A 57,671-nucleotide genomic window follows, 5' to 3' on the forward strand; every position below is an offset into this window, starting at 1 on the left:
AGCTGCCGGTTTTGTTATAGCTTTCTGCGCTTTTATAGCCTAAAAGTTTTAATTCCTGCACGAAATCGGCTTTATTGAGCGGTGCATTGGTATAGATTTCCAGCGGACGAGCAAAGACCTTGGCCGGAATGTCCCAGCGCTGTCCTTCAAATTTATCTCTAACAATATTATCTAATCGAATCAGGTAGATACTTAATGCCAGAAATGCCCCAATCACCAGTATACAAAATAGAAGTGCAATAATACCTATGCCACGTTCAGACTTCATAAATCGCAATAAAACCCTAAGAAATTAGGCTAATCATGCGAAGCTTTTACATAATTTGCAATATTTAATCTGTGAATGAAGCGGCCAATCGAGGAGAAAAAACGGTTGGATTCAGATTTCTAAAGTTTTTTTAAAACATTCGGGTTAGTGCTATTATAGTCAACGGATCGTAGCGGAGCGATGTCGTAGGTGCAAATTTCACACAAGAACTTTCGTAATATCGGATTGATTGGACGTCCTGGCAAAACTTCGGTCGTAGAAACGCTCAGTTTAATTCATGATCATCTGCTGAATTTAGGCCTGCATCCGGTATTCGATGCAGAAACAGCAGAACTGGTCCCTTATCCGAATACCCAAACCGTCAGCCGCGCCTTACTGGGCGAAGTGGTTGATCTGGTGATTGTGGTCGGCGGTGATGGCTCGTTGCTGCATGCAGCGCGCGCACTGGTCAAATACAATACGCCGGTCATCGGGGTAAACCGTGGCCGTTTAGGTTTCCTGACCGACATTAAACCCACGGAAGTCATCTTCAAGCTGGATCAGGTGTTAAAAGGCGAGTTTCAGCTGGACCGCCGTTTCCTGCTGGAAATGGAAGTGCGCTCCAAAGGTGAAGTCATTTATGAAGCGGTGGCTTTAAATGATGTGGTGCTGCATTCCGGTAAATCGGTACACATGATTGATTTTGACCTGAATATTGATGGTCAGTATGTTTATCGTCAGCACAGTGACGGTTTAATTGTATCCACGCCTACTGGTTCTACTGCCTATGCCTTGTCTGGTGGTGGCCCGATTGTGCATCCGAGTATGGATGCGATTGTGCTGGTGCCGATGCATCCGCATACCTTGTCTTCACGCCCGATTGTGGTGGGTGGACAAAGTGAAATTAAAATCCAGATTCGTGAAAACCGTGTCTTGCCAATGGTCAGTGCCGATGGTCAGCACAGTGTTTCACTCAGTGTCGGGGACAGTTTGCATATCCGCAAGCATCCCTATAAGTTAAACCTACTTCATCCACCGGGTTATGACTTCTATATGGCATGTCGTACCAAGCTCGGCTGGAACCAAGATTTTGATTCTTTGCAACAGCAGGATTTATGATGAATATTGAACAGATGCTGGCCGTACTCAATCCTGAAATTGTTGGTCGACTAAAAACCGCGGTAGAGATTGGTAAATGGCCGAATGGCGTGGCGTTGACTAAAGAGCAGCGCGAAATTTGTATGCAGGCCGTGTATGCCTGGGAAATCCAGCATTTACCGGAAACCGAACGCAGCGGTTATATTGACCGCGGCACCAAGGAAGAAGGTGAACAATGTGATGATGATCATCACAAAAATGAAGATTTCCAGCCAATCAAGTTTATTTAAACTTTAACGCAGCAGATTCATGCAAAAAAGGTAAGCCGCGGCTTACCTTTTTTTATTGGCAGTTTTTTATGGCTTAAGGATTTAAACGCGCAGCCCAGAACTGCTGTGCTTTGTCCATGGCTGCTGCAAAACTGTCGCAGACGCCCATGGTATACAGCGCAATGCCCATGGTTTCCACCACCGCCACTTCACCATACTCATGCGATTGCTGGCCTTTCCAGACGGCTTTAAATACCGCCAGGTCCAGCTCTTCTTCAATCGGGCTGCGGTTGTTGGTGAGCTTTGGTAACTCATGTTCATACAGCTCGCCGTTACGGATACCACAAATTAAGGTTTTGGCATCCGGATTCCGTTCAAACTCGCCGCCTTCACCTTTAATCACCGCACTGTTCAGATAGCCCAGTTTAAACGCCGACTGTTGATGGGAACTGCGATAGGCCGGATGGAAAATGGCCTGCACGGTGGCTTTGGCATTAAAGGGGTTAATCAGCCGGGCAAGAGTATGAATAGGTGAACGCAGGCCCATTACATTCCGTAGTGCAATCAAATCGGCCAGCACCGGAGAAATCACGTCTAAAGGCAGATAGGCAAAATGACGCTGCTGTAATTGCTGTTCGACTTCCGTATCTGACTGGCAGATTGGATAGCCTAAGTATTCCAGCACCTGTTCGGTATAGACCCGGTTAATGGTATGCCCAGCAGCGCCGTGCATGACAATATTAAAACCCTGTTTGGCCAGAGTCAGCGCGGCCAGTAAAAACCACGGATAATGTTTGCGTTTCCCGGCATAGGAGGACCAGTCCAGATCTACATCTAAAGCTTTAAACTGCAACTGGTCACGGGTGGCCTGAACAAAGCCGGCCAGTTCATCGACCGATTCTTCCTTGACCCGCAGCAGCATCAAAAAAGCACCGAGCTGAACATCGAGTACTTCCTGTTTCAGGATCATGGAAAAGGCCTGATAGGCTTCTTCATAGGTGAGGGAACGTGCACCATTTTTGCCTTTTCCCACAATACGTACGTACTGGGCAAAAGGATGTTCAATGTCTTTATAAATGTTTCTTTTTGTGCTCATGTAACTGCCTGAATCTCAAATAAATGGCGCCGGTCGCTTCCCACAATATACACATGTTTGCGGCTTTTTAAAAACCGTATGCTTTGCTCGGATTTAGACTAATGTCTAAGCTGCTTCTGTTTTAAAGTTCGCCAGTTCTCGCTGTTTTTAGCAGCACTATATTTGAATTTTAGGTAAAATTCGCAGCGTTTTATATTATTTTTTATTTTTACTCATCTCCTGTTCTAAAAAGCCGCTTTTGCGTTTGAGCCTGTTTATTCTGGCGGCTCAAAGTAAGCCCGACTTTTGCCGATGAAAATAAAGCGTTGAATGTTTTGAGCCATGGCTCAAGGCAGCGTATGCCTGTTGTTTTAAAAACAGGCAGAACAGGTCGTGGGTAAAAAATCAAGGGTATTTGTCCTCTGGACAAGAACAAAAGTAGATCTGTTATGGCCAAACAACCTATTTATAAATCCCTGTACTTTCAGGTGATTATTGCAATTATTGCAGGTATTCTCGTCGGTCATTATTCTCCTAGTGGCACACAAGTTATTAATGGCGTGGAACAGTATGTTCCGGGTCTGGGTGAGCAGCTGAAACCCTTAGGTGATGGCTTCATCCGTTTAATCAAAATGATTATTGCGCCGGTGATTTTCTGTACCGTGGTGAGTGGTATCGCCGGTATGGAAAGCATGAAATCGGTGGGTAAAACCGGTGGCGTGGCATTACTGTATTTTGAAATTGTCTCTACCATCGCCCTGATTATTGGTCTGGTGGTGATTAACGTCTGGAAACCAGGCGTTGGCATGAACGTTGATCCAGCTTCTTTGGATACCACAGGTATTTCCAAATATGTAGAAACTGGTGAAGCACAATCTACAGTCGAGTTCCTGTTAAATATCATTCCAAATACCGTGGTCGGTGCATTTGCCCAGGGTGAAATCCTGCAGGTGCTGATGTTTGCCATTCTGTTTGGTTTTGCCTTACACCGTTTAGGGCCAGCAGGTAAGCCGGTCTTGAAACTGATTGACCAGATTTCGCATGTGTTCTTTAACATTGTGAACATGATCATGAAAGTTGCGCCAATTGGTGCTTTCGGTGCGATGGCCTTTACTATTGGTAAATACGGGATTGGCAGTCTGGCGCAACTGGCGCAGTTAATTATCTGCTTCTACCTGACCTGTGTGCTGTTTATTTTTATCATACTCGGCAGTATTGCGCGCATGACCGGTTTCAGTATCGTAAAAATGATCCGCATGATTCGCGAAGAATTACTGATTGTATTGGGGACCTCATCTTCAGAATCAGTACTACCGCGTATGTTGAAGAAACTGGAAATTGCCGGCTGTGAAAAATCGGTGGTGGGTTTGGTCATTCCAACGGGTTATTCCTTTAACCTGGATGGTACCTCGATTTATTTAACCATGGCCGCAATCTTTATTGCTCAGGCCACCAATACACCTTTAGAACTGCATCATCAGATTACTTTATTGCTGGTGCTGTTGATTTCCTCTAAAGGCGCAGCAGGGGTGACCGGTTCAGGCTTTATTGTGATGGCGGCAACACTGGCGGCTGTGGGTCAGATTCCGGTGGCCGGTCTGGCGCTAATTCTGGGTATTGACCGCTTTATGTCTGAAGCACGTGCCTTGACCAATCTGGTGGGTAACTCATTGGCAACCATTGTTGTAGCGAAGTGGGTCGGTCAGCTGGATCAGGAAAAGCTGCAATATGCATTAAATAATCCGGAAGAAATTGACCGCAAGATGGCAGAACAAAACCAGCAATCTGCTTCGGCTTAACAGCAGGGCGGTGACTAAAGGAAGCTTCGGCTTCCTTTTTTTATTACTTGGCAGTCAATAAAAAAGCCGGGAAAAGCCATGACAGTACGCTTAAAAATGCATAGCATGGGGCTGAATGTAAAACAAGAATGTATACCCTACAAGGATCGACTATGCTGGCTTATGATGCAGATTTAGAATTATTCCGTGACAACTTCCGCCGCTTTATGAGTGAACAGATTGCCCCGCATTATGAACAGTGGGAACGGGAAGGGATTATGCCGCGCTCGGTCTGGAACCAGCTGGGTGAAAACGGCTTTTTATGTGTAGATGTACCGGAACAGTATGGCGGCTATGGCGTACCGACCCATTATTCGCTGATGCTGGTCGAAGAGTCAGCGCGTGCTGGTTATAGCGCACTGTCTACCGGTATTTCCTGCCATTCAGAAATTGCTGCGCCGTATATTTTAAATATTGGTTCAGAAGAACAGAAACAGTACTGGCTGCCAAAAATGGTTAGCGGTGAAGTGGTCGGTGCGATTGGTATGACCGAGCCGGGTGCTGGTTCTGACCTGCAAGCCATGCGCAGTCATGCCATTTTGCAGGGCGATCATTATGTCCTGAATGGTTCTAAAACCTTTATTTCCAATGGCCAACATGCCGATCTGGTGGTGCTGGCAGTAAAAACCGATCCGCAGGCACGTGCCAAAGGCGTGTCTTTATTATTAGTCGATACCCATCTGGATGGTTTTAAGAAAGGCACCAACCTCGACAAGATTGGCCTGCATGCTCAGGACACCTCGGAATTGTTCTTTGATAATGTAAAGGTACCCAAAGAACAGTTACTGGGCCAGCCGGGACAGGGCTTTGCCTATTTAATGCAGGAATTGCCACGTGAACGGACTGCGATTGCCGCCACCGCCTTGGGCGCTATCCGCGGTTCAATTGACATCACCACGCAATACGTCCAGGAACGTCAGGCTTTTGGTCAGAAAATTGGCCAGTTCCAGAACAGCCGTTTTGTTTTGGCACAGGCTAAAATTGATGAGCTGGCCACGGCTGCGTTTTATAACCAGAATGTCGAGCTGTATATGCAGGGCAAACTGGATGTCGAAACCGCAGCAGCACTGAAAAGCTTCTCGACCGATATGCAGATGAAAGTGGCCGATCAGCTGCTGCAGCTGTTTGGTGGTTATGGTTATATGACTGAATATCCAATTTCTCGTTTCTTTGTCGATGCCCGTATCCAGCGGATTTATGGCGGCACCAATGAAATTATGAAAGAGATTGTGGCGCGCGGTTTATTGGGCCGTTAAGTCCTGTACATCAGAGCAAATGAAAACACCCGCCCAGCATCGACTGGGCGGGTGTTTTTTGGTGGGTGTGTTTCTGAGACTGATTTTAATGCAGGCTGAGCACATGCAGACTTTCCCGAATAAAGATCGGCAAGTCTGCTGGTGAGCGTGAGGAAATATACAGGTTATTGTCATTCACTACCGCCTCATCAAAATACACGGCGCCGGCATCCATCAGTTCCAGCATCACCGGGGCAATGCTGGTCATGCGCCGGCCTTTGACCACACTGGCATGGATCAGCAGTTGCGGACCATGACAGGTGCTCATAATCGGTTTCTGGGCATTGGCAAAATTTCGGACAAAATCGACAAAACGCAGATCATCACGCAGTTGTGCCGGAGATTGGCCGCCGGGAATCAGCAGCGCATCAAAATCATGAATGGTCACATCATCTATACTTTGGTCGATGGTTACCGAGCTGCGCCGTTGATAACCATAGACAATATTGCCGGCCTTGTTTTCAACATTTACCACGCTATGCCGCGCTGCACGGAAGGCGTGGATCAATTCTGGATAGTCTGCATCTTCATAATCATGGGTAATCAGCACCGCGATTCTTTTTGACATTATTATTCTCCGAATTGCTTTAAATAAAAGAGTAAAGGGGAAAAAGCAAAATTTCATTGCTGCTTTGTAACCAGTTTTCTTATTTCTTTTTCAAGTTAAAATTTCTGGAATTTTATTCAATATTTATGGGCGTTATTTTCTATGTAAGTAATTATGACGCCTGTTCAGTTTACGCAATAAACTTGCAAAATCCTATCACTATTCATCGAATTCAGATGCAAAAGCTATCGGCTGATTGGAAAAAGACCCTGTTTCATCTGCTTAAATTCGCTACACTCTGGATGGAAAAACAGGCAAAGCGTCGTGACTTGTTCAGAATTATTCATGAGCTTTAGCTGCTCAATTGATAAACAGTCTCACAAGTTGCAGAGAGTTTAACCAACTGTTTGTTTTTAAGACTGAATCAATCAAAGTTGTATTGCGCAACATTTGAAAGCTAACTATTGTTATACTGTTTGCATACCGTTTATGAAGGGCGACATAACAATGATCAACGACGATCAAAACACAACGACTTCTCTTGACCTGAACAATATTCGTGAGGAAATTGACTCTGTTGATATGCAGATTCAACAACTGATTAACCGTCGCGCACGATTGGCAGAAGCGGTGGCCAAAGCCAAATTTGCCGCTGAAGAGAATCCGCTGTTTTACCGTCCGGAACGTGAAGCACAAGTTTTACGTAATGTTATGGATCGCAATGAAGGCCCATTGTCGGACCAGACCATGGCACGTTTATTCCGTGAAATCATGTCGGCCTGTCTGGCACTGGAAGCACCACAAAGTATTGCCTTCCTGGGGCCGGTTGGGACTTATACCCATTCTGCGGTACTCAAGCATTTCGGTCATGATGCCCTGGTGCGCCCTTTACAAACCATTGATGAAGTATTCCGTGAAGTAGAAGCGGGCAGTGCGCATTATGGTCTGGTACCGGTAGAGAACTCCTCTGAAGGGGTGGTGAACCATACCTTAGACTGCTTTAAAACTTCGAATTTGAATGTGATTGGCGAAGTTGAATTGCCAATTCATCATCAGTTCCTGATTTCTGCAAATACCCGTAAAGACAGCATTAAACAGATTTATGCTCACCAGCAAACACTGGCACAGTGCCGTAAATGGCTAGATGCACATTATCCTGGGGTGGAGCGTGTGGCTTTAAGTTCCAATGGTGAAGCGGCGCGCCGTATTCGCAATGAATGGCATTCTGCGGCCATTGCTTCTGAAATTGCGGCAACCATTTATGATCTTGAAATCATGCACAGCAATATCGAAGACAACCCGGAAAACACCACGCGCTTCCTGGTGATTGGCCGTGAGAAAGTGCCACAAAGCGGCAATGACAAAACTTCATTGCTGGTATCTGCACATGACCGTGCCGGTGCCTTGCTGGAAATTCTGGCGCCATTTGCCAAACACAACATTAGTCTAACCAGTATTGAAACCCGTCCGGCTTTACCTGAAAAATGGGCCTATGTGTTCTTTATTGATCTGGAAGGTCATATTGAGCAAGACAATGTTAAAGCTGCGATTGAAGAAATCCGTCCATTGGTGAAAGAAGTCCGTGTACTCGGCTCTTATCCGGCGGCAGTTTTATAAAATTCTCTGGTGGCCGTGTGCGCTGCATGCGGCTGCTTTTCACCTGTAAATCTGGAAGTAAAAAATGTCGTTTGTCCCAGCCAATGAAGGCATCTCTAAGTTAAAGCCATATCAACCAGGTAAGCCGATCAGTGAACTTGAGCGCGAATTGGGTATTACCGATATTGTGAAATTGGCATCCAATGAAAACCCGTTGGGCTGTTCAGACAAAGTCAAAGAGGCCGTGGCTGCCGAACTGGCAGAAATTGGCCGTTATCCAGATGGTGGTGGTTTTATTTTAAAAGACCAGGTTGAAGCGCAGTTTGGTTTTGGTCATGAACGGATTACTTTGGGTAATGGTTCAAATGACCTGCTGGAAATGTTTGCCCGCGCTTTTGTGTCCGAGCAGGACTCAATCGTATATAGCCAGCACGCCTTTGCGGTTTATGCACTGGTGACTCAGGCCATTAATGCACAGGCCATTGAAGTACCAGCCAAAGGTTTCTCGCACGATTTAGAGGCGATGGCTGCAGCCATTCAAGCCAACACCAAGCTGGTGTTCATTGCCAATCCGAATAACCCGACTGGCACCTGGTTTGAAGAAGCTGAATTTGAAGCCTTCATGCAGAAAGTACCGGCCAATGTAATTGTGGTACTGGATGAAGCCTATGTGGAATACTTCCCGGAAAACTTCAACAGCCTGAAATATCTGGATCAGTATCCAAACCTGATTGTTAGCCGTACCTTATCAAAATGCTATGGTCTGGCAGCGCTACGAGTTGGTTTTGCTCTGGCCTCTGTACAGGTGACTGACTATTTAAACCGTATCCGTCAGCCATTTAACGTGAACCATTTAGCTATGGTGGCAGCTGTAGCAGCGCTGAAAGATGAAGCCTTTATCGAAAAATCACGTGAAGTGAACAAGGCTGGTATGGCGCAGCTGGAAGCGGGCTTTAAAGCACTGGGCCTGAACTATGTGCCTTCACGTGCCAACTTTATTCTGGTTGATGTACAGGCTGATCCGGCACAAACCTTCAATGCTTTGCTCAAAGAGGGCGTGATTGTACGTCCGGTTGGTATTCCAAACCATCTTCGTGTATCGATTGGAACAGAAGCAGAAAATGCCAAATTCCTGACTGCACTGGCGAAGGTGTTAGGTCTGGACGCAAAGGCATAAGCCATGACGCAACCCCTGTTTGAAAAAGTCGCTTTTATTGGACTTGGGCTGATTGGCTCAAGTCTGGCGCGTGTGATTCAGGCTGAACAGCTGGCTCATGAGGTGGTGGCATCGACCCGTTCGCAAAAAACGCTAGAAGATGCCAAAGCCTTAGGGTTAATTGCTGCCGGTTATAGCGATCCGGTCGAGGCGGTGAAAGATGCTGATCTGGTGGTGCTGGCCTTACCGGTACGTGCCACCGAATATGTGTTGCAGCAGATTAAACCGTATTTAAAACCTGATGCAATCCTGACCGATGTCGGCAGTACCAAAGGCAATGTGGTCGATGCGGCCAAAGCGGTTTTTGGTGAACAACTGCCTGCCGGTTTTGTGCCGGGGCATCCGATTGCTGGAGCCGAGCATACCGGGGTCCATGCCGGTAAGGTCGATTTATTCGCCAATCATAAAGTGATTTTGACTCCATTACCGACCAGTGCGGATTGGGCGGTCAATAAACTGATTCAACTGTGGGAAGCAGCCAAAGCGGAAGTGATCTGTATGGATGTGGACAAGCACGATGAAGTGCTGGCACATACCAGTCATCTTCCGCATTTAATGGCATTTAACCTGGTGGAGCAACTGGCCAACAGGGAAGACAATTTAGATATTTTTCGCTATGCTGCAGGCGGCTTTCGTGATTTCTCGCGAATTGCAGCCAGTGATCCACAAATGTGGCACGACATCTTCTTTGCCAATAAAAAGGCAATTTTGAATGCAGTCGATGGCTTTGAACAACAGCTGGCAATCTTGCGCCAGCTGATCGAACAGGAAAACTCGCAGGCTTTAATGGGCCTGCTGGGACATGCTCAAGCAGCGCGTCAGCATTTTAATCATATGCTGGCCAAAAAACCGTTGATGGAGAACAATAAAGTGACACAACAATTTACGATTTTACCGGGCTCTAAAAATTTCCAGGGTAAATTTACTGTGCCAGGTGATAAATCTGTGTCACATCGTTCAATCATGTTTGGTGCGATTGCAGAAGGCACCACCCATGTCACCGGCTTTTTGGAAGGTGAAGATGCGCTGGCGACCTTGCAGGCTTTTCGCGATATGGGTGTCAGTATTGAAGGCCCGAAAAATGGTGAAGTGACCATTCATGGTGTTGGTATGCAGGGCCTCAAAGCTCCAGCCGGTGCACTGTATATGGGGAACTCTGGCACCTCCATGCGTTTGCTGTCAGGCATGTTATCGGCGCAGGCCTTTGATTCGGTGATGACCGGTGATGCATCCTTGTCCAAGCGTCCAATGGAGCGTATTGCCAAGCCATTACGTGAAATGGGGGCGCAAATCCAGACCACAGGTGAGCGTGGTACGCCACCGGTGTCAATTACGGGCAGCCAGCAGTTAAAAGGCATTCAGTACGATTTACCAATGGCCTCGGCACAGGTGAAATCAGGAATTTTACTGGCCGGTTTGTGGGCCGAAGGTGAAACTGCAGTAACTGAACCGGAACCAACCCGCGACCATACCGAGCGTATGCTGCGTGCTTTTGGTTATGAAGTGAAATCCGAAGGCAACCGTATTTCCCTGCAAGGCGGCGGTAAACTGGTGGGAACCAATATTCAGGTGCCTTCAGATATTTCATCTGCAGCGTTCTTTATGGTGGGCGCGGCCATTACTGAAAATGCCGATGTCACTTTAGAAGCTGTGGGCATTAACCCGACCCGTACTGGCGTGATTGAAATCCTCAAACAAATGGGTGCAGATATTACTGTATCCAACGAGCGTATTGCCGGTGGTGAACCGATTGCCGACATTCGTATTCAGGGCAGCCGTACCTTAAAAGGCATTCATATTCCGGAAGATCAGGTGCCACTGGCGATTGATGAATTCCCAGCGCTGTTTATTGCAGCAGCCTGTGCGGAAGGTCAGACTGTATTGACTGGTGCAGCTGAACTTCGCGTCAAAGAATCTGACCGGATTCAGGTGATGGCAGATGGCTTGAAAACCATGGGCATTGACTGTACCCCAACTGAAGATGGCATCATCATTGAAGGCAAGGGCAAAGCAGGTGACTGGTCGCCTGTGTTCACCGGCGGTGAAATTGAGTCACATCATGACCACCGTATTGCCATGAGCTTCTCGATTGCCGGTTTACGTAACTCGGAAGTAATTAAAATTGTGGGTACAGAAACGGTCGCGACCAGCTTCCCGACCTTTACCCAATTGACCGCTCAGGCCGGTCTGCAGATTGAAGTGACCGAATAAAGAGAAAAATAACCCAAAACAGCCAAGCTTTTGCTTGGCTGTTTGCTTTATATTGCTTATGCTAAAAATACAACAAGAACAGCAGTAGGGTCGTTTATGAAAACACTCCAGTTTACCGCACAATGTGATAACAAGGCCGAATTACAGGACTGTAAGATTGCCCAGAACTATGTGGCAGATTTGCTGGCCCGACAGTTAAACCAGCACGGCTTTGAAACCCTGCCGCAAAGTGGCGCACAAATTGCGGTTAGTGTGGAAGATCATCCTTTGCCCTTAAGCGTGAGCTGTGAAAGCCGCGATGCCGAAGGACGACTGGTGTGTGAAATCCTGTCTTATCCGGAAGAAGAGCAGGACTGGTTTGACCGGATTGAATCGCAAAGCTTGCTAAATCAGCTGGCCCAGGCGGTCGAGCAGACCTTAAAACAGGATGAAAACTTTACGGCCTTTGAATGGAAAAATTAAAACAATCCCAGATTGGAATTGCGAAGCCATTTCGTCTGTATCCATTTTAAAATTAACAGTACCGTCACTGATCTCCTCCCATAAAAAAACCCATCAGCAGATGGGTTTTTGTCTTTAGCCTAAGGCCAGGAAGCGGGTAATTGCAATCCGCAGCTGTTTTAAATAGCCGGTAAAGAAATGGTTAGCGCCCGGTAAAATGGTAACCAGATGACGCTGTGGTTTGGCCCAAGTAATCATGTCCGAGAGCAGGGTCACATCATCGGCTTCGCCATGAATAAACAGGATGTCACCTTTAATTTCAGGAGTTACATAGTGACGTACACCAGCTACTGTCGCAGTCGGCAAGCCGCATAAAATGGTCTGTTTTGGCTGTAATTCAACCGGTAGCGCTGCATAACTCTTTGCCATCACATGCGCACCAAAGCTGAAACCGCCGGCATAGAACGGCAGGCCAATGTGCTGGCTGCGCGCATATTTGATGACTTCTAGAATATCGTCCGTTTCGCCAAAGCCTTCATCATGCACACCTTCACTCTGGCCTGAACCGCGGAAGCTTGGGCGATATACCACGCAGCCGCGCTCTAGGTACATTTGTGCTAATAATGCAGGAACTTTGTGTTGCGGGGTGCCGCCTTGCAATGGATGGGGGTGGCTGACAACCGCGAATCCTTTCACTTCACCCTGGGGATAATCTACGAAAACTTCAATTCGACCCACAGGACCTGGAATGAAAATTTGCTCGGACATAAGATAATCGAATAATGGCAGGAGAATCGATTATTTTACCGATTATGTTTAGGAAAAACACAGATTGGCATTAAAATAAGCTGACTGTTATAGTTTGATTAATTATTTTTTAACCACTTTTTGATCAGGATGTGTATGCTCGCCTTAATTTCTCCTGCTAAGACTTTAGATTATGAATCTGCATTACCCACCGACAGCCACACATTACCAAGACTATTAGCGCATTCACAAGAACTTATCGACGTTAGTCGTACGCTATCTGCTTCAGAAATCGCCAATTTAATGAGTGTGAGCGAAAAAATTGCCAATTTAAACGTAGAACGCTTCCGCGACTGGCAGGCCGATTTTGATTTTTCCAATGCGCGTCAGGCGCTGTTTGCCTTTAAAGGTGATGTCTATACCGGTCTGGATGCCTATAGCCTGAAGGATCAGGACATTGATTATGCACAGCAGCATTTGCGCATGTTATCAGGTCTGTATGGCTTATTGCGCCCGCTGGATTTAATGATGCCGTATCGTCTGGAAATGGGCACCAAGCTGAAAAATCCGCGTGGCAGCAATTTGTATGAATTCTGGGGCACCATCATTACTGATCTGATCAATGAAGATCTGGCTGCGGCCAAGTCTGAATTGCTGGTGAATATCGCTTCGGATGAATATTATAAATCGGTGAAAGAAAGCAAGATTCAGGCAGAAATCATCAAGCCGGTATTTTTAGACCAGAAAAATGGCAAATATAAAGTCATCAGCTTCTATGCCAAAAAAGCCCGTGGTTTGATGGCGCGCTATATCATCGAAAATAAAATTGAACGTGCTGAAGATTTAAAAGGCTTTAATAGCGATGGCTATTATTTCGATGCTGACAGCTCCCTAAAAGGTGAGCTGGTGTTTAAGCGAGATGAGCAAGCCGCATAAACAGGGGAGTGCGTGCCATGCAACCAGAACTTGCTGATTTTCAGTTGTATTGGCAACGCTGCGCTCAGCAGTTTTCGCTGAATCGCTGCCAGACGCAGCAGCTGTATGCGCGGCTGCTGGCGGCCTATAGTGAGCCGCAGCGGCACTATCATGGCGTGCAGCATATTCTGGAATGTCTGCAGCATTTCGATCAGATTCGCACACAGTTGCAGCAACCATCGCTGGTCGAGCTGGCGTTATGGTTTCATGATGCGGTCTATCATCCTAAAGCGCAGGACAATGAAGCACAAAGTGCGACATTGTGCCAGCAGTTATGTGCAGATTTTTTAACGGCAGCACAACTGGAAACCGTGAGCCGCTGGATTCTCGCGACCCGGCAGCATCAGCCTAGTGATGAGCCAGATTTAAATGCCTTGCTGGATATTGATCTGGCAATTCTGGCTGCGCCGCCAGTACGTTTTGCTGAATATCAGCAACAGATTCGTCAGGAATATGCCTGGGTCGAGCAGCAGCTTTATCAGCCCAAGCGCCGTGCGGTATTGATGCAGTTTTATCAGATGCAGCCGCTGTATCAGACCCGGTATTTTCAGCAGCATTATGAAGCACAGGCCAAACACAATCTGGCCCAGGCTTTGTCTACAACGGGCGAATCAGCATCGTGATGGTTTATTCGTCCGCTAAACTTCAGGCATAAAAAAAGGCAAAGTCAGACTTTGCCTTTTCCATCTTGTCACAAGATTAGTGGTGATGACCGCCAACACCATGTACGTGACCGTGGTCTAACTCTTCTTGAGTCGCTTCACGGATTTCTACGATTTCAACTTCAAACGTCAGGTCTTGACCAGCAAGCGGGAAGTTTGCATCAACGATTACGTTTTCGCCTTCAACTGCTTTAACCGTTACGATCTGTACGCCATCATCAGTTTGTGCTTGGAACTGCATGCCAGGCTGAATGCTGTCTACGCCTTGGAACATTTGCGCTGGAACTTCTTGAACCAGGTCAGGGTTGTATTCGCCATAACCTTCAGCAGCAGGTACGTTTACAGTGAATTTTTCACCCACAGTTTTACCTTCTAGGGCTTTTTCAAGACCAGGGATGATGTTACCCGCACCATGCAAATAGGCAAGTGGTTCACCTTGAGATTGGTCGAGAGTTTCACCCTCTGCGTTAGTCAATGTGTAGTGGAAAGTAACCACGAGGTCATTTGCAATAGCAGTCATGTTATAGATCCATTTAGTTTTCTAAGGGTACATCATAAAGTGAAAAGGCAAATTTGTTGAATACTTTTACTCAAAAAACTCACATTTGGCTTTTTTATGACATTTTCCCAGATATTGGGGCAGTCGATAAAATTTCAATGCAATTTTATTTTAGGGCCAATTTTTCTGCCGAGCATATCTTTGGCGGTCAGCACCCCGGCATGGGTATAGCCATGAATGGTGGCCTGATGCAGCCGGTATAAAGACACATACATCGACTTGGCGACTATGCCCTGTACATTGACCCGACCGAGTAATTCACCCACGGCCGTATGCTGGCTTAAAGAAATCAGCGAGCCTTTGTCGGAGAATTTAAACATCGGCAGTGGTTTCCCATTCACGTGCTGGCTCAGGGCACGAACCAGAAAGCTGGCCTGCTGACTGGCCACCTGCGCACGCGGACCCAGCACCGGTTCATCGGCTTTGGGCTGGCAATGGGCACAATCGCCAAAGGCAAAAATGTTGGGGTCGGTATAAGTCTGTAAGGTGGCATAGACTTTTAAACGGTGCAGATGATCTTTTTCAAAATCATCCCACTGTTTAAAAATTTCCGGGGCCTGAATTCCGGCAGCCCAGACTTTAATTTCTGCTTCCAGCGGATTACCTGCAGCAAAATAAACCTGTTCTTCATCGACCTTGGCCACCCGATGCTGGGTCAGCACTTCAATACCAAAGTGCTCCAGCTGGGCTTGGGTATGCCGGGAAATCTGCTGTGACAGGGCCGGTAAAATCCGGTCGGCAGCTTCAATGAGCGTAATCCGAACCTGCTGCGGGTCAATCCGGTTTAAACCATATTGGGCAAAAGTCTGTTTGGCCTGATACAGCTCTGCCGCCAGTTCAACACCGGTGGCACCGGCGCCAATAATGGCAATATTCAGGGCACGGCTTTGCGGTTGATTTTGGGCTTCTAAATACAGGTGTAGCAAGTCCTGATGAAACACCGTGGCCTGAGGCAGGCTGTCCAGAAAATGACAATGCTGTTTCACCCCTTCGGTATTAAAGTCATTGGAAGTGGAGCCTAGCGCCAGTACCAGCGTATCATAGTCCACGTCAATCTGCTTTGGTGGCTGCTCTTTTTTGGAAAATTGCGGTGCCTGCAGCTGAATCTTTTTCTGGGTCCGGTCAATGCCAACCAGGGTGCCTAATATAAACTGATAATGATGCTGGGCAGCATGGACAAAATAGTTGGTTTCTTCCTGATGCGGATTGAGCGTGCCGGCTGCAATTTCATGTAGCAGCGGTTTCCAGATGTGGGTCAGTTTCTGATCGACCAGAATAATCTGCGCTTTGCCCGATTTACCCAAACGATGACCGAGTTGGGTAGCAAGCTCCAGACCGCCGGCGCCGCCACCGACAATCACAATACGATGTAATGCTGACATGATGAACCTATATTGTTATTTTTAATGCAAGAACAGGCTCAATTTATGCCATCTCCCGGTCAGGAAAATGGCTCAGATTGTTCGACAACTTACATCATGTAGCATTTCCACTGTGCTTGTTCACAGGATTAAACCAGCGGATAAGTTTTGGCTGCGGTTTCATCCTTGGAGGAAAAGCTAAACAGGCTTTTTAGCCAGATCAGCAGTTTTTCAAACAGGCTGGCTTCGGCAATATGTACTTCTTCTTCCAGATGAATGGTATTGATCAGGCGGTTATTCTGATAAACATGCACGGTGGCCAGCTGCATCACCTGTGCCAGCGGGGCCGTCAGTAACTTTTCTTTCAGCTCGACATTCAAATGGGTTTCGGTCTGGGTTAAGGGTTCAATCAGTCGGGTCTGACCGAAGGTATCGTTAACAAACAGGCGCTGCTGGGTCACATCAAACTGTTTTAAATCAATCGCGCTATTTTCGCCATATAAAGACGTGGTGACAATTTTCGGTTGCTGCACTTCAACCTTGAACATTTTCAGGGTCGACTTTACCACTGGCAACTCAGCAATCAGCTGCTTGTTTTTTAAAGCCACTTCGTTGCGGGTGTAGGCATAACTGATGTTCATCAGTTGCTGGGCAATTTCAGCGCGTTTAAATGCACTTTTGGCACCCAAAACCACCACAATTAAACGCCGGTTCGGATCATCAAAATTCTGGGTGAGACGGTTGGCCGTCAGCGCCAGGTTATAACCGGCGGCACGGGTATAACCGGTTTTCAAGCCATCCACCGTCGGGTCCTGTTTGAGCAGAATGTTAGTGGCACGGTGATAACGCTGGTTATAGGTAAAACTGGTCTGTTTGGAATAAGCGAGATAATCCGGAGTGTCATTGACGACCGCCTGTGCCAGACGGGCCAGATCGGCCGCGGTAGAATAATGTTCCGGCATGGTAATCCCGGACGGATTCTGGAAATGGGTATGCTGCATTCCCAAGGCCTGTGCTTCCTGATTCATACGTGCCACGAACTGCGGTACGCTGCCAGAAATCCGTTCGGCCAGAGTTAGGGCGGCATCATTGGCAGACATCACAATTAAACCAGCTAGCAGCTGATCAACAGAAATCTGCTCACCTTCTTTCAGGTACATCTGGGATTCATCCCACATCACCTGTTTCACCACAGACGTTGCGGTCAGCACATCTGCCACGTTCAGCTTGCCGGCCTGAATGTCCTTGAGCACAATATAGGCCACCATCATCTTGGTCAGCGAGGCCGGGGCGCGCTGAATCTGGCTATTGTGTTCTGCAATGACCTGACCCGATTGTGGATCAAGCACGGTCCAGGCTTCTGCTTCAACCGTTTCAGGATTAAAAGATAATAAGGTGGCATGCGCAAGCGAGCTGCATAGCCAGCACAGCAGCGCAATCAGGTAGATGACACGTTTCAAGGGGATTCCTTTTTTAACCAGTCCGTTGGTCATAAACATAAAAATTTTAGGCATGCTATGCTTTTTTTTGCCGCCTGACTAGCGATAATTTTCGACAATGAAGACGACTGCGCATTGCATGACAAAAAAATGTTAAGCTAATTGATAAGTTATCTCTTTGATCTTTTATATCGCCCATTATGTTGCATTATCAAATCGAATTTGACGATTATCGTCAGCATCTTATTCATGTCACTTTGCGTTTTCTGGCCAATCCGACACAGGTTCTAGCTTTACCAACCTGGATTCCGGGCAGCTATCTGATTCGTGAATTTTCCAAACATATTGAAGCGGTCAAGGCCTATGATGAAGCCGGGCGTATTTTAAAAATCCAGAAATTTGAAAAGAACAAATGGCGTTTGTTTAATACCGATCATGAACTGATTACGGTGGAATATGATGTTTATGCCTACGACCTGTCGGTGCGTGGTGCCTATGTTGATCAGACCCGGTTATATGTCAATCCGGCCTGTGCCTGTTTAGGACTGGAAGGTCAGGAAGATAAAGCGATTGAAGTCGAAGTGTTTCTGCCTAATGAGCTGAAACATTTCCAGCTGGCGACCGGACTGGCGGCCAAAAGTCTGGTGAAGGGGCGTTATACCTTAAAAGCCAAAAACTATGCCGAACTGATTGATGCGCCGTTTGAACTGGCCGAGCAGACCCGTTTTAGTTTTGATGCAGCAGGCATTCCACACGAATTTGTGGTATCGGGCAAACATGCCATGAATGCTGCGCGAATGCAGCAGGACCTAGAAAAAATCTGCGCCACTGAAATTGCCCTGTTCGGTTCTGCACCGTTTCAGGACTATACCTTTATGACCATGGCGACCGGGAGCAGCTACGGTGGTCTGGAGCATCCAAACAGCACCAGCCTGATTACCCCGCGCGATGATTTGCCAAAAGCCAATGAGCCGGAAGAACCCTCAAAAGAATATCAGCGTTTTCTGGGGCTGTGCAGCCACGAATATTTCCACTCCTGGCTGGTGAAATTTATCCGTCCGGACAGCTTTGTCAATTATGATCTGAACCGGGAAGGTTACACTTCCTTGTTGTGGATTTTTGAAGGTTTCACCTCGTATTATGATGACCTGATTTTATTACGCAGCGGTGTGGTCAATCAGGAATCTTATATTGCTTTATTAAAAGCGCAGATTGACCGTTATTTGCAAAATCCGGGTCGGGCAATCCAAACCGTGGCTGAATCGAGTTTTGATGCCTGGGTCAAATTCTACCGCCAGGATGAAAACTCAAACCATGCCGGTACCAGCTATTACAACAAGGGCTGTCTGGTGGCCTTGTGTCTGGACCTCGGTTTACGTCTGCGTGGCTCTAGTCTGGATGCCTTAATGCGCAAGCTGTATGACAATGCACAGCAGGGTATTCAGGTGCATGAGCGCACAATTTATGAATTGTGTCAGGAATTAACCGGTGATAGCTGGGCTGAGCAGATTAACCATCTGATTAACACCACTGAAGAGTTACCGCTGGATCAGCTGTTCCCGGAATTTGGTCTGAGCTACAGCTTAAAAAATGACAAGCGTTTGCCATTGGGGCTAAAACTGGCCGATAAACCGGAAGGCGTACTGGTGCAAGCCGCACGCCGTGATGGTCAGGCAGCGCAAGCCGGTCTGTCGGCGCATGATGTAATCATTGCCATTGATGGCCTCAAAGCCAGCAGCAAACTGATCGAACAGTATGCCAAACAGAGCGGCAGCTTTACAGTACATGCTTTCCGCCGTGATGAACTGATGCAGTTTGAAGTGAATGCAGCAGGTTCTGAACTGACTGAAGTTGAATTAAAAGTTGAAGATCAGGCCAAACTGGATCGCTGGTTAAAAGTGTAAAATCACAGTCTGAAATCTATACTATAAAAAACCGATGCTCAGGCATCGGTTTTTTTATGCAGATCTATCGTCATAAACCCTATCGTAATCACACCTTATTTGATGATCAGGCGGGAAGTACCGCGAAACTCCGCCACAATCTGCTGCTTCTGGTTCGTGACCCGAATATCATAAATGCCGCTGCGGCCACTGCTGGCCTTATGTTCTGCCACCGCAGTCAGGGTATCGCCGAGCAGGCCCGGTTTTAAATAATGAATACCGCAGTGCTGACCCACCGCCGGATGTTCGCCGGTGTTGCAGGCAATGGCAAAAGCCGCATCCGCCAGCGCAAAAATCACCGCACCGTTACAGGTTTGATGGCCTTGTAAATGCTGCTCGGTAATTTTTAATTCAATCTGTGCGCTGTGTTCACCAAACGACACCAAATGGGCGCCCAGATGCTGCATTAATCGGTCCTGATGAAACATGGGATTAACTTGCTGATCCATAGCAGACTCCTTTTTTAAGATACGTTTTATTTTAAATTTAAAATTATGTGAATCATAAATAGCATTGTGATGCTGAAAATACAAGCAAAAAAATAAGGCCCCGTTGGAGCCTTATTTTCATCGTCTATTCAACGCATCTTTGCAACAGCTTTTTTAGCTATACAGATGCCAGCCCCATTAACGGGCACGACGACCACGTGATTTGGTGTTGGGACGGGTGGTGCCATTGGTCTTGCGACGTGGCTTTTCACCTTCTTCCATTTGCCAGATGCGTGGTGTGCCGGATTTTTTCTTGGCGGTACCATCTTTGTTGACTTTTTTCTGCATCGGTTTGCCACCAGTGCCGCCCGGTTTCTTCACATAAGAACGTGAGCGATACGGCTGTTCGGCTGGTACATCTTTAAAGTCGCTATAGAGCAGTGGTTCAATTTCACGGGTTTCACCCGGTTGCAGGCCCAGCTGAACCAGATCAATCGAACCGATTTTGGTGCGAATTAAACGCAAAGTTGGGAAGCCGACCGCAGCGGTCATGCGGCGCACCTGACGGTTACGGCCTTCACAAATTGAAATTTCAGCCCAGGAGGTCGGCACCGAAGCGCGGTAACGTACCGGCGGATGACGTTCCCATAACCACTCCGGTTCAGCCACTTTAATCGCTTTGGCCGGCAAGGTCATGCCATCATTCAGTTCTACACCTTTACGCAGCTGTTCTAGCGCTTCTTCGGTAATGTCACCATCGACCTGGACCAGATAGGTTTTAAACTTTTTATTGGCCGGGTTGGTAATAAACTGGTTTAAACCGCCATGATCGGTCAGGAACATTAAACCTTCTGAATCCATGTCCAGACGACCGGCAATCCGTAAATCCGGATCATCAATGAAGTCGGCCATGGTTGGGTGCTTTTCATCGGGACGAAACTGCGACAGCACATCATAAGGCTTGTTAAGAATAACTATTTTCACTGTAACCTGCTAAAAAATATAAAAAAATCTGGGTGTGATTCTTATGCTAACTGTAATAAAACCCGGCATGGGAGAGAAAGGGTGACAATGAGCAAAAAGAAGGTCCACAATATCCGGCTACTATAGCAGATTCTGTCTGATCTGCCTGAACTTTATGGCAAAGCTGAGCAGATGATTTTGATTGGAAATGTAAAACTTGCTGAGATATGGCACAGGATATATGCCGATTTATTAAGCACAGAAATAAGGCCATTTCCCTTATAAATCCCGGGCTGGTTAAATTTTGATTAAACTGAAAAGATCATCGAGTTAAAAATACAATTAAGCAGACAGCCAAAAAAGACCGGTGCCGGGCAAGAATAGTATGGATTTGCCCGCCCACCAATCACAGGGAGCAGCAAGGATTATGGGTTATCAGAAAATCGTCGTGCCTGCAGATGGCAGCAAAATTACGGTAAATGCAGATTTATCCCTGAATGTGCCGAACAATCCGATTATCCCTTTTATTGAAGGTGACGGGATTGGGGTGGATATTACCCCGACTATGAAAGCCGTGGTGGATGCGGCAGTACAAAAAGCCTATGGTGGCAAACGTGCGATTGAATGGATGGAAGTGTATTGCGGCGAAAAGGCCAACAAGATTTATGGCACCTATATGCCGGAAGAAACCTTTGAGGTCTTGCGTGAATTTGTGGTGTCGATTAAAGGGCCGCTAACCACACCAGTTGGTGGTGGGATCCGCTCATTGAATGTGGCCTTGCGTCAGGAACTGGACCTGTATGTCTGTGTGCGTCCGGTACGCTGGTTTGAAGGCGTGCCTTCACCGGTGCAACATCCGGAACTGACCGATATGGTGATTTTCCGGGAAAACTCGGAAGATATTTATGCCGGGATTGAATGGAAAGCCGATTCACCGGAAGCGAAAAAAGTTATTAAATTCCTGAAAGAGGAAATGGGTGTCACCAAAATCCGCTTTGAAGAAAACTGTGGTATTGGGATTAAACCGGTCTCCAAAGAAGGTACTCAGCGTCTGGTGCGTAAAGCCATCCAGTTCGCGATTGATAATGACAAGCCGAGTGTGACCTTGGTACATAAAGGCAACATCATGAAATATACCGAAGGCGCCTTTAAGGAATGGGGGTATGAAGTGGCGCTGGAGCGTTTTGGCGGCGAATTGCTCGATGGCGGGCCGTGGGTGAAGCTGAAAAATCCGAAAACCGGCAAAGAGATTATGATTAAAGATGTAATTGCCGATGCCTTTTTACAGCAGATTTTAATGCGCCCGGCAGATTATTCGGTCATTGCCACCTTAAACCTGAACGGGGATTATATTTCCGATGCACTGGCGGCAGAAGTCGGCGGGATTGGCATTGCACCGGGAGCCAATATTGGCGGGGCAATTCATATGTATGAAGCCACCCATGGCACTGCGCCAAAGTATGCTGGGCAGGACAAGGTCAATCCGGGGTCGATTATTCTGTCTGCGGAAATGATGCTGCGCGATATGGGCTGGACTGAAGCGGCCGATCTGATTATTCGGGGTGTATCCGGTGCGATTGCAGCCAAAACGGTGACATATGATTTTGAACGCCTGATGCCAGATGCCACCTTGCTGCGCTGCTCTGAGTTTGGTCAGGCGATTATTGACAAGATGGACCAATAAAACGCTATCTATTTGATGCAACCGCCCGCGTTTAACGCGGGTTTTTTATGCCTTATCTTCTCATCCATTTGTGTCAATGTAATGACAAGTAACCACAGTGATGCTTTGGGTGACTAAGGTAAAATAGTAAAACTATTTTCACTTAATTTGTAATGGATAATCCTGTGCCCAATTACATTGAGGCAATTTGATACAGCTTATGACTTGGGCAAAAAACAAAACCCGGTAGAGTAATACCTGTACATATTGTGCGACATATCGAACTGATACAGGAGTGATATGAAATGGCTAATCAACAAAACCAGCAGAATCAACAGAATCAGCAAAACCAACGTCAACAAAATCAGCAGCAGAATGACAATCAACGTCAACAGCAGCAACAGCCTCAGCAACAAAATCAAAAACAGAAAAACCAACGTCAGCAATGATGTCGCACCCCCAATTTAAAAACTTTTTCATCGCCTAAAGGCGCATATAGGTTTTTAAATTGATTTACTGACAAAGGCTCTCATGATGAGAGCCTTTGTCATATCTATATAGCCCATGACGATCTAGATCGGAAAGCAGCAGAGGAATCATCTCCAAACCCAGATCAGCAAAACCTGTACAAAAACCGTGTTTTATCTACCCCTGAGCAGACCTTAAGATCAAGTCATCCCTTGATGATGCAGTTGCCATGAATATCTTGATTTCTAAACGGCTCGCCGGTCTGGCGCTTGGCTTAAGTTTGAGTGTGCTGCTGGTCGGCTGTCAGCCACCGCCTTCGGGTGATGCCGCCGGTATGCGCTATCCGATGCTGTATCTGAAATTGCAACAGCAGGAATTCATGGCGCCTTTACCGGTCCCGGTAGAAGGTGTGCAGGCCTGGCAGATCAGTGATACCTGGGGTGCGGCGCGCAGTGAAGGGCGTCGGCATGAAGGCACTGATATTTTTGCCAAACGCGGCACGCCGGTACGCTCAACCACGGCTGGAATTGTATCGCGGGTGGGCACCAACAACCTTGGGGGTAAAGTGGTCTGGGTGATTGGTCCGGGCTTAAGCCATCATTATTATGCACATTTAGAGGATTATGCAGCGGAGATTCAGGAAGGCGACTGGATTGAAGCCGGTGAAATCATTGGTTATGTCGGTAATAGCGGCAATGCTCAAAATACACCGCCACATTTGCATTATGGGATTTATCTCAGTGGTCAAGGCGCCGTGAATCCTTATCCCTATTTGGTACAAGAGCTGACCGATGAATAAGCTAAATCAGCTTACATCCGCCGTGGAAACCGGTGTTTTGGTGGCCGGCAGGCTGCAAATAAAATATAGATTTCCCAGTGCCAGAACCGCACCGGCCAGTAAAAACTGCTGCGGATAGGACCAGCCGGCGACTTGTAAGCCGCTAAAGCTTAAGCCTCCTATCAGCTGCACGCTGGCAAAGCATAAAGTAGCCATGCCCCATAATTTTTTATAGGCCAGACCATACAGCTGGAGCAGGGTATAAGAGGTCAGAAACACCACCGCCGGATTCAGCAGGCCAGTAAAAAAGGAAGACAGAAAGGTCATCACTGACCAAGGGGCGATTGCCGCTAAAATGGCCGCCACATACAGGCAATACAGGATTTTCAGGGCTTTGAAATTGCCGAGCTGTTTTGCCAGAAAATAGGCACAGGCCGCTCCGCAGGCACTGCCCAGGCCATATAAAATCCAGTGGCTATTGATCCAGAACAGGCTGAGTTGTTGCACCTGACTTAAATAGTCAATCCAGAAGAGTGAGTGTGGTACATAGGAAAACGCGCTACAGCTATACACCAAGAGCAGGCTGGCAAAGACTTTTTTATTGATGGGTACAGCAGCAGCGCTTTGAGGCTGGCTTTGGATGTTAACCGGTAGGGCTTTGGGTTTGAGCAGGATTAAACCCAGACTGCACAGCACGGCAAAGGCACATAAAATCAGCCAGGCGCTTGAGGTGGAGATATGATCTAAATAGGGCAAAAATAATGTGGCGAGCAGCACACCAAGTCCGATGCCACTAAAACCAATCACATTAATTTTAAACCGATGCTGCAATTCACAGTGCTGCGCAACCACGCTCGGCGCCAGAATCATCAGCCAGCCACCGCAGATGCCGGACAATATTCGCCAGAACAGATACCAGCTACCCTCAAAACCGGTGAACGCACAGCAGAATAAACTTAAACTGCCGAGAAAGGCCGCGGCCTGAATCCAGCCTAATAGCTGCTGGTTTAAGCGCATGGCCCAGACCGCACCAATTAAATAACCGAGTAAATTGGCGCTGCCCAACAGGCTGGCAAACTCGCTACTCCATTCAAAAGCCAGGCGGGTACTGGGTAACAAGGCGGTATAAGAAAAACGAAAAATACCGATACCTAAACAGGTGGACAGCAGTAAAAACAGGCTGAGGCGGCGTTGCTGTGCATCCATGCAGATTCCTTGCGCTTTTTATTATGCGTAAAATATTGTTGTATGGCGCGCGGGCTATTGCAGTTGCCCGCTGATCTGGCCAATTTGTTTGCTAATCTAAGCGCTGTTATTCCACCGAAACCGGCTGGCCAATGCTATAAAAATGCCCGCCGGCAATATGGTGGATACTTTTCCATTCATCGGCCACTTCATGATAATACCAGTGCCCGTCACGAAATACCCGCTGATCGGCATAGGCTGTAATGACTTTGCCTATAAACAGGTCATGGGTTTGCTGGTTGTGCGGCTCCGGAATAAGTTCACAGATCAGCCAGGCGGCGCATCCGGCCACTGTCGGCACAGGAGAATGCTCAAACTGGAATAGCTCGACCCCACAGCGGTCCAGCTTGTTCGGTTCCTGAAACAGGCTGATGCTTCCCAGTTGATGCACCATCCTGAGCTGTTTTAAGGTCGGTACCTGCAAGGCAAAATAACCTGACTGTTCAATGATGGCACGGGTTTTGGTGCTTTTATCCAGCACTACCGTAACTTTGGCAGGATTAAACTCAAGCGCACAGGCCCAGGCTGCAGCCATGACATCGGTTTCCTGCTGATCTTGCGCAGACACCAGCACGGTCGGACCATGATTAATCAAACGATAGGCCTTTTCCAAAGGTACAGTTTGCAGATCAGCAGGGAGCGTCATATTTTTTTATTCCTCAATCAGAGATCATTCCAGAGATATGCAGGAAAACAACAATTCTGCATTGTACCGGGTGTTAAAACTTATATCATTGATGCATGCTTGGGAAAAAGCACAAAATACAGCGGGAGACAGATTCATGAAAATGTATCAGGTTGATGCATTCACAACAGCATTATTTAAGGGAAATCCGGCCGCAGTAATAGTGGTCGAAGACTGGCTTGATGACGCTTTAATGCAGAATATTGCACTGGAAAATAACCTTTCCGAAACTGCCTTTGTCAAGCCGATGGATGCTGAAAATTTCGAGATTCGCTGGTTTAGCCCCACAGTTGAAGTCGATTTTTGCGGCCATGCCACTTTGGCCAGCAGCTTTGTACTGTTTAAGGATTATACCCGCGCCAAAACCATTCATTTTCATGTCAAAAATTTAGGTCTTTTTATTGTCACGCAAGATGATGATGGCAAAATCCGCATGAATTTTCCAACCCGTGTGCCGGTACTGCAAGATGAATTTCCGGCGCAATTGCTGGATGTGATTGATCAGCCGGTTAAGGAAGTCTATTTAAATGCACAGGCCTATATTCTGGTACTGGAATCTGAGCAGGCAGTGTTAGCCGCCCAGCCCGATCTGGCCAAAATCCGGCAGATTGCAGAGCTGCATCAGGTCAGCACCGCAATTACCGCGACAGACCTAGATGTGGCCTTGACCGCGCCCTCTCAGGACTATGACTATATTGCTCGCTACTTTGCCCCGCATAAAGGGATTGATGAAGATCCGGTGACTGGTTCCATGCATACCGGTCTGGCGCCGTTATGGGCAGAAAAAACCGGCAAAACTGAACTGGTGGCTTATCAGGCTTCGGCGCGAGGTGGAATGCTGTACTGTGCCTTACAAGCAGAGCAGCGTATTGAAATTTCCGGTTATGCCAAATTATATCTGGTGGCCGAGTTATTTTTAGATTAAAACAGAACAGGGAAATCACGCTGGGTATGCCGGTGATTTTCAAACATAAGTCACAACAACAAACAATTTAATGCTGCAGTCATGCAAGCGGCTGCAGCAGGTAAAAGGTATTGAAAAAATTATGTTAATGCGGTTTAAACAGCTCAGCCTGTCTTTGCTGATCATGGGTGTGGGGGCTACGACATTTGCCCAGCCGGTGTTGGTAAAATCTGAACAGCAGATTGAAGAATACCGGCTGGATAATGGTTTTCGGGTGATTCTGGCGCCGAATGCCAAAGAAAATAAAGTGGTGATGAGTACCATCTACTTTACCGGTTCCCTGAATGATCCCCAAGGCAAAGGCGGTATGGCGCATTTACTGGAACATCTGGCGTTTAAAGGCACCCAGAATGTCCCGGGAGATGAATTCCAGCGCCGTTTAAACCAGTACACCTTAAGCAATAATGCCAGCACCGATTACTACTCGACCAAATATCTGAACACCATCCGCCCAGATCAGACGGCCATTAATGAGATGATTTATCTTGAAGCCGAGCGTATGGACAAGCTGGTGCTGCAAGAAAAATTTGTGCCGGCAGAAATTGCGATTGTGAAGCGTGAACGCGAAGTGCGTATGGATCAGCCCTATGCGGTGTTAATGGATCAGGTCTGGAAAGCAGCCTATGGCAACCAGTATCTGGGCCGTTTACCCATTGGTGATTTGAATGAGCTGCAGTCGATTCAGATGCCGGAATTGCAGCGTTTTTATCGTAACTGGTATGCACCGAATAATGCCGTGATGGTGCTGACCGGCAAGTTTGATAAAGCTCAGGTACTCAAGCAGATTGATCAGCATTTTAGTCCGCTGGCCAAACGCCAGATTCCGGCACAGGTCAAGGTGCCAGTGCTGGATGCCCGTACCATCAAAAACCGGGATTTTTTAGTGCAAAAAGGCAGCCAGCTGGCCAAGTTCAATATCTATTTAAATGGTCAGAACGGCCAGCATAAAACCGCTCTGGCGTTGGCGCCGTATTTATACACCATGCAGCCGAGCGGGCATTTGTATCAGGGCATGGTTGAAACCGGTATCAGCACCATGGTGCAATCGACCACCTGGCTGGATCAGGATTTTAATCTGGTCTTTATGGGTGCCTTGTATGCACCGACTCATAATGCCAAGCAGGTTGAAACTGCCTTGCAGCAGGGTGTCGAGCAGGGCAAAAATTTTAATCAGACCGAGCTGAACCGGGTCAAAACCCTGATTCGTAATAGCCAGGACAGTCTGTTTAGCAATGCCAGTGCTCTTGCCGGTATGCTAAGTGATTATGTGGTATCGGAGCAGGGCAACTGGGCACAGTATTTTGTCCATCAACAGGAATTACAGGCCTTAACGGTGGATCAGGTCAATACACGTTTACAGCAATTCCTGATTCCTGAACATCGTATGCGCGGGCATATTCAGCCGACACCAGAAGAGCAGAAAAAGGCCCAGCAACAGCAGGCTGCTGAACCGCTGAAAACCCTCGATCAAATGGATGTACAGGCCGAGCCACTCAAAGACATCAGCAGCTATGAGCAGGAAATTCAGCAGTATCTGCACACATCCAAACAGGCCTTAAGCCAGACTGAAGCCAAAATCCAGCGTGGCACACTGGCCAATGGCATGAAATATGCACTGTTTCCCACCTCGACCCGGGACGATAAAACCTACGCCACCATTATAGTCGATTTTGGCAATGAAAAATCGCTGTTTAATCAGGGCGAGATTATTGACCTGATGGCCTATTTAATGCTGCGTGCCTCAGATCAGTACAGCCTGCAGGATATTGCCGACAAATCCATTGACGCCGGTGGTTCAGCTTCGGCACAGGCCAATAGCAATGGCGTGGCCATTTCGATTGTGGCCAAAAAAGATAAATTTGATGAGTTTTTCAGATTTGTCTTGGAAATCATGAAAAAGCCGCTGTTTGAACAGGCCCAGTTTGATCTGATCAAGGCACAAAGTCTGGCCAGTCTGGACCGGCCGTATACCGAGCCGGAAACCGTGGCTGCCTTAAATATGGCACGTTTGATCGAGCGTTATCAGCCGGGAGATTTGCGTTATCACTTCGAGCCGGAATTTGCCAAGCAGCAGTTGACCCAGGCCAGCAATGAGAAAGTCAAACAGCTGTATCGGCAGTTTTTTGCCATGGATCATGCCCGGATTGCCATTACCGGCGATTATGAGGCCAAGCCGGTTCTCAAGCTGTTGCAACAGCAGTTTGCCACTTGGAACGGAGCACAGCCGTATCAGCGTTTAAGCGTGCCGTATAACAGCTATGCGGCGCAAAAACAGCATGTACTGTCCGAACAGCGTGAGTTTGGCAGTTATCAGGGCGTGATGACCCTGCCCGTGGGAAATGATCATCCCGATGCAGCCGCATTAATGGTCATGAGTCATATTTTAGGGGACTCACAACTGACCTCACGTCTGGCGCAAGAGCTGCGTGAAAAAAATGCGCTGGTCTACAGTTTTGGCAGTTCGCTCAGTTTAAGCAGCTTTGAAAATTCCGGTGCCCTCAGTGTGAGTGCCAACTATACTGCCGGTAAAGCGGCGCAGTTGTCGCAGGCGGTACATAAAGTCTTTCAGGAGTTGCGCAAAAATGGTGTGACTGCACAGGAAGTAGCGGCGGCCAAGGCTGACATTCTGAAACAGCGTGTCACAGCGCTGGAAGATGAGCGCCGTATTCACCGGATGCTGGTGGCACAGCTGGAACTTGACCGTGATTTACCGTATCGGGAAAAACGTGATCAGGCCATTGCCCGACTCAGCAAAGCCGATATTGATGCGGTGATCCAGAAATATCTGCTGCCGCAACATTGGGTCGAAGTCATGGCTGATCAATATGGTCAGCCGGTAAAATAAGTGCTGATTACAGATCATTCATATAAAAAATCTCCCTAAACGGGAGATTTTTATGAAGCCGGTTATGTTGGCACTGATCCCATCTGCCAGCAATCCTTATAGGTGCTATGAGTAAGTATGAGGTGAATTTATCATAGAGAATTAGAGCCGATAGAATTGTTTGGCATTATCATGGAACACCTGCGCTAATGCCTGCGGATGATACGTCGCCACCACATCGCTAAAGGCATCAATAATCGTGACTAAGTCACTGCTGACCCGATCCATCGGGAAATTGGAACCAAACATCACCCGATACATACCAAAACTTTTCAGCGCGTGCTGAATCAGCGGGGCAGTTAAATCAATAATTTCCTGTTTTGAGGCCAGCCGTTGCTGCTGGTGAAACTGATGGCCCAGTACCGGCATAAACAGCCCCGACAATTTGGTATAGACATTCGGGCAGCGCGCCAGTTCAGCCAGGTCTTCCTGCCAGCGAAACAGGATATTGTCGCGCGCAGTTTGGGTAATACCGGTATGCGAGCCGACCGGACCAAACAGACCGGCCGGTGTACCGAGGTGATCCAGCACAATTGAGGTTTCCGGAAACTGTTTTGCCAGGGCAATCACATCTTCCAGCTGGCTGGAATAGACCCAGGCATCAAAACTTAAATTATGCTGTGCCAGTAGTTCAAAGCCTTTCAGAAATTTTTTGTCACGGTATAAATGCGGATCATCGGCCCAGGCATAAATGTCTTTATCTTCATGAACCGCAGCCATTTTACGAATCCCGCGAAAATGTTGCGGCGCCGCTTTCTGATGCATTTTCAGAATCTGTTTAAACTGGCTGTCACGCGGGTCGGCCGTGGCCACCACTGCACCCAGCTGGATACCATTTTTGGCAAAATCCAGCGATTCAATAAAACGGGTTTCTCCAACCACACCTTTGCCTTTGTGGTCATGCCAGCTGGCCTCCACATGCACCACTTTTTCAACCGGATAAAAGCCGACATCGCGGCAATAATGTTCGGGCAAATAGGGGGCAGTGACATGCTGGGTATGTCCCAGGGTGTCAATCAGCGCTTTGGATTTTAGCGTACGGATGGTTTTATCCAGTAAGCGTGGATATTTCCCCAGCAGCTTGACCGCCAAGCGTGCGCTGTGTGGTGTGTTATACGGGTCCCATTGATGAATATGCGCATCAATCAGTGCAAATCCAAGATTTTGCATAGCAGGTTGGTTTGATCCTTGAAGATGTCTATTTTATTCAAAGCCAAGTCTGCAAAAAAGAAAAGGGTATTTATCGAAAAGATGACATTAAAAAAGCCCAACAGGGTGGACTTTTTTTAGCAATTTAATGATCGTGATCATGTTTGTGTTTATTGCTGTGAAATTCTTCATTACGACGGAAACGTAAATAGTTCTCGAACTGTTCACAGTATTCATCATAATTGTCTTCCAGCATCATCTGGAACTGCTGCAAAATGTAGGACATGACCTGATCTTTGGCCGCGCGCATTTCCTCACCATCTTTGAAGTTGTTGGCTGCGACCCAGGTATTAAAACGCGCCGTGCCAAACAACATGGCAGCACTGACCTGACCGCGTTTTTCCGCCGGTTGTTCCTGTGAGCCTTTTTCGACGCGACAAAATTCGTTGGCCTGTTTGATAAATTCATCAGCACGTTCAAAGAAAGCAGCATTTAACGCTTCTTCTTCGGTAACATCGGTTGCTTCAATCTTTTGAACCATGAATTTTTCCTAAGCTAAAATCATAAACAATAATTATAGGCAAAGCCTTGCAGAAACTAAACCTTTGTCTTACTCTAAAAATAGCCTAAGCAAGAAAAAGGAATCACGATGCAAGATGCAATTGCGGTTCAAAGTCTAAAAAGTGATATTGCGCTGCTGCGACAAAACATCTGGCCGCCGGCACATCTGGCCAATGTAGAAGGGCTGCCAATTTATTATGGCAATCCGGCTGAAGTTGAAGCCTATTTCCAGCAATGGTCCGGATTGATTGAGCGGGCACAAGAGCTGTTTCAGCCCTTTATGGAAGATGAAGTGCTGGATGCCATTCATCTGCCAAGTCACTTAAACCTGCCTTTATTTTTCTTTCATGTTGACCGAATCCGGATTAATAAAACCCGGGCCAAAGAATCAAAAACTTTTCGCGGTCTGGCCAGCTTGATGGAAAAGTGCGGCCAGTTTGATGCTACGCAGATGCTGGCGATGAAACAGTGGCTGGAGAGTGACGACAGCGCCGCACTGGTGGCACACCGTGAGTTTATTGATTTGCGTACCTATGTGTTTCAGCATGGGCAAAGTGAATACACCCGCACCCGTTTTTATGTCAACGGTATTGTGCTGAGTGTCGAACCGCATTTTCAGCTGGTGGATGCCCGGGAAAAACCGCGCAAGCAGCGGAGCGATAGTTATCATGATCCGCTGGCCGATAACGGGACCTGGAAGGTATTTGGCAAGTACCGCTAAATGATTATCTCCGTGCAGGGCTTTAGTCCGACCAGAAGGTTTTGCTGCGGGTAAATTCCAGCAAATGCTGCTGGGCTTCGGCCAGAACATGCTTTTGCTCGGCAGCAATCCAGCCCAGAACAAACCAGGCCTGGGGGTTTTGCTGAACCTCATGTTGAAACAGGGCTTCGGCCACCACCAGATCATTAAACTGCCCCAAAGATTCCTGTGCCGGTTTCAGTGCTTTCAGATACTGTTTGACGGCATCCGCTTCAAATAAAGAGGCAATAAACTCGACTGAATAACGCAGGCGTTTGACTCGTTTGCGGGTGCGGTGCTTCTGTTCACTGTCAAGATGTTCAAACTGCACGGCATCCTGAAAAATTTGCCGGTGCATTTTTGCAAGCTGTTTCCGTACCTGTTTTTTCAGCGATTGATCATCTTCATGTGCTGTGCACTGGCTAAACTGTAGCAGCTCCAGCAAGAGGCGCACTGTTTCTGGCGCGCGAAACAGTGCATCAATTTCATCACTGCTTTCGCTACTTGCCGGCAGTTCTGCGAGGGGAGAGCCGGCCTCGGCCAGACGTGGCATCAGGCTTTCACTCAGCGCATCGCGGTCGCGGGTGGAACCAAGTTGCCGGAATAGTTCTGCCAATTGTGCTTGCCACTCGGGTTGTACCTGTTCGGACCAGTGTCCAAAAATTTTCAGCGCGCTGCGTAAACGGCGAATGGCCACACGGGCCTGATGCACATGACCACTCTGATAATGATTGTCGGCAATCGCGGTGGCATTTGGTAATAAATGAGTCAGACAGTTGTTGACAATTTTGGCCAGCGCGTGGCTACTCGAATCATGTTTATCGAGACTAAAAGGCGTTTGATGTTGAACAGGCAAGATGTTCTGCTGATTCTTGAGCATCTGGCCACGCTGTGATTTGCTGCGAACATCAAGCCAGAGCTGATAGCGTTTTACCCATGGCTGAACAAAATCAATCAGGTCGCTAACATCGCCATGTTTCAGTTCAAACTCGACTTCGTAAATATCGCTTTGCGCTGTTGGTGTGCGGACTTCGCCCTGATCAAAGGCCAGTTCAATTGCACTGTCTTTAACTTGTTCAAGCACAATCAGGCGTTGCACATCGGTTTCAAATTGCAGTTCCAGACCGGTATTTTTTAAATCGGCTTTTTTCAGCTCCAGCGCCTGTTTTAGCAAGGTTTGCGCCTGTTTATGTTCCTGATACAGGCTTAAATCCAGCTGCTCCGGTTCATCCGGGCCGAGGGCAAGTTCCAGTTCAAAACGTTCAAAATGATGCTGCCCCGGTGCTTTTAAGGTCTGACACCAGCGTTGACCTTCCAGACGCTGACGCAGGGCGATGGCATGCTGTGCCAGCTGCTGCTCAGGACTGTCATAATATTTGGCCCACAGCTGCATTGGCACTGCTTTTTTATTGGCAATGGCTTTTTCAAAGATGCGGCGCTGATGCACCGGCACCTGAAACTTCAGTTCGATTTCCGCCATAACCAACTCCTGCAATTTTTATTCTTGATTGACCTTACTATAGGCCAAGCCATGCATAAAAAGTAGCCATAAAGCGTATTCTTTTGTCTGGCCGGAGCGGGGAGTGGCGGAACTTACTTAATAAACTTGCGGCTCACCAGGAATTGTTCGGTGGCATCCAGCAAGGCTTGCGCATGGACTTCCTGTTTTGCGGTCAACCAGCCGAGTACAAACCAGTCGCTGGCTTCCAGCTCAGTTTGCTGGATATACAGCGCAGCGGAGGAAAGAACCTGATATTCCTGCGCGGCCAGTTGGGCATCGTTCAGGGCTTTGCTGTACTTTTGCAGGTTTTTAACATCATAGATCGTGGTGAGTACCGGGAAAATAAATTTCAGGGCATTAATTTTCTGCGCCAGCTGATCCAGACTGTCAAAATCGGTCTGACTGGTCTGGTTTAGCTGTTCTTGCAGTAATTTATATTGATGCTGCAAAGTCTGCTGAGCGGCCTGTTTTAAATCCTGCGCAGGGTGGGAGGCATCTTCATCCAGGCTAAACATCAACAGTTCCAGATAATGATGTACATTCTGGGTCGATTTCACCAGATTGGCCAGTTTCTCTTTAGCATATAAAATATCTTTGGCCAGATTCGAGGCGGTATTCGGATTCTGCAAAAAGGTGCCGAGGGTATTTTGCATGTGCTCTAAATGTTGCAGCTGGTCAAACTGCTGTCTAAACGCCAGTAACTGATTGGCCCATTTTTCCGAAATAGACGCACTCCAGTCTTTGAGCAAATGCACGGTTAAATACAGCTGATTTAGTGCATTCTGTGCCTGCACAATATGCTCGGCTTCATTAACACCGGCTGAAATGGCCGCAATGTTCGGCAGTAAATGCTGCAATTGCTGGGCAATTAACAGTCTTAAATTCTGATCGGCTGAGGCTTTTTTATTTAAACGGAATTCTTCAGCCAGACGCGGCGGGCTGACTTGTAAGTCTAAAGCCAGCAAATTGCCCATTTCGGCCTTGCTGCGTACATCTAACCAGAGCTGGTATTTCTTGACCCATTCAAAACAGAAGGCCAGCAGGGCCTGCACCGAACCAGATTTTAATTCAAACTCAATTTCATGGACGGGATATTCACGTTCACCACTGCGAATACAGCCCACATCTAAACTGGCTTCAATCTCCACTTCATCTAGCTGGATAACACGCGAAGTACGCGTAATATCGGTTTCAAATTGCAGTTGCAGCGGGCTTTCAGTCTGCGTGAGGACTGTATCTAGTAGCTGTCTGGCTTCAGGAGCGGCATCGTAAATGCTTAAATTAAGCGCAGGTGGCTGGTGCAGTTCGCCCAGGTCATGATTATGTTCAAAACGTTCAATATGGGTTTTGCCGGCTTTCAGTGTTTGCACCCAGCGCGTGCCTTCCAAGCGTTGTCTCAGCGCAATACCATGCTGTGCCAGTAGGCGGTCGGTAGTGTCATAATATCGGGCTTGCAGCGAAATGCTTTCAGATTTCTTAGGATCCAGCGCTTTAAGTAAGGCATTACGGCGCGCATCAGGAATTTGAAATTTTAATTCAATCTCGATCATTCAATTGGTCCTAAAAAATTGAGCAATACAGCAAAAAATTAGCTTTCTGGCAGATGACGCCGCTATACAAAATTATTATCAAGCGTCCAGAAAAGGCGTTCATTGTTTAAGGCTTCTGATTGTAACCAAAATCTGTCCTGAAAAAAGCAGCCAGAAAAATCGAGCGAACAAAGTGGCTTTTATTTGTACAGAAAATGCGGTAATTTGAGCAAGAACAGAGCATCAGGATGATGAATATGAACGCACCCCTCAACACCGAATGGGCAAAAAAAACGGATGATACGCCCCAAGGTCCAATTCAAAATTATCACGAGTTTTATCGTTTTTATTTAACCGAACACCGCAATATCATGAGCCGGCGTCTGCATATGCTGGGCAGTGGTATCGGCCTGATTTGCCTGACACAAATGGTCAGGCAGCGTAAGCCACGCTACTTTGTCTATGGACTGGTGGCCGGTTATGCCTGCGCCTGGGTCGGTCATTTTTTCTTTGAAAAAAACAAGCCGGCCAGCTTTAAACAGCCGCTGTATAGCTTTATTTCTGACTGGCGAATGTTTGCCGACATTCTGCGCGGCAACCTGAGTCTTAAAGACCGCGCACTGGATAAAATTGACAGCTAATCTTCATTTTTCGAGCAAAACTAAAACTTTCGGTCAAAAATAAGATGAATGGTCAAAAAATTCATTGAAATTGTAGAGTGAATGTTCTATTAATTGAAGCAATGCAGAGTGTATGACACTTTGATGACATCAGTTTTTAACTTTCCAAGCCTGGAGTGACCTTTCTCCGGGCTTTTTTTATAGCTGGAATCATTGAAATAAAAAGAATGAAGCGAGTCAAAAGAGTGTGGACGTACTAGCGTTTGATCACATTTCCCCAAATGCGTCCTGGCATCAAATTTTAGTACGTCCATGAGACCATGAATGCACGTTGGTTGTTATTGATATAAAAAAATAAAAAACAACAACTTATATCGTTATTATTGTGAGTCCTAGTAAATACCGAAACCGGCGCTGACTCTATCCCCAATACTAGGGATTTTGCATAAAAATCTGAACTGAAACAAAGCATCAGCGAAAATACAGGCAAGGCCTGCTCTTGAGCTGTAACTATGTAATAATGAGAGCCAATTTTTTGAGGTGTTTCAGGCAGGCAAAATGCGTGGCTTATATTTAATTACCAATGATGATCCGATTGAACTGCTTTTAGCCAAACTTGAAGGTGCAATGGCGACCTATGAAGTTGCAGTCTTGCAATATCGCCGTAAAAAGGTGGCAAAAGAAGATCAGGCTTATGAAATTGAATATATGAAATCATTGTGTGCACAGTACAAAGTGCCATTTGTGATTAATGATGATTTGGAAGCTGCGGTAAAATATGGTGTCGGCGTGCATTTGGGTCAAGATGATGGCTCAATTGTCGAAGCCGCAGCACGTTTACCGAAGAATGTCCTGATTGGCCGCAGCTGTAACAATTCACTTGAACTGGCAGAGCAGGCCATTGCCGATGGCGCTAACTATGTGGCATTTGGGGCAATTTTCGCCACCGATACTAAGCCGGAAGCCGGCAATATTGGTCTAGAAACCTTAAAGCAGGCCAAAGCAAAACTGAATGTACCGATCTGCGCGATTGGTGGGTTAACCGTGGAAAATGGTCAGCAGGTGATTGATGCTGGTGCCGACCTTTGTGCGGTGATTAGTGATATATTAGGTCGTCCGATGCATACCGTTGCTCAACGCGTATATGACTGGTCTGAACTATTTAAAAAGGCGGTTTAAGCCGAAATTTTTGTCTGATTTTATTTTGAGTTGAGTCGATTCATGAGCCTATCTCCAAAGCAAGAACAATTATTTAAACAAGCCAGCAAACATATTCCAGGTGGCGTGAACTCACCGGTGCGTGCGTTCAATGGTGTAGGCGGCACGCCGGTCTTTATTGAAAAAGCCCAAGGCGCATATTTATATGATGTAGATGGCAAACGCTATGTCGATTATGTTGGTTCATGGGGGCCAATGATTTTGGGTCATGCCCATCCAGCGATTATTAAAGCGGTGCAGGATGCTGCAGTAGACGGTTTAAGTTTTGGTGCGCCAACTGTTCATGAAACGACGCTGGCCGATATTATCTGCGAAATCATGCCATCAATTGAACTGGTGCGTATGACCAACTCCGGTACTGAAGCGACCATGACCGCGATTCGTCTGGCACGTGGTTATACCGGCCGTGACAAGATCGTGAAATTTGAGGGCTGTTACCACGGTCACTCAGATTCATTACTGGTGAAAGCCGGTTCTGGCCTGTTAACCAAAGGTGAGGGTGAAGCGACCTCTGCCGGTGTTCCTGCGGATTTTGCCAAACACACCTTAACCCTGCCATATAACGATATTGCCACCTTAAAAGAATGCTTTGCCAAGTTTGGTTCAGAAATTGCCGGGGTGATTGTGGAACCGGTTGCCGGTAACATGAACCTGGTTGCGCCAGTTGATGGTTTCTTGCAAGCCATTCGTGATGTCTGTGATGAACATGGCTCGGTGTTTATTATTGATGAAGTGATGACCGGTTTCCGTGTTGGCTTAGGCGGTGCGCAGGCGCATTATGGCGTTACCCCAGATTTAACCACCTTGGGTAAAATCATTGGTGCCGGCTTACCGGTCGGTGCTTTCGGTGGTAAACGAGAAGTGATGGAATGTATTGCACCACTGGGTAAGGTGTATCAGGCCGGAACATTGTCGGGGAACCCGCTGGCGATGCGTGCCGGTATCGAGATGTTTAAACATCTGCGTGAGCCAGGCTTCTATGAAAAATTAAGTACACAACTGGAAAAACTGCTGGCCGGTTTACAGGCAGCGGCAGATGAAGCCGGTATTGCGTTTAAAACCCAGCAAGTGGGCGCGATGTTTGGTCTGTACTTTACCGATCAGGACGATATCACCAGCTTTGACTCGATGCTGAAATGTGATGTCGATGCTTTCCGTAAATTCTTCCACGGCATGCTGGAGCGTGGCGTGAACCTGGCACCATCTGCATTTGAAGCCGGCTTTATTTCAAGCGCGCACAGCGATGAAGATATCGAGTTTACTATTCAGGCGGCAAAAGCCACTTTTGCTGAGATGAAAGCGTAAATTTGACCTCTCCCTAACCCTCTCCTAAAAGGAGAGGGAAGCTTCAGTTAATTCGAGATCAAAATGAAAACCAAACATTATTTGACTTTAAGTGATGCTGAATTTCTATTAAATGAAGCGCATCAATATGCGATACAGCATAACTTTAATGTCAGTATTGCCGTGGTGGATGAAACGGGCAGTTTACTGGCCATGAAACGTATGGATGGGGCAGCACCAATGACTGCAAATCTAGCCATCGAAAAAGCCAAATGTTCTGCCATGAGTCGCCATGCATCCAAACTGTTTGAAGATATTATCAAAGGCGGTCAGATGGGCTTCCTGACCATGGAATCATTTTCAGGGATGCTAGAAGGTGGTGAACCGATTATGTATCAAGGGCAGCTCGTCGGTGCGATGGGTGTGTCGGGTGTGAAGTCGTTTGAAGATGCGGAGATTGCACGGGTAGCGATTGAGAAGTTTGTAGCACAGCAAAGTTAATTCAAGAAAAAAATTGATTAGCTCAACTCAATAAATTCATCCAAAGTTGTACCAAAATGAAGCGTGGAACGTTAAATATGAATTAAAAAGCCCAATCGCTAATGATTGGGCTTGCCTATATACAATAAAATTATGATTTAAAAAGGAAATCAAAAGAATTTCGTATAACGTGTATTATGTTAATTTTAGGAAATCTTAGTCTTTAGCTAACATAATCTTCAGTTGATATTACTTGAGCATATGCAAATTCAAAAGCGGCCATTAATGTTGCATGGACATGACCAGCAGGTACTTTAACGCCATTAAATTCCAAGTCTAGTGTTGCACAAGCATCATGTATCACTTTTACCTTATAACCAAAATCAGAAGCAGCACGAACAGCAGCATCAACACACATATGGCTCATAGCACCAATCACGACTAACTCAGTCACTTGATTGCTATCTAAAATTTCTTTGAGATTCGTGTTTAAGAACGCATTGATGTGATTTTTAATGATCACAGATTCATCTTCTTGCGGCTTAACTGTGTCCTGAAATTCAATACCATTTGAGCTAGGTTCAAATATAGGAGATTCAGCATCAGCAATATGTTGGACATGAATAACTTGTGTACCCTGTTGACGGGCCTTCGCAATTACTTTCACTGCATTAGCAGCAGCTTGTTCAATATTTACCAATGGTAATTTACCTGTAGGTAGATATTCATTTTGTAAGTCGATAACTAATAAAGCTGATTTTGACATATCTGTTCCTTTACTTAACTAATATTTGTTTTGTTCTACTTAGGTTTTTAAAGAAGTGGAATGCTTCCACTTCTTTAAGTCACTTTAGAAAGAAAGCGTTTCACCATCGATAGGAATTAAAACCTTATCTTGGATTCCTTTGTCCTTTACGTAATCTGCAAGCTCAGCACGTGTTACCGACATGTGGTTAATTGCATCCATGTGAACAGCAACCACTTTAGCATTTGGTGCTTTCTGAGTTGCATGATAAGTATCTTCTTTGCCCATAATAATGGATTCTTTAAAGCCATCAACCAAGGCGTTACCTGTATTCAAGACAATCACATCAGGTTTAAATGTTTGAATCGCTTGATCAACTTCAGAACGCCAGATGGTATCGCCTGCCACATAAACAGTTTCATGGCCAGCAGCTTCAAATACCACACCCATTGCTTCACCTAATCCAGCTTTAAGCTTAGGAATACGGTACATGGCATCAGTACCGTGTTGACCACCAGTTTTAGTGAGCTTAATCCTTTCAAAGGTCGCTTGAGTTAATACACGAACATCTTTGAAGCCTTGTGACTGAATGATTTTCTGGTCTTCTTTATTCTGTACAAACAACGGCATGTTTTTCGGAATAGTCGCTTGTGCTGCATCATCCCAATGATCTAAATGTGTATGGGTCACGATTACCGCATCTACACCTTCTAAAATCGTTTCAGGCTTAATAGGCAAATCGACTAATGGATTCCGTAAATAGCTACGATGAGTATCAGGAAAACCTTCATAGAACCCTTTTTTAGCAAACATTGGGTCAATTAAAAAAGTTGTATCCGCATAGGTTACTTTAATCGTTGCATTGCGAATTTCTTGTATATGCGTCACTTTAGAGGTATCTCGCTGAACCACTTTATCATTCGCATATAAATGGACTGAAGCCATTGCCAGAGAGAGTGCAATAACAGAGCTACTTAAAATTTTATTCATGTTCTAGATCCAATCATTTAGTCATACTTGAATCATGATAGAAATCATCAAACAAAAAAATTGTCCTTAAGGACAATCATCGAAACTATTGGGACAACATGCTATATTTATTATTTTAGAGAGGTAGATCGAATGGCTATACCAGTGATTGGATTGTTCGTTTATCCCAATATAAATCCATTTCACTTCTCTATCCCCCATATCATTTTCAATATCAAGATTGAAGATAAACCCTTATTTGATCTGAAAATTTTTTCTATAGATGGCCAGCCCGTAACAACAGAACAGTCTATGATGACTATCCCTGATGGTGGGGTCGAGCTCATTAAAGAGTCGGATCTTATTATTATTCCTGGGTGGGATGATTTTAATCACGAGCCTGAACAAGTACTTATCGATGCCCTAAATTGTGCATATCAGACTGGAATTAGAATTGTAGGGTTATGCTATGGAACTTATGCACTGGCATATGCTGGTTTACTTGACCATAAAAAAGCAGCTACGCACTGGATGGCTGAACAAGATTTCAGTGAGCGGTTTCCACAGGTTCAACTTGATCATGATGCCCTGTATGTAGAAGACCAAAGGATTGTAACCTCTGCTGGAACAGGTGCAGCATTAGACTGCTGCCTATATTTGGTACGAGAAATCTATAATGCACGAATTGCGAATAAAGTCTCTAGAGTAATGGTGATCCCGCCTCACCGTGAAGGTGGGCAAGCTCAGTTTATTGAACAGCCAGTCGCAGAATCGAGCCAAGATGCACAAATTAATGTATTACTTGATTTTTTAAGAAAGAATTTAGCTTTACAACATAATATTGAAAGCCTCGCTGAACGGACACATATGACACGCAGGACGTTCACACGGCATTTTAAGAAAGCGACAGGCATGACCCTAGTCGATTGGCTGAATACTGAAAGAATCAGATTAAGTTGTGAACTTTTAGAAACGACAAACTTGTCTATCGAAAAGATAACCGAGCTTTCAGGTTTTAATAATACCGTGTCATTTAGAAAAAATTTTCGTGAAAAATATGGCACCAGCCCTCAGGCATGGAGAAAAGCTTTTGGGATCATTAATGAAAATAATCCACCCATTTAACATAATGGATATTATACGAAGTACATTTGTATATTAATATAATTATCAAACACTTAACAAAACCAGAAAAATCCCAAAATGCCCAAAAAGCCGATTTTGAAACAAGTCGGCTTTTTTATGATCGATTTTGATAGTTTTTGCCAATAAAATCGGTAAAAAAATTGACAATATAATTTATACAAATTATATTATTTATATAAATTTGATTATTTGGATAATTTAGCTATGAATGAACAACAAATATATGACCGCATCCGATTGGCTATGAATGAAGCACCTCGAAACAGGCAAACTGCTGAATTACATTTACAGATGATTAAATATGCAGATGAATTAAAAAATATAACTTCTAAAGAGTTTTGTGAGGGAGTGGGTCTACCACTTAGTTACGGTACCGAATTTAGTAAAATGCGAAATATTACAGAGCGTTTAAAATTGGCTGGACTTAAGGTAAATATGATTTAAAAGCTAAAAAGGCTTAGTCATGACTAAGCCTTTTTAATTTCATATAACGTGTATTATGTTAATTTAAGGAAATCTTAAAGTTAATTAATTTATTTCCTTTATTTCCTCATTGAGTATTTTTAATACTGTTAAACATATATCTAAACGCTGCCTATCTGAAAGATTAGGTACATCACTCGGGTATATCCGAACATTTATTCCATTCCAAATAAACCAATCATTTCCATTTTTGCATGGCTCTACATTTAGAAATTTATCATTACCTGCATAACCTGTAGATGCATTAAATTGTCGTGACTCCATCAAGACTCGCACAATAGGGTATTTTTTATTAGATTTATTTTCCCAATTTCTTTTTAGTAGCCTATTTACCGTATTTGGCCACCTTATATGAAAACCATTATCACTAAAATATTCTCTAGGTATTAACCAGAATCTGCTATTACGTTTAATTAGGGCATATTTACGGGAATCATATTTTGGCAATCGTGCTTGTTCCTCTAGAGTGTACCTATCAAATTCTTGAGCCAATCGAAGCCGTTGTCTTTCCATTTTGCTACTAATTTTTGCATTTTGTTCTTGCTCTGATAGAGGAATGCATTTAAGTACAAACCATGCCATAAATATTATGAGCAATAAAACTCCGATAAAGCCTTTAGAAGAGTAAGTTTTTATTTTCATTGTTTCAAATAGGGTTAATGATTTAACTACCTAAATTAATCTATAGTTCGATCAATTGCTTGTATTGAATTATGCTTATTTAAGATAATGGCGATTATACGAAATTAGAACAATAAACGTCTGTGAAATCAAAGTGTTTTTTAAATCGATGCTAAACTAAAATAGCATGAATCATCATGCTATTTTGTATTTATAAGAGCCTTCCATGCTGTACCTCATGCCCAAAAAAATCCAACTCGTACCATCTCAAGCCAAATGGCAGCTTGCATCAAATGAATCTGTTTTGGTACTGGTAGGACTGCAAAACCTAAGGATGATGGTAGGTATACAGGACAGCGACCTGATGACTCATCTGATCCAGATCAGCAATAAAGCCAAAGCACTGGACATTCCTATTGTCGATCTATACGGCGATGATCTGATGCAAGGCATGCAGCAGCTGGGTGAATACGCTTCAACCCATCCCCAACTGATTTTTGCCGGTCAGGTCACGCCAATGCTAAAACAGATTTTACCGCATCTGTATAGCGTGACCGAACAGCTCTGTGTGGTGGATGATGCGATTCTACTGGCCAATCAGGAGCAGCATATCCAATGGATTGAAAATATCTCCCAGCAGGGGCTGCATCATCTGACTAGCTATAGCCTGAACCGGCTTTGGAGTCTCAGTGCGCCCTTGGCATATATCCTGTCCAGCAAAGGCATTTTACTGGCCATAGCCGAACAGCTGGATATGGATGCGCTGGATATCGACCCGCATGAAGATCTGCGTCACTATGGTTTGGACTCGGTAAGTATGGTCAGTCTGGTCGGTTTATGGCGTGCCAATGGCGCCAATATTCGCTATGAAGATCTGCAGTCCAAACCCACACTACACGGATTGCTGCAGATTTTAACGGGCTAAATTTGCCATTTTCAGAAAATTGACATTTTTATTCAGCAAAATCGGAAAAAACGTCTGCAATTTGCGCAAATTGCATTGTAATTGTGGTGCAAGGTTTTTATCATTGCCGCCTTATTTTCGCGATCAGCCTGGAAGTGTACTTTGAGTAATTTTCTAACCGAACACCTGATTTATCGAGATGAAGATTTTATGCTCATCCATAAACCGGCCGGCTTACTCACAGTGCCAGGAAAAACAGCAGATTTACAAGACTGCCTGATCAGCCGTTTGGTCGCCATTGAGCCTAAAACCCTGTTAATTCATCGTCTGGATCGTGACACCTCAGGTATTTTGGTGTTTGGTCTTAGCCGCTTGGGGCAAAACAAGATTTCACGCCAGTTTCAGGAACGCCAGACCGATAAGCATTATCAGGCAGTGGTGGCCGGGCATCTATACGGCGAAGGCACCATTGATGTGCCGGTGGTCTATGATCCAACCCGTCCGCCGTTGCATATGGCCGATCCTTCTCATTCGAAACCGGCGCTTACCCACTGGCAGGCGCTGGAACAGTTTGAAATAAATGGACAGGCGGTTACGCGGGTCAAACTCGTTCCCATTACCGGCCGTTCGCATCAGCTGCGGGTGCATATGCAATATCTGGGTCATCCAATTATTGGCGATACCTTATATGCCACGCCAGAGCAGCAACAGCTGTCTCCACGCCTGTGTTTGCATGCGGCGTATTTAAGTTTTCAACATCCTCAAACGGGAGAAACACTGGAGTTTAATTGCCCGGTGCCGTTTTAAGGGAAACATATCCTCATGAATTTAAGCTCACTTTTTGGTGGGCTTTATGTCAAAATATATTGCTTTACGATGTCAAATTTTGCTCAAATGGCAAGCAGTCCTTGAGTGATAACGCGACAGTCCTAACTTCTAGAAAAAGGTGGAAAAATTGCAGCAGTTTGCTATTGGTCAACGTTGGTTGTCAGATACAGAAACAGAACTGGGCTTAGGCGTTCTTATTGATGTAGATGAACGTTCAATCAGCATTTTATTCCCCAAGAGTGACGAAACCCGTGTCTATGCACGTAACAATGCACCTTTGTCCCGTATCGTGTTTAATGCGGGCGATGAAGTACAGGACCAGGAAGGCCTGAAATGGACGGTTCAGAGTCTGGAAGATCGCGGTGGCGTGGTGCGTTATAACGTGGTACGTCAGCTGGAAGATGGTTCAGAAGAACAGAAATCGCTGAATGAAACCCGAATTGGCGCGCAAATCCAGCTGTCTAAACCCTTAGACCGTTTACTGGCCAGCCAGATTGACTATAAAGAATGGTACGACCTGCGTATTGAAGCGCTGTTGATGCAGGCCAATATGCACAGCAGTCCGCTGCGTGGCCTGATTGGTTCACGCGTTGGCCTGATTCCGCATCAACTCTATATTGCCCACGAAGTCGGTAAGCGTTTTGCACCGCGTGTATTACTGGCCGATGAAGTGGGTTTGGGTAAAACCATTGAAGCCGGTCTGATTATCCATCAGCAGCTCAAAACCGGCCGTTCTGAACGTATTTTAATTTTGGTGCCAGATTCACTGCAATATCAGTGGATGATTGAAATGCGCCGCCGTTTCAACCTGCAGTTCTCTTTATTTGATCTGACCCGTACAGCGTCAATTAAAGAACACGACCCGGATTTAAACCCGTTCCTGACCGAGCAATGTATTATTGCTTCTATTGACCTGATGATTGACCACGAAGATCTGCGTGAGCAGGCACTTGAAGCTGGTTTTGATTTACTGGTGGTTGATGAAGCGCATCACCTGATGTGGTCAGAAGAAGAAGGCGGCAATGACCGTTATGATCTGGTCGAAGAATTTGCTGAACAAACGGCCGGTGTGTTGCTCTTAACTGCAACCCCGGAACAGTTGGGTGTTGAAAGTCACTTTGCCCGTTTACGCCTGCTCGATCCGCAGCGTTTCAGTTCGTTGGACCGTTTCCTGGATGAAGAAGCGCAATATCAGCAAACAGCCAAAATTGCCGAAGTGCTGATGTCCGACATGCCACTGGAAGAAGGTCATCTGGCCGCTTTGGAAGGCTTACTGGGCCATCGCATTGAAGACCATCCGGAACAGCGTTTCCGCGCCATTCATGAACTGTTAGACCGTCATGGTACCGGCCGTATTTTATTCCGTAACACCCGTGAAGCGATTCAGGGCTTCCCGGGACGGGACTGTCAGCCAGCACCACTGCCAGCCCCAGAGCACTGGGCCAAAGAAGGCAAGCTACGTGAACAGATGTGGCCAGAAGAAGGCCAGCTTGATGGTGCGTGGATGGAAACCGATCCGCGTGTAATGTGGCTGATGGAAAAGCTGCGCAGCGATTTAAAACACAAAAAAGTGCTACTGATTGCACGTAGTGGTCCGGTGGTGGAAGCGCTAGAAAATGCACTGCGTTTACACGCCGGTATTCGTACTGCGATGTTCCATGAAGGTATGAGCCTGCTGGAACGTGACCAGGCGGCGGCGTATTTCGCAGAAGATTCCTATGGTGCGCAAATCCTGCTCTGTTCGGAAATTGGTTCAGAAGGGCGTAACTTCCAGTTTGCATCGGATTTAATTTTATTTGATTTACCGGCGAACCCGGACGTACTGGAACAGCGAATTGGCCGTCTAGACCGGATTGGTCAGGAAAATCGGATTCAAATTCATGTGCCGTATTTACTCGGTACGGCGCAAGAACGCATGTTCCGCTGGTATAACGAAGCGTTGAATATTTTCAGCAATATTTCCCCAACGGCGCAGACTTTGCAGGAAAACTTCATTGTTGAATTAAAAGACTGCTTACTGGCAGATCAAGGCCAGCAGTTTGAAGAATTGCTGGAAGCGGTTAGCGTACAGCGCGAAGCTTTGGAAGCTGAATTGCTGGAAGGCCGTGACCGTTTACTGGAATACAACTCTTGCCGTCCGGTGGTGGCACAGGAAATTGTCCAGGCGCTGGAAGATTATGATGACAACACTACCTTGCCAATGTTCATGAAGCGCTTTATGGCTTCAACCAACATCGACTTTGATGAACAAAGCAATGGCACAGTCATCATCAAGCCAACAGACCAGATGCAGGTGCAAGGTCTGACTTTAGATGAAGAGGGCATGACTGCGACTTTCTATCGTGATCAGGCTCAAATCCGCGAAGATGCACAATATCTGACTTTGGAACATCCATTTACCGAAAGCGTGATGGAAATGATCAATACCCAAAGCTTTGGTAGTACCAATGTGGCGGTGTTAAAGTCAGCTGCATTACCGCAAGGTTCGGTGCTGCTGGAAGTGTGGTTCAAGGTTGATGTGATTGCACCAAAAGCATTGAACCTGCCATCAAGCTTGCCGCAGCAATTGATTCGTGTATTGCTGAGTGAAAAAGGTCAGGATCTGTCGCAAAAAATTGCCCCTGAAATCTTAAAACCGTATTTACATCATTTAGATGGCAATAGCTGCCGTCAGGTGGTAAAAGCACGCCGCGAGGTGATTGAGCAGCGTTATGCACAGGCATTGGACATTGCCAAAACTGCCTTGCCGGGCTTAAAAGAGCAGGCCAAAGAAATGTATGGCGCGAAATGGCAATATGAAATTGACCGTCTAACGTATCTGAAGCAATTTAACCCAAGCATCCGTGAAGATGAAATCAGCCGTTTGCAGAAATTGCAAAAAGAAGGTTTAAGCCTGCTTGACGGTATTGCGGTTACCCCGGAAGCGATTCAGGTGATGGTGGTGGTTAAACCATAACAGTCGTAATTTTTAGAAAAGCACCTTCTGAACTGCACCCCGAAAGTTGGACACTTTTAGTCTAATTTGAAGGGTGCTTTTTTATGCTGATTTGCCTGACATAAACAGCCCAGCGATCAGTGCACTAGAGTCCGGTAAAATGTTCATGCTAAGATGAGCCAAATTTTTAAAAGATATAACAACGATGGGTAAAGCATTAGTCACTTTAGGCTCTAAAACTTCACATGGCGGTGTGGTTGCTGAATGTGAAAGTTCATTTGTTATTAATGGCATTGCCGTGCATTTAAATGGCATGAAGCATTATTGTCCAAAATGTAAAACTACAGTAGCGGCCATTGCGGCCGATCCAACCACCCAGGTCAAAGGGCGTGGTGTGGTGATTGTTGGTGATAAAACCACCTGCGGCGCAACTTTCTTGCCTAGCCAGAATCTGGTGGTGTCGGCTAAATAAATATATTGGTCAGGCGTAGAGTGTTGAACCAGCCTGGCTAATCTTGAGAATCGCAGCAAAAATTAAAATTACCTCCTGCAAAATGGATTATCTGCTTCAAATACCTTTATGACCAAAACTGTTGTTTATTTTGCCCATGCCAATGGCATCGCCAGTCCTTGCTATCAGACCTTTTTTGATTATTTTGATGCCGATATTGAGCTGAAATATATTCCGGTCATTGGCCTGAATCCGGACTATCCGGTTGAGCCAAAATGGGAAAAACTGGTGGCGCAGGTCATTGCCGATATCGAGTTACAAACACCAAAACAGGCGGTGGTCGGTTTGGGGCATTCTTTTGGCGCGCTGGTGTTGCTGATGGCATCTTATCAACGGCCAGATTTATTTAGCCAGCTGATTTTAATGGACCCGCCTTTTGTGATTGGTAAAACAGCGCCGATATTCGAGTTATTGCAAAAGCTGGGTTCAAAACAGATTGACCGTTTAACCCCGGCCGGGCTGAGTCTGAAACGTAAAGACGCCTGGTCTAGCCGTGAGCAGGCTTATCAGCAGTTACGTGGCAATGCCTTGTTTAAACAGTTTGATGAGCGCTGTTTTCAGGATTTTATCCGGCATGGTCTTAGAGAAGATGAGGCCGGCATCAGCTTACAGATTCCAAAACAGGTCGAGGCAGATATTTTTAGAACTGTACCAAGCTGGTGGTGGCGTTGGCCGCGTAAAGCCCCAAATTTACCGGTGCATTTAATCACGGCAGAGCAGAGTGCTTTTTATAAGCAAGGTTTCCCGCAGGGACTAAAAAAGATATATGGCATTGAGTTTAGTGTTGTAGCGGGTGGGCATATGTTCCCGCTGGAATCTCCTGAGCAGAGCGCACGCGATGTGCAGCAGCGGATTCGATCAACACTTTAAATAAGCAGTTTAAAATCCAGTTAACGGATTTGTGCTTCATCTAAATGGCGTGCGCCTTCGAGCAGCATCCGGATCATGATCATGGTTTGCTCGGCAATGATTTTACGTTCATTGGCGGGCATATCAATCACTTTGGCACCCATATTAAACACCAGCTGGGTAATGGCTGAAGAAACAATCTCCGGATGGGACAGTTTGCTGTTATTCAAACGCTCCAGACGAATCAGGTCATCTTTCAGTTCCTGCTGGAAATAGTTCAGCTGACGTTCCACTGCCTGCTTATAAGACGTCGATCCGGTATAGCCTTCACGCAACAGCAGACTTAAATTACCTTCATCAGCATCTAGCTGTTCAATAAAGACTTCAACCGAGGTGCGGATAATGCTGTTCTGTTTGGATGCTTTTAAACGTGCCTGATTCAGAATCTGACGCAGCACATGGCCGGCCCGGTCAATCAGGGCAATGGCCAGCTCATCAATATCTTTAAAGTGACGATAAAAACTATTCGGTGCAATACCGGCTTCGCGCGCGACTTCACGCAGGCTTAAAGAGGCAATACTTTTTTGGGGTCCGATCAGATTCAGTGCAGCCTGAAACAGCTCTTCCTTGGTAATGGTCGCTTTCCTGCCGACCGTACGCACCGTCATGGGTTCACGGATGTTGGGAACATCTTGGGCAAGAACATCATTACTTATTTTCATGGCAGGCTGAGTCATAGGGTCCAGAGCTGAAAGGCTTTTCAGTAGTATAGCCGTTGTGTGTGAACTTGTGAAATGAATAGAAACAATACAAGCGTATATACAAATATATATACATGTGTATAATAATTGAGAATTCATCGCGTGGTGTAGGCTATGCACGTTATCGAAAAGTCGAAATCTCCCCTCAAATCTCTTGCGAGTGCGATTGTTGATCCGTACTCGGCAAACTTCTGGTTACAAAAAATCAATCCGTTGTGGTCTGTGAATCAGGCATTGGGCAAGATTGTGCAAAAGCAGCAGACCGCGCAGGACATGGTCAGCCTGATGGTGCAGTTCAATCAGAAATTCCAGCTTGGACAGGCGGGCCAACATCACCCGGTCTTTGTCACCATTGAAGGAATTCGCTATGAGCGTACCTACAGCCTGACGCAACTGGATACTCAGCATGTGCTGTTAACCGTTAAAAAAGTCGATCAGGGTAAAGTCAGCAGCTGGTTGGTCAATCAGGCCAATGTGGGCGATATTCTGGAATTTGGCCAGCCTTATGGCGATATGTTGTTGCCTGAAGCGACACAGCCACTCATTTTGCTGGCTGCCGGTAGTGGTATTACCCCAATGTATAGCCTGGTCGATGCTTTGGCCAAATCGGGTCAATTAAAGCAGACCCCGGTTAAACTGATGTACTGGGTAAAAACCTTTGCCGATGTTGCTTTTAAAACCCAGTTTGAACAATGGGCGACACAATATCCACACTTTAGCTTTGACGTGTTTTATACCCAGGCAGGGGAAACACCGGCACAGCGTCTGAATGAAAGCCATCTGCAAGCCCTTGAGCAGATTGAACAGAGCGCAGTCTATGCCTGTGGTCCATCGGGTTTTGCTGCACGGGTAGAAGAACTGTTTGCGCATGCACAACAATTAAAAACTGAAGCCTTTAGCATGAGCCCAATGCTCAATGAAGAAGCTGGTTTTGTGCAGGTGACCTTAACCCAATCGAATAAAACCGTGACCATTCCCAAAGGCCAATCTATTTTGACCAGCCTGGAGCAGCAGAATATTCAACCGAAGCATGGCTGCCGTATGGGAATTTGTAATAAATGTGCCTGCAACAAAGTCGAAGGCTCGACCAAAAATCTGGTGAATGGTGCGCAAAACACCGAACCGGGTAATTTGCTCAAGCTTTGCGTGAATTCGGCACAAACAGACTTAGTTATTGACTTATAAGCGGGTACACTCACTATGAATATGCCAGTCAAATTTGAATATTTTAAAAATCCTAAAAACCGCGAATTAACCCAATTAGAACTGGATGAATTGGCGCGTGAATTAGACGCCATCAAGCAGGCAGTGCTGGATGATTTAGGCGAAAAAGATGCCAAATACATCCGACGTGTATACTCAACCATCCGTTATGCTTCTATTGCGGGTCGTGCCTGCCTGTTTGCTGGCTGGTTCCCGCCAGCCTGGATTTTGGGTACTGGTCTGCTCGGCTTTGCCAAAATCATGGAAAACATGGAGCTTGGTCATAACGTCATGCACGGTCAGTATGACTGGATGAACGATCCAAAATTCAATGGTCAGACCTATGAGTGGGATATTGTCGGTACTTCTGAAAACTGGCGTCAAACCCATAACTACAAACATCATACCTATACCAATATTAAAGGTATGGATGATGATATCGGCTATGGTCTGGTGCGCCTGTTCCCGGAACAACGCTGGAAACCGGGTCATCTGCTACAACCGATTTACAGTATTCCATTCTGTTTACTGTTCCAGTGGGGTGTTGCGATTCAAAACCTGGAACTTGGTAAAGTGTGGATGGGCCGTAAAACCAAGGCTGAGCTGAAAGAAGAGTGGAAACCTTTACAGAGCAAAATCTCTAAACAGCTGTTTAAAGATTATGTGTTCTTCCCGCTGATTGCTGGTCCTGCTGCGTTACCGGTATTCACTGGCAACCTGGTGGCTAACGGAATCCGTAACATCTGGACTTTCAGTATTATTTTCTGTGGTCACTTCACCAAAGATGTTGAGGTATTCCCAAAATCGGTATTGAAAAATGAAAGCCGTGGTCACTGGTATATGCGCCAGATTCGCGGTTCTTCTAACCTGACCGGTTCAGAAGCGTTCCATATTCTGACTGGCCACTTAAGCCACCAGATTGAACACCATTTATATCCGGATGTGCCGGCACGCCGTTACCGTCAGATGGCGCCAAAAGTACAGGCAGTATGTGAAAAATATGGTTTGCACTACAACAATGCCAGCCTGTTTAAACAATATGGCAGTGTACTGAAACGGATTGCCAAGTATGCGTTTCCGTTTAAAAAATAAGTATAAAATGCGTTAAGAGAAAAAAGGCAATTTTTATAGGAAATTGCCTTTTTTATTGTATAGAAAGAGCCATAAAAACTAAAAACAAAGCAGCCAACTTGGAAATCTGGAGAAAAAGGTTATTTGGTATGATTTTTGTTAATTGTTTATAAAATAATTCACATAAATGATTAACTTTGAGCATTTATGCCAATTACTTGATAAGTACAATGATATCCAAGCTTATATACTCTATGTGAGTATAAGTATATAGTTTTGATGAAAATTTAAAGCACAACAAGATTGATGACACTCAGTTAAATATGTATATGAAAAACATGTTAATTATTTACACATTTTAACAATTGGTAAAAATATTTAGGATTAAACATTTTTTAATTGAAAATCATAATCATAATTAAAATGCAGTGAATTATTTCTAAACAATTTGGAGGTTTATACAACATATACTAAACAAATCCTATGCTAGTTTTATAGAAGTAAGTATGCTTTTGGTAAAGAAGGAAAATGTATAAAAAACAAGGCTCGAACTTCCACACATCTAGCGCAGGTTTTACGCTCCTGGAATTAATGGTGGCCGTCATTATTTTGGCTATTCTCGCAGCCATTGCCATGCCTATGTATTCAAATTACATCACCAAAGCCAAAGCGCGTAGTGCCCAGTCAGATTTAGTTGCGTTAAGTTTGGTATTGGAAAGTATGTATCAGCGCAACTTAAGCTATGCAACCCCTACACCAAATCCAACTACAGATAATACGGAAACTCAAAATCACGCAAAAGGCTGGCAACCCGTGGCAGCAGATACCTTTAAATATACAGTAGAAATTAAAGATATTGATTCAAAACCTGGTTATGAGTTGATCGCTACGGGAGAGGGGAGGAATGCCGGATGTGTACTGACCTTCAGAAGTAATAATTATAAAAATATTGCTGAAACTAGTAATGGCTGTGGCGGGTTAAGCTCATGGTAAGGCAACGTGGCGTGACCCTCATCGAATTGATGATTGGGATTGCTTTGCTTGCAATTCTTGCTGTGGCTATTTTCCCATTGGGCCGGGCTTGGGTGGCGAATGCGCAAATTACCAAAACTGAAAAAGAACTATTGGAAGCATATGCGCGTGCTAAAAATGAAGCGTTAAGAAACCCGAATGCTGTCAAGGAAGGAATTAAGGCTGCCAGTCTGGAAGTGACTTCTACTACAGTGGTGGTAAAAGACAGTAACAATGCGACTATTTGGAGTTTCAATATTACTCCAACGGTCACAATTCAGTTGTCAACTTTACCAGCCTCAGCAACCTGTGACTCAGCAACTCAAAAGGTTGAATTAAATAATAATGCGTCTTTACAGACAAACACATGTACCCAGTATTTGATTCAAGCATCAGGAGGTCAAGATGAAGCAGGTTACTTCTAACGATCTTGGAATACCAAAGTATCAGCAGGGCGCGACTTTAATCGAAGTATTGGTTTCAATGGTGCTGATGGCTGTGATTGGCTTGGGTGCTGCTTATATTTCTGGTCGAACAGCAGTGGTGCACCGTGATCAGAATATTCATTTGCATACCATTAATCAAATGCGACAGCAGTTGGAAAACTCCAATGAATGTGGTGGGAAAGCTCTAGGCACACATACTGTTCAGGTACAGGTAGCGGGCAACAATGTAAACCTGGACTGTATTGTGAGCGAGGGTGCTTATACGGTGGTCGCCAATGACTCCACTGGAGGTGGGGTTGCTTCCTCTACGGTGGGCGGAATTAAAGTGAGTGCAGCAACTCTTGAAGTTGACGAAGCTGATACTTTTGTACCGGTTAAAGTGCAAATTGCACCGTGAAAAGGAGAGGAAGATGAATAGCCTAAAATTTTCACAGCGTGGTGTGACTTTAATTGAAATTCTAATCGCCCTGGCATTGTCTATTATTATTATTCTGGCCATGCTACGTGCTTTTGTGACTACAGGAAAAGTGACAGCAGAAGCTTCATTAGGTGCAAAAGTAGATAGCCATATTATGCTTGGTCTAATTGCCACAGACCGGATTTTGCAAGGAATGGGTTATGGTTTAACCGGTCCAACTCAGGCCGATTTTAAAGTATTAGATGCGGCCGGAGATGCAGTTGCCTTAAATACGATAGGTAAATATCTGGTCTGGAAAGTTTCCGATACTCATTGCCGAGCCTTATATAGCCATGAGAATGGCTTGTATTTATATGGCCCAACAGCAGCGGGGTATACATGCTCAGGCCTTGTTAAACCTGTTGATACGATTGCAAAAGAATTACTTATTCAAATTGATCAGGCTGCTTTAACTGATTCTGGTCTTGGCAATGATACGAATAAAATTGGTGCAATTAATATTAAAGTTCAACCTGTAACCGGTGGCTGTAGTCCTTTTGGGATTAAAGGAGGAGCTGGTATTGACTTAGGGAAATATCAGGTAGTGCTTGAGGCGAATACTTATGCGGCAAGTAGTGATAGCACAGCAAGAACAATTCAAAATATTACATGCCTATTTAATTTTAAATAGGGGAGGATAAAGTCATGCATAATGCGGCAGAACATCAAAGAAATTCTAAAAAATCGATTTCTTTTGCTAAGCAGGCAGGTATTTCCTCGCTTTTATTTATTGTATTGGTTGGTTTCTCGCTAACTGTTTTAACTGCTGGTTATATGTCTTCTATGCGCAATTTGCAGTCGAGTGCGACAACTGCACATGCACAGACTCAAGCACAAATGAAAGCAATGATGGGATATCAGGCGCTCAGTGATTTTTTATTGAATCAGCCACAAGGTTATTTAGATCGGATTACGACAGGTGAAATTAGAAATGGTGGAACTGTTACTAGTAGTTATGTGAAGTCTAATACTTGCCCAGTATCTACAAATCCAGATGAGGTGCATTATTGTTTTGATATTACAGGGCAAAGTGGTGGTGCATCAGCAATCGTACGTGCTATCTATGCTTATCAAAAACAAATTCAACAAAGTACTGTTGCAGGTACAATTTTTGCTGGTGGATTGGTAGTTGGAGGAAATGCAACATTTGTAGGTGAAACAGGAGAAAATGTCACAATTTTCGTAGGTGGAGAAAATGCAGGTAAGGTTGTTGATACTTCTGGTGCTGTGGTCACTTTAGATCGTATTACAGTACAAGCCTATACCAATCCTATTGAAGTTGCAGATGCAATGACTCTGAAAGGGTATGCCAACTATCTTTTTACTAGAAATAATGCTGGTGTAATGGAGTGTTTTCAAAATAATTTACATACTACAGGTACGACAACTATTACTACTCCAGTAAAAATTACATGTCCATCAGGAGTAACACTTAATAATAAGGCGGAATGGACTTTCAACTCAGCAACAGCAAATCTGGCAGGTATCGTTTGGTTTGATAATAATCTTATTGTTGAATTAAATAAAGAACCAAATGATATGGTAAATACGATATTAACAACAGGTTCCCTAACTACAGACTTAGGTACAGGAAATACAGCTGGTACTTATAATGCTTATGCGCCATTGCACTACCTGTTAACAGCAGATGATAGTAATATTAAGACACGTCTAAATAAGGTATGCCCTGCTGAAAATTATCCAACGCAGTATTGTCAGCCTTATGATGCTACTCAAAGAAACCTCATTAGCAATGTGGCATATTTTAGAGATAATAAGGATAAATTTTTAAAAAATACTAATTTATTTCCAGCAAATTTATCCAATATTCTATTTTTAACAGATACAGAGTTTGCTATTGATGCTGAGAATAATACTGTACTTAACTTGTATGGCAACATAGTGGGTACAAAAGGTGCAGGGGGTACGGGTAAAGCATCAGGGAAAATAACAGGTACTGGTGATATTAATGTAAAAGGTAACTTAGTGGTAACAGGTGACCTGAAAACTGAAGTACAAGGTAATATGACGGTTACTTTGGGTCGTAGTAATACAGATGGTAATAATATTCCCATCCTTATTTATTCGACGAAATCAAAAACAATCCGCTACATGTAACCCCAATCCACTAAAAAACCACAAGAAATTGTGGGTTTTTTATTGCTTATTTAAAATCAAGCTAATTTCTTATAGAGCGTCACTTCAGGTAAAGCTTGATCTGTGCCCACCATATAAGGATAGGTTGCCAGATTCAGCATTGGCTCATCTTCATAACTATTACCATAGGCATAAATAGCATTGTACTGCTCTAAATCATAACGCTTTATAATTTGTTGTTTCTTTTCATATAAACTGCAATCTGCCGTTAAATATTCACCGCTAAAGATAGAGTTCTCTAAAGCCACCTGAGAGCAGATTAAATCAATATTTAATAACTCACATACCGCTTCCAAATAAATATTAATAGAAGCAGAGACCAACACAATATCATCTCCATGGGCTTGATGCTTTTGTAGTTGATTGAGTAATTTCGGATTTAAAGCTTGAACCAATTGTGCTGCATAGCTTTCTGCTTTTTCCTTAATTTGATGCTGCGGTACCGACTTAAACATTCCCTTAAATAGTCGGGGCCGCATTTTATGCGCCGGATAGAGCTTTAAATAATAAGCCATAATCCAGGGGAGGGTGATCAGTCCACGCTTGAGAATATGCCGTTTGCTCAGACTATAAAAAATAAACCCGGTAAAACTGTCATGCTCATACAGGGTTCCATCAAAATCGAATACGGCTAGATTTTTATATTTTTGGCTTTTTGCATGCATGTGGTATATCGCCCGTTGACCCGAGTAGCAAACCAGTTGGTATTATAATCACGGCTGAGTTTTGGCCCGGAAATTACCACCTCTGGCATTATCGCATAAAATGGTTCTTTGCTAGTTTGTTCCTGATACAGTTTTAATAAGGCGCGATACGAAGCGGTATCTTCAAAATCCTGCTCTTTTTCTTTTTTCAGATCGGAGCGGATTTGACGTGGGGTGAGCACAATATTATGTTTGGCAAAAACGCTAATCAGCTCGCGTTCAGATTGACTCTTGGCACTGCGAACGCCGCCATCTTTGCTATAGAGCAGTAAATCGCCGTCTAGAGATAATTCGGCTTCGGTTAAATCATTCAGCATGCTCTGAAAAGCGGCATTACGGCTGGAATACATACCCGAATTATAATCGGCAAAGCGATATAGCGGTTTATCATAGTCGGCCGGATACATCATCAGACGGTGAATACCATAATACAGGCCACCATATTGGCTGTATAAATCGGTACGTAATTCTGCAATATTGCCGCCTTGGCGTTTATGTTCCTTGGCATAACTGATATGCACCTGCATCGAACCTAAGGTGGTAATCGGATTCAGCTTTTCTCCGATATTTTGACCAAACAGCTTGGCGGCGCCGGTCAGGGCCGACACATGATAATGCTTGGCCATATAGTCAAAAATTTCACGATAAAGTTCATCCAGTTCCCGTTCGGTTTTGACCCGGCGCATCTGGCTTAAATAGTTATCTTCCGGGCTTGGATGGTTTTTCAGTACATCCTGAAAATAGCCGGCAATGGTGCCACCAATGGCTTCACCGAGTTTATCTTTAAACTTCTCGTCTAAGCGTTCCTGGACTTCTTTAACTGCTTTTTCACCTAAACCATAAACCTGTGGATCGGCAACAAAGTTGGATTCCTGATCGACCACGGCGACAATGGTACACATATTTTCCTTGGTCTGCGGAATACCCAATTGTTCACTAATATCGTAAATATCTTTGGCCCATGAATCACGATCTTTCACGCGGGAAGGAATCAGTCGCTTGATCTGATCTGCATCTAGACTTGGCTCATCGCCTTTATTCCACCAGGCGCTGTCGCCACAGGCAGCTAAACTTAAAGATAATGCAATCAGGCTTAAAGGTTTGATTACAGATGACAGGAAGGTGTGTTTCATAAACAGGAAAACTCGGTCCAGACGGGTCAGCCTACAGGGCAGATGAAGTATACAGAAAT

At 45.4% G+C, this 57,671-nt stretch carries 56 protein-coding genes (1 of these 56 cut by a window edge); 34 read left to right on the forward strand and 22 right to left on the reverse strand.

All coding sequences use genetic code 11. The annotated features are described in order from the left end of the window. Positions 1–268, reverse strand: the 5' end (the start) of a protein-coding gene (gene mrcB, locus FTT89_RS08280; protein ID WP_016659172.1) for a penicillin-binding protein 1B. The gene continues 2,135 nt to the left of window position 1, outside the view; the window shows 268 of its 2,403 coding nt (coding positions 1–268); its start codon is at positions 266–268; its stop codon lies beyond the left edge, outside the window. A 189-nt stretch (positions 269–457) separates the two neighbouring features. On the opposite strand from mrcB, the gene FTT89_RS08285 reads away from it, so the two are divergent. Together FTT89_RS08285 and FTT89_RS08290 are read left to right on the forward strand one after the other, a co-directional pair. Further along, a complete protein-coding gene (locus FTT89_RS08285) occupies positions 458–1,366 on the forward strand; it encodes an NAD(+) kinase (protein ID WP_005179018.1) in 909 nt (302 codons plus the stop codon). Further along, entirely contained in the window at positions 1,366–1,635 is a 270-nt protein-coding gene (locus FTT89_RS08290; RefSeq protein WP_005179016.1) for a YeaC family protein, read from the forward strand. The genes FTT89_RS08285 and FTT89_RS08290 overlap by 1 nt, the downstream gene beginning before the upstream one ends. 73 nt (positions 1,636–1,708) lie before the next feature. Here the strand turns inward: FTT89_RS08290 and FTT89_RS08295 are convergent, their stop codons facing one another. Next, positions 1,709–2,710: a glycosyl transferase family protein gene (locus FTT89_RS08295; RefSeq protein ID WP_180172826.1), complete on the reverse strand. Its 1,002-nt coding sequence runs from the start codon at positions 2,708–2,710 to the stop codon at positions 1,709–1,711. A 428-nt stretch (positions 2,711–3,138) separates the two neighbouring features. Here FTT89_RS08295 and FTT89_RS08300 point away from each other — a divergent pair, with 428 nt between their 5' ends. Together FTT89_RS08300 and FTT89_RS08305 are read left to right on the forward strand one after the other, a co-directional pair. Continuing rightward, on the forward strand, positions 3,139–4,488 hold the full coding sequence (locus FTT89_RS08300) for a dicarboxylate/amino acid:cation symporter (RefSeq protein WP_127800011.1): 1,350 nt from the start codon (positions 3,139–3,141) through the stop codon (positions 4,486–4,488). A 152-nt stretch (positions 4,489–4,640) separates the two neighbouring features. Continuing rightward, positions 4,641–5,783, forward strand: a complete 1,143-nt coding sequence (locus tag FTT89_RS08305; RefSeq protein WP_104495098.1) for an acyl-CoA dehydrogenase family protein — start codon at positions 4,641–4,643, stop codon at positions 5,781–5,783. A gap of 85 nt (positions 5,784–5,868) precedes the next feature. Here the strand turns inward: FTT89_RS08305 and FTT89_RS08310 are convergent, their stop codons facing one another. Further along, positions 5,869–6,390 (reverse strand): type 1 glutamine amidotransferase domain-containing protein, encoded by a 522-nt coding sequence (locus FTT89_RS08310; RefSeq protein ID WP_005179007.1) that lies wholly within the window; start codon positions 6,388–6,390, stop codon positions 5,869–5,871. A 486-nt stretch (positions 6,391–6,876) separates the two neighbouring features. On the opposite strand from FTT89_RS08310, the gene pheA reads away from it, so the two are divergent. The 4 genes from pheA to FTT89_RS08330 all read left to right on the forward strand — a co-directional run bounded on the left by pheA (position 6,877) and on the right by FTT89_RS08330 (position 11,854). After that, on the forward strand, positions 6,877–7,986 hold the full coding sequence (gene pheA / locus FTT89_RS08315; RefSeq protein ID WP_005179005.1) for a prephenate dehydratase: 1,110 nt from the start codon (positions 6,877–6,879) through the stop codon (positions 7,984–7,986). A gap of 64 nt (positions 7,987–8,050) precedes the next feature. Next, positions 8,051–9,142 (forward strand): histidinol-phosphate transaminase, encoded by a 1,092-nt coding sequence (gene hisC / locus FTT89_RS08320; RefSeq protein WP_180134108.1) that lies wholly within the window; start codon positions 8,051–8,053, stop codon positions 9,140–9,142. 3 nt (positions 9,143–9,145) lie between these two features. Continuing rightward, positions 9,146–11,392 carry a bifunctional prephenate dehydrogenase/3-phosphoshikimate 1-carboxyvinyltransferase gene (locus tag FTT89_RS08325; protein ID WP_180006390.1) on the forward strand — a complete coding sequence of 749 codons (2,247 nt, stop codon included), beginning with the start codon at positions 9,146–9,148 and terminating at the stop codon, positions 11,390–11,392. 96 nt (positions 11,393–11,488) lie between these two features. Further along, positions 11,489–11,854, forward strand: a complete 366-nt coding sequence (locus FTT89_RS08330; RefSeq protein ID WP_016659168.1) for a hypothetical protein — start codon at positions 11,489–11,491, stop codon at positions 11,852–11,854. A gap of 114 nt (positions 11,855–11,968) precedes the next feature. On the opposite strand, the gene FTT89_RS08335 is transcribed toward FTT89_RS08330, so the two are convergent. Then, positions 11,969–12,601 (reverse strand): alpha/beta hydrolase, encoded by a 633-nt coding sequence (locus FTT89_RS08335; protein ID WP_005178998.1) that lies wholly within the window; start codon positions 12,599–12,601, stop codon positions 11,969–11,971. A 135-nt stretch (positions 12,602–12,736) separates the two neighbouring features. On the opposite strand from FTT89_RS08335, the gene yaaA reads away from it, so the two are divergent. Both yaaA and FTT89_RS08345 read left to right on the forward strand, forming a co-directional pair. After that, the gene (gene yaaA / locus FTT89_RS08340) at positions 12,737–13,516 is read left to right on the forward strand and encodes a peroxide stress protein YaaA (protein WP_005178997.1); all 780 of its coding nucleotides are present in this window, start codon (positions 12,737–12,739) and stop codon (positions 13,514–13,516) included. 17 nt (positions 13,517–13,533) lie between these two features. Further along, positions 13,534–14,178, forward strand: coding sequence for a metal-dependent hydrolase (locus FTT89_RS08345; RefSeq protein WP_168400284.1), 645 nt, complete (start codon positions 13,534–13,536; stop codon positions 14,176–14,178). 76 nt (positions 14,179–14,254) lie between these two features. Here the strand turns inward: FTT89_RS08345 and slyD are convergent, their stop codons facing one another. The 3 genes from slyD to FTT89_RS08360 form a co-directional block, all read right to left on the reverse strand. Next, positions 14,255–14,737 (reverse strand): peptidylprolyl isomerase, encoded by a 483-nt coding sequence (slyD, locus tag FTT89_RS08350; RefSeq protein WP_163170257.1) that lies wholly within the window; start codon positions 14,735–14,737, stop codon positions 14,255–14,257. 134 nt (positions 14,738–14,871) lie between these two features. Further along, a complete protein-coding gene (locus tag FTT89_RS08355) occupies positions 14,872–16,158 on the reverse strand; it encodes an NAD(P)/FAD-dependent oxidoreductase (RefSeq protein WP_180172827.1) in 1,287 nt (428 codons plus the stop codon). A 128-nt stretch (positions 16,159–16,286) separates the two neighbouring features. After that, a complete protein-coding gene (locus FTT89_RS08360) occupies positions 16,287–17,597 on the reverse strand; it encodes a D-alanyl-D-alanine carboxypeptidase family protein (protein ID WP_168391057.1) in 1,311 nt (436 codons plus the stop codon). A gap of 179 nt (positions 17,598–17,776) precedes the next feature. On the opposite strand from FTT89_RS08360, the gene FTT89_RS08365 reads away from it, so the two are divergent. Next, positions 17,777–19,480 carry a M61 family metallopeptidase gene (locus FTT89_RS08365; protein ID WP_127800023.1) on the forward strand — a complete coding sequence of 568 codons (1,704 nt, stop codon included), beginning with the start codon at positions 17,777–17,779 and terminating at the stop codon, positions 19,478–19,480. 95 nt (positions 19,481–19,575) lie between these two features. Here FTT89_RS08365 and paaI read toward each other — a convergent pair whose 3' ends face one another. After that, positions 19,576–19,968 carry a hydroxyphenylacetyl-CoA thioesterase PaaI gene (gene paaI / locus FTT89_RS08370; protein WP_005178971.1) on the reverse strand — a complete coding sequence of 131 codons (393 nt, stop codon included), beginning with the start codon at positions 19,966–19,968 and terminating at the stop codon, positions 19,576–19,578. A 177-nt stretch (positions 19,969–20,145) separates the two neighbouring features. Beyond that, positions 20,146–20,931, reverse strand: coding sequence for an rRNA large subunit pseudouridine synthase E (locus FTT89_RS08375; RefSeq protein ID WP_045794865.1), 786 nt, complete (start codon positions 20,929–20,931; stop codon positions 20,146–20,148). A 406-nt stretch (positions 20,932–21,337) separates the two neighbouring features. On the opposite strand from FTT89_RS08375, the gene icd reads away from it, so the two are divergent. Continuing rightward, on the forward strand, positions 21,338–22,594 hold the full coding sequence (icd, locus tag FTT89_RS08380) for an NADP-dependent isocitrate dehydrogenase (RefSeq protein ID WP_016659160.1): 1,257 nt from the start codon (positions 21,338–21,340) through the stop codon (positions 22,592–22,594). Between the two features lie 288 nt (positions 22,595–22,882). Here icd and FTT89_RS08385 read toward each other — a convergent pair whose 3' ends face one another. Beyond that, positions 22,883–23,053, reverse strand: coding sequence for a hypothetical protein (locus tag FTT89_RS08385; protein ID WP_168379929.1), 171 nt, complete (start codon positions 23,051–23,053; stop codon positions 22,883–22,885). Positions 23,054–23,270: 217 nt separating this feature from the next. On the opposite strand from FTT89_RS08385, the gene FTT89_RS08390 reads away from it, so the two are divergent. Next, positions 23,271–23,840, forward strand: a complete 570-nt coding sequence (locus FTT89_RS08390) for a M23 family metallopeptidase (RefSeq protein ID WP_180006387.1) — start codon at positions 23,271–23,273, stop codon at positions 23,838–23,840. A 6-nt stretch (positions 23,841–23,846) separates the two neighbouring features. Here the strand turns inward: FTT89_RS08390 and FTT89_RS08395 are convergent, their stop codons facing one another. After that, positions 23,847–25,025 (reverse strand): YbfB/YjiJ family MFS transporter, encoded by a 1,179-nt coding sequence (locus tag FTT89_RS08395; RefSeq protein WP_180006386.1) that lies wholly within the window; start codon positions 25,023–25,025, stop codon positions 23,847–23,849. Between the two features lie 106 nt (positions 25,026–25,131). Continuing rightward, positions 25,132–25,710 (reverse strand): flavin reductase family protein, encoded by a 579-nt coding sequence (locus tag FTT89_RS08400; protein WP_168384636.1) that lies wholly within the window; start codon positions 25,708–25,710, stop codon positions 25,132–25,134. 136 nt (positions 25,711–25,846) lie between these two features. On the opposite strand from FTT89_RS08400, the gene FTT89_RS08405 reads away from it, so the two are divergent. Together FTT89_RS08405 and FTT89_RS08410 are read left to right on the forward strand one after the other, a co-directional pair. After that, on the forward strand, positions 25,847–26,674 hold the full coding sequence (locus FTT89_RS08405) for a PhzF family phenazine biosynthesis protein (protein WP_005178958.1): 828 nt from the start codon (positions 25,847–25,849) through the stop codon (positions 26,672–26,674). Positions 26,675–26,795: 121 nt separating this feature from the next. After that, entirely contained in the window at positions 26,796–29,558 is a 2,763-nt protein-coding gene (locus FTT89_RS08410; RefSeq protein WP_035363281.1) for a pitrilysin family protein, read from the forward strand. A 141-nt stretch (positions 29,559–29,699) separates the two neighbouring features. On the opposite strand, the gene FTT89_RS08415 is transcribed toward FTT89_RS08410, so the two are convergent. Together FTT89_RS08415 and FTT89_RS08420 are read right to left on the reverse strand one after the other, a co-directional pair. After that, positions 29,700–30,767 (reverse strand): amidohydrolase, encoded by a 1,068-nt coding sequence (locus FTT89_RS08415; RefSeq protein ID WP_163170252.1) that lies wholly within the window; start codon positions 30,765–30,767, stop codon positions 29,700–29,702. Between the two features lie 124 nt (positions 30,768–30,891). Beyond that, positions 30,892–31,287 carry a DUF3144 domain-containing protein gene (locus tag FTT89_RS08420; RefSeq protein ID WP_005178954.1) on the reverse strand — a complete coding sequence of 132 codons (396 nt, stop codon included), beginning with the start codon at positions 31,285–31,287 and terminating at the stop codon, positions 30,892–30,894. Positions 31,288–31,395: 108 nt separating this feature from the next. Between FTT89_RS08420 and FTT89_RS08425 the strand changes: the two genes are divergently transcribed. Further along, positions 31,396–32,028, forward strand: a complete 633-nt coding sequence (locus FTT89_RS08425; protein WP_016659155.1) for a hypothetical protein — start codon at positions 31,396–31,398, stop codon at positions 32,026–32,028. Between the two features lie 22 nt (positions 32,029–32,050). Here FTT89_RS08425 and FTT89_RS08430 read toward each other — a convergent pair whose 3' ends face one another. Beyond that, positions 32,051–33,526 carry a CYTH and CHAD domain-containing protein gene (locus tag FTT89_RS08430; protein ID WP_180006385.1) on the reverse strand — a complete coding sequence of 492 codons (1,476 nt, stop codon included), beginning with the start codon at positions 33,524–33,526 and terminating at the stop codon, positions 32,051–32,053. A gap of 113 nt (positions 33,527–33,639) precedes the next feature. Next, the gene (locus FTT89_RS08435; RefSeq protein ID WP_180006384.1) at positions 33,640–35,097 is read right to left on the reverse strand and encodes an inorganic triphosphatase; all 1,458 of its coding nucleotides are present in this window, start codon (positions 35,095–35,097) and stop codon (positions 33,640–33,642) included. Between the two features lie 236 nt (positions 35,098–35,333). On the opposite strand from FTT89_RS08435, the gene FTT89_RS08440 reads away from it, so the two are divergent. The 4 genes from FTT89_RS08440 (at position 35,334) to FTT89_RS08455 (ending at position 38,699) form a co-directional block, all read left to right on the forward strand. Next, complete coding sequence (locus tag FTT89_RS08440) at positions 35,334–35,717, forward strand: DUF962 domain-containing protein (RefSeq protein WP_104498527.1); 384 nt, start codon at positions 35,334–35,336, stop codon at positions 35,715–35,717. Between the two features lie 537 nt (positions 35,718–36,254). Then, the gene (gene thiE, locus FTT89_RS08445) at positions 36,255–36,875 is read left to right on the forward strand and encodes a thiamine phosphate synthase (protein ID WP_016659151.1); all 621 of its coding nucleotides are present in this window, start codon (positions 36,255–36,257) and stop codon (positions 36,873–36,875) included. A 42-nt stretch (positions 36,876–36,917) separates the two neighbouring features. Further along, positions 36,918–38,219, forward strand: a complete 1,302-nt coding sequence (gene hemL, locus FTT89_RS08450; protein WP_180108617.1) for a glutamate-1-semialdehyde 2,1-aminomutase — start codon at positions 36,918–36,920, stop codon at positions 38,217–38,219. Between the two features lie 63 nt (positions 38,220–38,282). Continuing rightward, a complete protein-coding gene (locus tag FTT89_RS08455; RefSeq protein ID WP_180036664.1) occupies positions 38,283–38,699 on the forward strand; it encodes a heme-binding protein in 417 nt (138 codons plus the stop codon). Positions 38,700–38,901: 202 nt separating this feature from the next. Here the strand turns inward: FTT89_RS08455 and FTT89_RS08460 are convergent, their stop codons facing one another. Continuing rightward, a complete protein-coding gene (locus FTT89_RS08460) occupies positions 38,902–39,444 on the reverse strand; it encodes a cysteine hydrolase family protein (RefSeq protein ID WP_180134104.1) in 543 nt (180 codons plus the stop codon). A gap of 84 nt (positions 39,445–39,528) precedes the next feature. Further along, positions 39,529–40,413, reverse strand: a complete 885-nt coding sequence (locus FTT89_RS08465; RefSeq protein WP_180134103.1) for an MBL fold metallo-hydrolase — start codon at positions 40,411–40,413, stop codon at positions 39,529–39,531. A gap of 132 nt (positions 40,414–40,545) precedes the next feature. Here FTT89_RS08465 and FTT89_RS08470 point away from each other — a divergent pair, with 132 nt between their 5' ends. Both FTT89_RS08470 and FTT89_RS08475 read left to right on the forward strand, forming a co-directional pair. After that, positions 40,546–41,517, forward strand: coding sequence for a GlxA family transcriptional regulator (locus tag FTT89_RS08470; protein WP_180172828.1), 972 nt, complete (start codon positions 40,546–40,548; stop codon positions 41,515–41,517). 225 nt (positions 41,518–41,742) lie between these two features. Beyond that, positions 41,743–41,982 (forward strand): transcription factor, encoded by a 240-nt coding sequence (locus FTT89_RS08475; protein ID WP_180108704.1) that lies wholly within the window; start codon positions 41,743–41,745, stop codon positions 41,980–41,982. Between the two features lie 84 nt (positions 41,983–42,066). On the opposite strand, the gene FTT89_RS08480 is transcribed toward FTT89_RS08475, so the two are convergent. After that, positions 42,067–42,663 carry a hypothetical protein gene (locus tag FTT89_RS08480; protein WP_180108703.1) on the reverse strand — a complete coding sequence of 199 codons (597 nt, stop codon included), beginning with the start codon at positions 42,661–42,663 and terminating at the stop codon, positions 42,067–42,069. Positions 42,664–42,868: 205 nt separating this feature from the next. Between FTT89_RS08480 and FTT89_RS08485 the strand changes: the two genes are divergently transcribed. From FTT89_RS08485 to FTT89_RS08505, 5 genes are all read left to right on the forward strand, one after another. Continuing rightward, the gene (locus tag FTT89_RS08485; RefSeq protein WP_180108702.1) at positions 42,869–43,567 is read left to right on the forward strand and encodes a phosphopantetheine-binding protein; all 699 of its coding nucleotides are present in this window, start codon (positions 42,869–42,871) and stop codon (positions 43,565–43,567) included. A 141-nt stretch (positions 43,568–43,708) separates the two neighbouring features. Then, positions 43,709–44,353: an RluA family pseudouridine synthase gene (locus tag FTT89_RS08490; RefSeq protein WP_035363225.1), complete on the forward strand. Its 645-nt coding sequence runs from the start codon at positions 43,709–43,711 to the stop codon at positions 44,351–44,353. A gap of 139 nt (positions 44,354–44,492) precedes the next feature. Next, a complete protein-coding gene (gene rapA / locus FTT89_RS08495; protein WP_180108701.1) occupies positions 44,493–47,330 on the forward strand; it encodes an RNA polymerase-associated protein RapA in 2,838 nt (945 codons plus the stop codon). Positions 47,331–47,514: 184 nt separating this feature from the next. Continuing rightward, the gene (locus FTT89_RS08500; RefSeq protein ID WP_005178913.1) at positions 47,515–47,781 is read left to right on the forward strand and encodes a PAAR domain-containing protein; all 267 of its coding nucleotides are present in this window, start codon (positions 47,515–47,517) and stop codon (positions 47,779–47,781) included. Between the two features lie 108 nt (positions 47,782–47,889). After that, positions 47,890–48,690 (forward strand): alpha/beta fold hydrolase, encoded by an 801-nt coding sequence (locus FTT89_RS08505; RefSeq protein ID WP_016659144.1) that lies wholly within the window; start codon positions 47,890–47,892, stop codon positions 48,688–48,690. 20 nt (positions 48,691–48,710) lie between these two features. Here the strand turns inward: FTT89_RS08505 and fabR are convergent, their stop codons facing one another. Further along, positions 48,711–49,337, reverse strand: a complete 627-nt coding sequence (gene fabR, locus FTT89_RS08510; protein WP_228151050.1) for an HTH-type transcriptional repressor FabR — start codon at positions 49,335–49,337, stop codon at positions 48,711–48,713. Between the two features lie 207 nt (positions 49,338–49,544). On the opposite strand from fabR, the gene FTT89_RS08515 reads away from it, so the two are divergent. The 7 genes from FTT89_RS08515 (at position 49,545) to FTT89_RS08545 (ending at position 55,736) form a co-directional block, all read left to right on the forward strand. Then, complete coding sequence (locus tag FTT89_RS08515; RefSeq protein WP_180172829.1) at positions 49,545–50,615, forward strand: ferredoxin reductase; 1,071 nt, start codon at positions 49,545–49,547, stop codon at positions 50,613–50,615. A gap of 15 nt (positions 50,616–50,630) precedes the next feature. Next, positions 50,631–51,725 carry an acyl-CoA desaturase gene (locus FTT89_RS08520; protein ID WP_180006381.1) on the forward strand — a complete coding sequence of 365 codons (1,095 nt, stop codon included), beginning with the start codon at positions 50,631–50,633 and terminating at the stop codon, positions 51,723–51,725. A 507-nt stretch (positions 51,726–52,232) separates the two neighbouring features. Continuing rightward, positions 52,233–52,697, forward strand: coding sequence for a type IV pilin protein (locus tag FTT89_RS08525; protein ID WP_180006380.1), 465 nt, complete (start codon positions 52,233–52,235; stop codon positions 52,695–52,697). Next, complete coding sequence (locus tag FTT89_RS08530; RefSeq protein ID WP_180006379.1) at positions 52,691–53,140, forward strand: Tfp pilus assembly protein FimT/FimU; 450 nt, start codon at positions 52,691–52,693, stop codon at positions 53,138–53,140. The genes FTT89_RS08525 and FTT89_RS08530 overlap by 7 nt, the downstream gene beginning before the upstream one ends. Further along, positions 53,121–53,558, forward strand: a complete 438-nt coding sequence (locus FTT89_RS08535; protein ID WP_127800257.1) for a type II secretion system protein J — start codon at positions 53,121–53,123, stop codon at positions 53,556–53,558. Before FTT89_RS08530 ends, FTT89_RS08535 begins: the two co-directional genes overlap by 20 nt. Before the next feature lie 13 nt (positions 53,559–53,571). Then, complete coding sequence (locus tag FTT89_RS08540) at positions 53,572–54,249, forward strand: prepilin-type N-terminal cleavage/methylation domain-containing protein (protein WP_180006378.1); 678 nt, start codon at positions 53,572–53,574, stop codon at positions 54,247–54,249. A 14-nt stretch (positions 54,250–54,263) separates the two neighbouring features. Continuing rightward, on the forward strand, positions 54,264–55,736 hold the full coding sequence (locus FTT89_RS08545) for a hypothetical protein (protein ID WP_180006377.1): 1,473 nt from the start codon (positions 54,264–54,266) through the stop codon (positions 55,734–55,736). Positions 55,737–55,792: 56 nt separating this feature from the next. Here the strand turns inward: FTT89_RS08545 and FTT89_RS08550 are convergent, their stop codons facing one another. Together FTT89_RS08550 and FTT89_RS08555 are read right to left on the reverse strand one after the other, a co-directional pair. After that, on the reverse strand, positions 55,793–56,440 hold the full coding sequence (locus tag FTT89_RS08550) for an HAD-IB family hydrolase (RefSeq protein ID WP_168391329.1): 648 nt from the start codon (positions 56,438–56,440) through the stop codon (positions 55,793–55,795). Continuing rightward, entirely contained in the window at positions 56,407–57,612 is a 1,206-nt protein-coding gene (locus FTT89_RS08555) for a DUF1615 domain-containing protein (protein ID WP_160232414.1), read from the reverse strand. Before FTT89_RS08555 ends, FTT89_RS08550 begins: the two co-directional genes overlap by 34 nt. Positions 57,613–57,671: the final 59 nt, after the last annotated feature.

This window comes from Acinetobacter sp. YH01025 (assembly GCF_013420185.1).
Classification (GTDB): domain Bacteria; phylum Pseudomonadota; class Gammaproteobacteria; order Pseudomonadales; family Moraxellaceae; genus Acinetobacter; species Acinetobacter indicus.

Bases quoted from the DNA above. Each gene is read 5' to 3' on its own strand.
- FTT89_RS08455 (WP_180036664.1), top strand. From the start codon at position 38,283: ATGAAAACCAAACATTATTTGACTTTAAGTGATGCTGAATTTCTATTA.
- FTT89_RS08470 (WP_180172828.1), top strand. From the start codon at position 40,546: ATGGCTATACCAGTGATTGGATTGTTCGTTTATCCCAATATAAATCCA.
- icd (WP_016659160.1), top strand. From the start codon at position 21,338: ATGGGTTATCAGAAAATCGTCGTGCCTGCAGATGGCAGCAAAATTACG.
- FTT89_RS08365 (WP_127800023.1), top strand. From the start codon at position 17,777: ATGTTGCATTATCAAATCGAATTTGACGATTATCGTCAGCATCTTATT.
- FTT89_RS08415 (WP_163170252.1), bottom strand. From the start codon at position 30,767: ATGCAAAATCTTGGATTTGCACTGATTGATGCGCATATTCATCAATGG.
- FTT89_RS08540 (WP_180006378.1), top strand. From the start codon at position 53,572: ATGAATAGCCTAAAATTTTCACAGCGTGGTGTGACTTTAATTGAAATT.
- FTT89_RS08425 (WP_016659155.1), top strand. From the start codon at position 31,396: ATGCAAGATGCAATTGCGGTTCAAAGTCTAAAAAGTGATATTGCGCTG.
- thiE (WP_016659151.1), top strand. From the start codon at position 36,255: ATGCGTGGCTTATATTTAATTACCAATGATGATCCGATTGAACTGCTT.
- FTT89_RS08465 (WP_180134103.1), bottom strand. From the start codon at position 40,413: ATGAATAAAATTTTAAGTAGCTCTGTTATTGCACTCTCTCTGGCAATG.
- FTT89_RS08405 (WP_005178958.1), top strand. From the start codon at position 25,847: ATGAAAATGTATCAGGTTGATGCATTCACAACAGCATTATTTAAGGGA.
- FTT89_RS08345 (WP_168400284.1), top strand. From the start codon at position 13,534: ATGCAACCAGAACTTGCTGATTTTCAGTTGTATTGGCAACGCTGCGCT.
- FTT89_RS08355 (WP_180172827.1), bottom strand. From the start codon at position 16,158: ATGTCAGCATTACATCGTATTGTGATTGTCGGTGGCGGCGCCGGCGGT.
- FTT89_RS08520 (WP_180006381.1), top strand. From the start codon at position 50,631: ATGAATATGCCAGTCAAATTTGAATATTTTAAAAATCCTAAAAACCGC.
- FTT89_RS08335 (WP_005178998.1), bottom strand. From the start codon at position 12,601: ATGTCCGAGCAAATTTTCATTCCAGGTCCTGTGGGTCGAATTGAAGTT.
- FTT89_RS08545 (WP_180006377.1), top strand. From the start codon at position 54,264: ATGCATAATGCGGCAGAACATCAAAGAAATTCTAAAAAATCGATTTCT.
- hemL (WP_180108617.1), top strand. From the start codon at position 36,918: ATGAGCCTATCTCCAAAGCAAGAACAATTATTTAAACAAGCCAGCAAA.
- FTT89_RS08505 (WP_016659144.1), top strand. From the start codon at position 47,890: ATGACCAAAACTGTTGTTTATTTTGCCCATGCCAATGGCATCGCCAGT.
- paaI (WP_005178971.1), bottom strand. From the start codon at position 19,968: ATGGATCAGCAAGTTAATCCCATGTTTCATCAGGACCGATTAATGCAG.
- FTT89_RS08480 (WP_180108703.1), bottom strand. From the start codon at position 42,663: ATGAAAATAAAAACTTACTCTTCTAAAGGCTTTATCGGAGTTTTATTG.
- FTT89_RS08310 (WP_005179007.1), bottom strand. From the start codon at position 6,390: ATGTCAAAAAGAATCGCGGTGCTGATTACCCATGATTATGAAGATGCA.
- FTT89_RS08430 (WP_180006385.1), bottom strand. From the start codon at position 33,526: ATGGCGGAAATCGAACTGAAGTTTCAGGTGCCGGTGCATCAGCGCCGC.
- FTT89_RS08530 (WP_180006379.1), top strand. From the start codon at position 52,691: ATGGTAAGGCAACGTGGCGTGACCCTCATCGAATTGATGATTGGGATT.
- FTT89_RS08390 (WP_180006387.1), top strand. From the start codon at position 23,271: ATGAATATCTTGATTTCTAAACGGCTCGCCGGTCTGGCGCTTGGCTTA.
- FTT89_RS08500 (WP_005178913.1), top strand. From the start codon at position 47,515: ATGGGTAAAGCATTAGTCACTTTAGGCTCTAAAACTTCACATGGCGGT.
- FTT89_RS08420 (WP_005178954.1), bottom strand. From the start codon at position 31,287: ATGGTTCAAAAGATTGAAGCAACCGATGTTACCGAAGAAGAAGCGTTA.
- FTT89_RS08290 (WP_005179016.1), top strand. From the start codon at position 1,366: ATGAATATTGAACAGATGCTGGCCGTACTCAATCCTGAAATTGTTGGT.
- FTT89_RS08555 (WP_160232414.1), bottom strand. From the start codon at position 57,612: ATGAAACACACCTTCCTGTCATCTGTAATCAAACCTTTAAGCCTGATT.
- yaaA (WP_005178997.1), top strand. From the start codon at position 12,737: ATGCTCGCCTTAATTTCTCCTGCTAAGACTTTAGATTATGAATCTGCA.
- FTT89_RS08525 (WP_180006380.1), top strand. From the start codon at position 52,233: ATGTATAAAAAACAAGGCTCGAACTTCCACACATCTAGCGCAGGTTTT.
- FTT89_RS08305 (WP_104495098.1), top strand. From the start codon at position 4,641: ATGCTGGCTTATGATGCAGATTTAGAATTATTCCGTGACAACTTCCGC.
- FTT89_RS08330 (WP_016659168.1), top strand. From the start codon at position 11,489: ATGAAAACACTCCAGTTTACCGCACAATGTGATAACAAGGCCGAATTA.
- FTT89_RS08475 (WP_180108704.1), top strand. From the start codon at position 41,743: ATGAATGAACAACAAATATATGACCGCATCCGATTGGCTATGAATGAA.
- FTT89_RS08300 (WP_127800011.1), top strand. From the start codon at position 3,139: ATGGCCAAACAACCTATTTATAAATCCCTGTACTTTCAGGTGATTATT.
- slyD (WP_163170257.1), bottom strand. From the start codon at position 14,737: ATGACTGCTATTGCAAATGACCTCGTGGTTACTTTCCACTACACATTG.
- pheA (WP_005179005.1), top strand. From the start codon at position 6,877: ATGATCAACGACGATCAAAACACAACGACTTCTCTTGACCTGAACAAT.
- FTT89_RS08440 (WP_104498527.1), top strand. From the start codon at position 35,334: ATGAACGCACCCCTCAACACCGAATGGGCAAAAAAAACGGATGATACG.
- FTT89_RS08385 (WP_168379929.1), bottom strand. From the start codon at position 23,053: ATGAAAAAGTTTTTAAATTGGGGGTGCGACATCATTGCTGACGTTGGT.
- fabR (WP_228151050.1), bottom strand. From the start codon at position 49,337: ATGACGGTGCGTACGGTCGGCAGGAAAGCGACCATTACCAAGGAAGAG.
- FTT89_RS08325 (WP_180006390.1), top strand. From the start codon at position 9,146: ATGACGCAACCCCTGTTTGAAAAAGTCGCTTTTATTGGACTTGGGCTG.
- FTT89_RS08295 (WP_180172826.1), bottom strand. From the start codon at position 2,710: ATGAGCACAAAAAGAAACATTTATAAAGACATTGAACATCCTTTTGCC.
- FTT89_RS08460 (WP_180134104.1), bottom strand. From the start codon at position 39,444: ATGTCAAAATCAGCTTTATTAGTTATCGACTTACAAAATGAATATCTA.
- FTT89_RS08400 (WP_168384636.1), bottom strand. From the start codon at position 25,710: ATGACGCTCCCTGCTGATCTGCAAACTGTACCTTTGGAAAAGGCCTAT.
- FTT89_RS08550 (WP_168391329.1), bottom strand. From the start codon at position 56,440: ATGCATGCAAAAAGCCAAAAATATAAAAATCTAGCCGTATTCGATTTT.
- FTT89_RS08485 (WP_180108702.1), top strand. From the start codon at position 42,869: ATGCTGTACCTCATGCCCAAAAAAATCCAACTCGTACCATCTCAAGCC.
- hisC (WP_180134108.1), top strand. From the start codon at position 8,051: ATGTCGTTTGTCCCAGCCAATGAAGGCATCTCTAAGTTAAAGCCATAT.
- FTT89_RS08395 (WP_180006386.1), bottom strand. From the start codon at position 25,025: ATGGATGCACAGCAACGCCGCCTCAGCCTGTTTTTACTGCTGTCCACC.
- FTT89_RS08515 (WP_180172829.1), top strand. From the start codon at position 49,545: ATGCACGTTATCGAAAAGTCGAAATCTCCCCTCAAATCTCTTGCGAGT.
- FTT89_RS08435 (WP_180006384.1), bottom strand. From the start codon at position 35,097: ATGATCGAGATTGAATTAAAATTTCAAATTCCTGATGCGCGCCGTAAT.
- FTT89_RS08535 (WP_127800257.1), top strand. From the start codon at position 53,121: ATGAAGCAGGTTACTTCTAACGATCTTGGAATACCAAAGTATCAGCAG.
- FTT89_RS08410 (WP_035363281.1), top strand. From the start codon at position 26,796: ATGTTAATGCGGTTTAAACAGCTCAGCCTGTCTTTGCTGATCATGGGT.